General features: G+C 37.2%; 52 protein-coding genes, 1 other RNA gene and 2 riboswitches (1 of these 55 running past the window's edge). Of the genes, 13 read left to right on the forward strand and 40 right to left on the reverse strand.

The annotated features are described in order from the left end of the window. Window positions 1-200: 200 nt before the first annotated feature. Both H9635_RS00005 and H9635_RS00010 read right to left on the reverse strand, forming a co-directional pair. Window positions 201-1,004, reverse strand: coding sequence for a sulfurtransferase (locus tag H9635_RS00005; RefSeq protein WP_191698091.1), 804 nt, complete (start codon window positions 1,002-1,004; stop codon window positions 201-203). A gap of 13 nt (window positions 1,005-1,017) precedes the next feature. Further along, window positions 1,018-4,629, reverse strand: coding sequence for a dynamin family protein (locus H9635_RS00010; protein ID WP_191698092.1), 3,612 nt, complete (start codon window positions 4,627-4,629; stop codon window positions 1,018-1,020). Window positions 4,630-5,077: 448 nt separating this feature from the next. Between H9635_RS00010 and H9635_RS00015 the strand changes: the two genes are divergently transcribed. From H9635_RS00015 to H9635_RS00035, 5 genes are all read left to right on the forward strand, one after another. Next, window positions 5,078-5,608 carry a PadR family transcriptional regulator gene (locus tag H9635_RS00015; protein ID WP_191698093.1) on the forward strand — a complete coding sequence of 177 codons (531 nt, stop codon included), beginning with the start codon at window positions 5,078-5,080 and terminating at the stop codon, window positions 5,606-5,608. Between the two features lie 88 nt (window positions 5,609-5,696). Then, window positions 5,697-6,446, forward strand: a complete 750-nt coding sequence (locus tag H9635_RS00020) for a hypothetical protein (RefSeq protein ID WP_191698094.1) — start codon at window positions 5,697-5,699, stop codon at window positions 6,444-6,446. A gap of 97 nt (window positions 6,447-6,543) precedes the next feature. Further along, the gene (locus H9635_RS00025; protein ID WP_191698095.1) at window positions 6,544-7,527 is read left to right on the forward strand and encodes an alpha/beta hydrolase; all 984 of its coding nucleotides are present in this window, start codon (window positions 6,544-6,546) and stop codon (window positions 7,525-7,527) included. 69 nt (window positions 7,528-7,596) lie between these two features. After that, window positions 7,597-8,073 (forward strand): hypothetical protein, encoded by a 477-nt coding sequence (locus H9635_RS00030; RefSeq protein ID WP_191698096.1) that lies wholly within the window; start codon window positions 7,597-7,599, stop codon window positions 8,071-8,073. Window positions 8,074-8,144: 71 nt separating this feature from the next. Further along, on the forward strand, window positions 8,145-8,612 hold the full coding sequence (locus H9635_RS00035; RefSeq protein WP_191698097.1) for a site-2 protease family protein: 468 nt from the start codon (window positions 8,145-8,147) through the stop codon (window positions 8,610-8,612). A gap of 257 nt (window positions 8,613-8,869) precedes the next feature. Here the strand turns inward: H9635_RS00035 and H9635_RS00040 are convergent, their stop codons facing one another. Then, entirely contained in the window at window positions 8,870-9,094 is a 225-nt protein-coding gene (locus tag H9635_RS00040) for a sulfurtransferase TusA family protein (protein WP_191698098.1), read from the reverse strand. A gap of 13 nt (window positions 9,095-9,107) precedes the next feature. After that, window positions 9,108-10,157: a YeeE/YedE family protein gene (locus tag H9635_RS00045; RefSeq protein WP_191698099.1), complete on the reverse strand. Its 1,050-nt coding sequence runs from the start codon at window positions 10,155-10,157 to the stop codon at window positions 9,108-9,110. 293 nt (window positions 10,158-10,450) lie between these two features. Between H9635_RS00045 and H9635_RS00050 the strand changes: the two genes are divergently transcribed. Beyond that, window positions 10,451-11,155: a class I SAM-dependent methyltransferase gene (locus tag H9635_RS00050; protein WP_191698100.1), complete on the forward strand. Its 705-nt coding sequence runs from the start codon at window positions 10,451-10,453 to the stop codon at window positions 11,153-11,155. A gap of 187 nt (window positions 11,156-11,342) precedes the next feature. On the opposite strand, the gene H9635_RS00055 is transcribed toward H9635_RS00050, so the two are convergent. Then, a complete protein-coding gene (locus H9635_RS00055; protein WP_191698101.1) occupies window positions 11,343-11,690 on the reverse strand; it encodes a DUF6176 family protein in 348 nt (115 codons plus the stop codon). 13 nt (window positions 11,691-11,703) lie between these two features. Further along, window positions 11,704-12,432 carry a DUF2087 domain-containing protein gene (locus tag H9635_RS00060; protein WP_191698102.1) on the reverse strand — a complete coding sequence of 243 codons (729 nt, stop codon included), beginning with the start codon at window positions 12,430-12,432 and terminating at the stop codon, window positions 11,704-11,706. 236 nt (window positions 12,433-12,668) lie between these two features. Further along, window positions 12,669-12,849: riboswitch (cobalamin riboswitch) on the forward strand. Window positions 12,850-13,007: 158 nt separating this feature from the next. Here H9635_RS00060 and metE point away from each other — a divergent pair. Together metE and H9635_RS00070 are read left to right on the forward strand one after the other, a co-directional pair. Beyond that, entirely contained in the window at window positions 13,008-15,296 is a 2,289-nt protein-coding gene (metE, locus tag H9635_RS00065) for a 5-methyltetrahydropteroyltriglutamate--homocysteine S-methyltransferase (protein WP_191698103.1), read from the forward strand. Window positions 15,297-15,681: 385 nt separating this feature from the next. Then, window positions 15,682-15,864, forward strand: a riboswitch (cobalamin riboswitch). Between the two features lie 195 nt (window positions 15,865-16,059). Continuing rightward, entirely contained in the window at window positions 16,060-16,416 is a 357-nt protein-coding gene (locus H9635_RS00070) for a hypothetical protein (RefSeq protein ID WP_191698104.1), read from the forward strand. 83 nt (window positions 16,417-16,499) lie between these two features. Here H9635_RS00070 and glsA read toward each other — a convergent pair whose 3' ends face one another. Continuing rightward, entirely contained in the window at window positions 16,500-17,420 is a 921-nt protein-coding gene (gene glsA, locus H9635_RS00075) for a glutaminase A (protein ID WP_191698105.1), read from the reverse strand. A 322-nt stretch (window positions 17,421-17,742) separates the two neighbouring features. Here glsA and H9635_RS00080 point away from each other — a divergent pair, with 322 nt between their 5' ends. Next, a complete protein-coding gene (locus H9635_RS00080; RefSeq protein ID WP_191698106.1) occupies window positions 17,743-17,979 on the forward strand; it encodes a hypothetical protein in 237 nt (78 codons plus the stop codon). Window positions 17,980-18,251: 272 nt separating this feature from the next. On the opposite strand, the gene H9635_RS00085 is transcribed toward H9635_RS00080, so the two are convergent. Beyond that, the gene (locus tag H9635_RS00085; RefSeq protein WP_191698107.1) at window positions 18,252-19,238 is read right to left on the reverse strand and encodes a sensor domain-containing diguanylate cyclase; all 987 of its coding nucleotides are present in this window, start codon (window positions 19,236-19,238) and stop codon (window positions 18,252-18,254) included. 14 nt (window positions 19,239-19,252) lie between these two features. Then, window positions 19,253-20,056: an alpha/beta fold hydrolase gene (locus H9635_RS00090; RefSeq protein WP_191698732.1), complete on the reverse strand. Its 804-nt coding sequence runs from the start codon at window positions 20,054-20,056 to the stop codon at window positions 19,253-19,255. Between the two features lie 373 nt (window positions 20,057-20,429). On the opposite strand from H9635_RS00090, the gene H9635_RS00095 reads away from it, so the two are divergent. Continuing rightward, entirely contained in the window at window positions 20,430-20,897 is a 468-nt protein-coding gene (locus tag H9635_RS00095) for a chemotaxis protein CheX (RefSeq protein ID WP_191698108.1), read from the forward strand. Window positions 20,898-20,931: 34 nt separating this feature from the next. On the opposite strand, the gene H9635_RS00100 is transcribed toward H9635_RS00095, so the two are convergent. From H9635_RS00100 to H9635_RS00150, 11 genes are all read right to left on the reverse strand, one after another. Continuing rightward, entirely contained in the window at window positions 20,932-21,843 is a 912-nt protein-coding gene (locus H9635_RS00100) for a hypothetical protein (RefSeq protein WP_191698109.1), read from the reverse strand. After that, window positions 21,836-22,333, reverse strand: coding sequence for an RNA polymerase sigma factor (locus tag H9635_RS00105; RefSeq protein WP_191698110.1), 498 nt, complete (start codon window positions 22,331-22,333; stop codon window positions 21,836-21,838). Before H9635_RS00105 ends, H9635_RS00100 begins: the two co-directional genes overlap by 8 nt. Window positions 22,334-22,696: 363 nt before the next feature. Further along, window positions 22,697-24,598 (reverse strand): ATP-dependent DNA helicase, encoded by a 1,902-nt coding sequence (locus H9635_RS00110; protein ID WP_191698111.1) that lies wholly within the window; start codon window positions 24,596-24,598, stop codon window positions 22,697-22,699. Between the two features lie 182 nt (window positions 24,599-24,780). Beyond that, on the reverse strand, window positions 24,781-25,920 hold the full coding sequence (locus tag H9635_RS00115; protein WP_191698112.1) for a THUMP domain-containing class I SAM-dependent RNA methyltransferase: 1,140 nt from the start codon (window positions 25,918-25,920) through the stop codon (window positions 24,781-24,783). A 4-nt stretch (window positions 25,921-25,924) separates the two neighbouring features. Then, window positions 25,925-27,667, reverse strand: a complete 1,743-nt coding sequence (locus H9635_RS00120; RefSeq protein WP_191698113.1) for an EAL domain-containing protein — start codon at window positions 27,665-27,667, stop codon at window positions 25,925-25,927. A gap of 201 nt (window positions 27,668-27,868) precedes the next feature. Beyond that, an RNA gene (rnpB, locus tag H9635_RS00125) (RNase P RNA component class B) lies at window positions 27,869-28,250 on the reverse strand. Window positions 28,251-28,313: 63 nt separating this feature from the next. Beyond that, on the reverse strand, window positions 28,314-28,616 hold the full coding sequence (gpsB, locus tag H9635_RS00130) for a cell division regulator GpsB (protein ID WP_191698114.1): 303 nt from the start codon (window positions 28,614-28,616) through the stop codon (window positions 28,314-28,316). Window positions 28,617-28,714: 98 nt separating this feature from the next. Next, window positions 28,715-29,959 carry a ribonuclease H-like domain-containing protein gene (locus tag H9635_RS00135; RefSeq protein WP_225231046.1) on the reverse strand — a complete coding sequence of 415 codons (1,245 nt, stop codon included), beginning with the start codon at window positions 29,957-29,959 and terminating at the stop codon, window positions 28,715-28,717. Between the two features lie 31 nt (window positions 29,960-29,990). Beyond that, window positions 29,991-32,267, reverse strand: coding sequence for a DEAD/DEAH box helicase (locus H9635_RS00140; RefSeq protein ID WP_191698116.1), 2,277 nt, complete (start codon window positions 32,265-32,267; stop codon window positions 29,991-29,993). Next, window positions 32,257-32,625 (reverse strand): YppE family protein, encoded by a 369-nt coding sequence (locus tag H9635_RS00145; RefSeq protein ID WP_191698117.1) that lies wholly within the window; start codon window positions 32,623-32,625, stop codon window positions 32,257-32,259. The genes H9635_RS00140 and H9635_RS00145 overlap by 11 nt, the downstream gene beginning before the upstream one ends. Window positions 32,626-32,661: 36 nt before the next feature. Next, window positions 32,662-32,874: a molecular chaperone gene (locus H9635_RS00150; protein WP_191698118.1), complete on the reverse strand. Its 213-nt coding sequence runs from the start codon at window positions 32,872-32,874 to the stop codon at window positions 32,662-32,664. A gap of 182 nt (window positions 32,875-33,056) precedes the next feature. Here H9635_RS00150 and recU point away from each other — a divergent pair, with 182 nt between their 5' ends. Both recU and H9635_RS00160 read left to right on the forward strand, forming a co-directional pair. Next, a complete protein-coding gene (recU, locus tag H9635_RS00155) occupies window positions 33,057-33,725 on the forward strand; it encodes a Holliday junction resolvase RecU (protein WP_191698119.1) in 669 nt (222 codons plus the stop codon). 1 nt (window position 33,726) lies between these two features. Continuing rightward, a complete protein-coding gene (locus H9635_RS00160; protein WP_191698120.1) occupies window positions 33,727-36,393 on the forward strand; it encodes a PBP1A family penicillin-binding protein in 2,667 nt (888 codons plus the stop codon). Between the two features lie 739 nt (window positions 36,394-37,132). Here H9635_RS00160 and H9635_RS00165 read toward each other — a convergent pair. The 19 genes from H9635_RS00165 to dapB form a co-directional block, all read right to left on the reverse strand. Beyond that, a complete protein-coding gene (locus H9635_RS00165; RefSeq protein WP_191698121.1) occupies window positions 37,133-37,483 on the reverse strand; it encodes a YpoC family protein in 351 nt (116 codons plus the stop codon). Next, window positions 37,480-38,139, reverse strand: a complete 660-nt coding sequence (nth, locus tag H9635_RS00170) for an endonuclease III (RefSeq protein ID WP_191698122.1) — start codon at window positions 38,137-38,139, stop codon at window positions 37,480-37,482. Before nth ends, H9635_RS00165 begins: the two co-directional genes overlap by 4 nt. Window positions 38,140-38,157: 18 nt before the next feature. Next, window positions 38,158-38,886, reverse strand: coding sequence for a DnaD domain-containing protein (locus H9635_RS00175; protein WP_191698123.1), 729 nt, complete (start codon window positions 38,884-38,886; stop codon window positions 38,158-38,160). Window positions 38,887-38,971: 85 nt separating this feature from the next. After that, entirely contained in the window at window positions 38,972-40,267 is a 1,296-nt protein-coding gene (asnS, locus tag H9635_RS00180; RefSeq protein ID WP_191698124.1) for an asparagine--tRNA ligase, read from the reverse strand. Window positions 40,268-40,299: 32 nt separating this feature from the next. Next, window positions 40,300-41,493: a pyridoxal phosphate-dependent aminotransferase gene (locus H9635_RS00185; RefSeq protein WP_191698125.1), complete on the reverse strand. Its 1,194-nt coding sequence runs from the start codon at window positions 41,491-41,493 to the stop codon at window positions 40,300-40,302. 13 nt (window positions 41,494-41,506) lie between these two features. After that, a complete protein-coding gene (locus H9635_RS00190) occupies window positions 41,507-41,989 on the reverse strand; it encodes a cell wall elongation regulator TseB-like domain-containing protein (RefSeq protein WP_191698126.1) in 483 nt (160 codons plus the stop codon). Window positions 41,990-42,086: 97 nt separating this feature from the next. After that, window positions 42,087-44,873: an ATP-dependent DNA helicase DinG gene (gene dinG, locus H9635_RS00195; RefSeq protein ID WP_191698127.1), complete on the reverse strand. Its 2,787-nt coding sequence runs from the start codon at window positions 44,871-44,873 to the stop codon at window positions 42,087-42,089. Between the two features lie 561 nt (window positions 44,874-45,434). Next, complete coding sequence (locus tag H9635_RS00200; protein WP_191698128.1) at window positions 45,435-46,583, reverse strand: cation:proton antiporter; 1,149 nt, start codon at window positions 46,581-46,583, stop codon at window positions 45,435-45,437. A 153-nt stretch (window positions 46,584-46,736) separates the two neighbouring features. Continuing rightward, window positions 46,737-47,075, reverse strand: coding sequence for a transketolase (locus H9635_RS00205; protein WP_191698129.1), 339 nt, complete (start codon window positions 47,073-47,075; stop codon window positions 46,737-46,739). Window positions 47,076-47,186: 111 nt separating this feature from the next. Then, window positions 47,187-48,524 carry a dihydrolipoyl dehydrogenase gene (gene lpdA, locus H9635_RS00210; RefSeq protein WP_191698130.1) on the reverse strand — a complete coding sequence of 446 codons (1,338 nt, stop codon included), beginning with the start codon at window positions 48,522-48,524 and terminating at the stop codon, window positions 47,187-47,189. Between the two features lie 209 nt (window positions 48,525-48,733). After that, entirely contained in the window at window positions 48,734-49,315 is a 582-nt protein-coding gene (locus tag H9635_RS00215) for a 3D domain-containing protein (protein ID WP_191698131.1), read from the reverse strand. Between the two features lie 183 nt (window positions 49,316-49,498). Continuing rightward, a complete protein-coding gene (gene panD / locus H9635_RS00220) occupies window positions 49,499-49,882 on the reverse strand; it encodes an aspartate 1-decarboxylase (protein WP_191698132.1) in 384 nt (127 codons plus the stop codon). Continuing rightward, window positions 49,875-50,738: a pantoate--beta-alanine ligase gene (panC, locus tag H9635_RS00225; protein WP_191698133.1), complete on the reverse strand. Its 864-nt coding sequence runs from the start codon at window positions 50,736-50,738 to the stop codon at window positions 49,875-49,877. Before panC ends, panD begins: the two co-directional genes overlap by 8 nt. Next, window positions 50,738-51,574, reverse strand: coding sequence for a 3-methyl-2-oxobutanoate hydroxymethyltransferase (panB, locus tag H9635_RS00230; protein ID WP_191698134.1), 837 nt, complete (start codon window positions 51,572-51,574; stop codon window positions 50,738-50,740). Before panB ends, panC begins: the two co-directional genes overlap by 1 nt. A gap of 281 nt (window positions 51,575-51,855) precedes the next feature. Continuing rightward, window positions 51,856-52,839 (reverse strand): biotin--[acetyl-CoA-carboxylase] ligase, encoded by a 984-nt coding sequence (locus tag H9635_RS00235; protein WP_191698135.1) that lies wholly within the window; start codon window positions 52,837-52,839, stop codon window positions 51,856-51,858. Beyond that, a complete protein-coding gene (locus H9635_RS00240; protein ID WP_191698136.1) occupies window positions 52,817-54,001 on the reverse strand; it encodes a CCA tRNA nucleotidyltransferase in 1,185 nt (394 codons plus the stop codon). The genes H9635_RS00235 and H9635_RS00240 overlap by 23 nt, the downstream gene beginning before the upstream one ends. After that, entirely contained in the window at window positions 53,958-55,109 is a 1,152-nt protein-coding gene (bshA, locus tag H9635_RS00245) for an N-acetyl-alpha-D-glucosaminyl L-malate synthase BshA (RefSeq protein WP_191698137.1), read from the reverse strand. The genes H9635_RS00240 and bshA overlap by 44 nt, the downstream gene beginning before the upstream one ends. An 87-nt stretch (window positions 55,110-55,196) precedes the next feature. Continuing rightward, a complete protein-coding gene (gene mgsA, locus H9635_RS00250; protein ID WP_191698138.1) occupies window positions 55,197-55,601 on the reverse strand; it encodes a methylglyoxal synthase in 405 nt (134 codons plus the stop codon). Window positions 55,602-55,617: 16 nt separating this feature from the next. Further along, entirely contained in the window at window positions 55,618-56,415 is a 798-nt protein-coding gene (gene dapB, locus H9635_RS00255; RefSeq protein WP_191698139.1) for a 4-hydroxy-tetrahydrodipicolinate reductase, read from the reverse strand. 215 nt (window positions 56,416-56,630) lie between these two features. On the opposite strand from dapB, the gene H9635_RS00260 reads away from it, so the two are divergent. Then, window positions 56,631-57,497, forward strand: a complete 867-nt coding sequence (locus H9635_RS00260; protein ID WP_191698140.1) for a YitT family protein — start codon at window positions 56,631-56,633, stop codon at window positions 57,495-57,497. A 117-nt stretch (window positions 57,498-57,614) separates the two neighbouring features. Here H9635_RS00260 and H9635_RS00265 read toward each other — a convergent pair whose 3' ends face one another. Further along, window positions 57,615-57,671, reverse strand: the end of a protein-coding gene (locus tag H9635_RS00265) for a zinc metallopeptidase (RefSeq protein ID WP_191698141.1). The gene runs 624 nt beyond the window's last position; only the last 57 of its 681 coding nucleotides appear in the window; its start codon lies beyond the right edge, outside the window — the gene reads right to left on this strand; the stop codon is at window positions 57,615-57,617.

Here is a 57,671-nt window from a genome sequence, read left to right on the forward strand (position 1 = left end):
GTTGACACTCAAGCATCATACAAGAGGGCTTTTTTTATTTCAAGTCCCCGAAAATGTTTCTAACAGGAATGCTCCTTTACTCTATATTTTTCTACAATATCACTTTAACATAATTTCTGGAAATTAACTCCTAAAAATAGTTGAATCAATAAATTAAAAACCGTTATGCAAAAATCTCACATAACGGCTTGTTTTATTTTTTAGTTAGACGTTGCGACTGGGTGATGGTTTACCCAATCACTGTACCCAGCCATATAAATTTGGACATTTTCATAACCTGCTTCTTTTAAAACTGTGTAAATAGGCGTTGCTGTGACACCTGAACCACAGTAAACAACAATATCTTCGTCCTTAGATACTTTGTCTAGAAGAGATGATGTAATGACTAAATTAGAACCTTCACGTAACTGTTCCCAGTCGTAATTTTGGGCTGTCGGAATATGTCCAGCTAATTTATCAAACGGCTCATATTCGCCATTATAGCGAGCTGCTGAACGGGCATCCAATAAAGTAGCTTTTGTTTTTCCTTCCACAATATTTACAATATCCTGGCGCTTCAGTAAAATTTCATCATTCCATTGAAGCTGTAAATTAGTTTTTGGAAATGTCGGTACTTCAGTAGTAATTGGCAAACCTACATCTTTTAAAGCCTGGTAACCACCATTAACAACATAGGCATGCTTAAACCCTGCATAGTTTAAAATCCACCATGCGCGTGTAGCATATGGTGAAGCACCTTGATCGTACACGTAAATAGCATCATTAAGATCTAATCCATGCTTTTCAAATAATGCTTGAAGCTGCTCTTTATCTGGTAGCGGGTGGCGTCCTTCACCTTTCGCTAAATCCGATAAATCTGTATTTAAATCCCAATATACAGCCCCTTTTACATGCCCTTCTTCATAAAGAGCTTTGCCTAGTTCTACATTTGTCATATCAAATCTAGCATCGATAAAGCGTCCTGTCGGCTCAATTTTATCGGCTGTTACAAAAATATTAGTCATAAAAAGATCCTCCTTATGATTGTAGTTGTGCGAAAATATCTTTCCAAACAGCTAAGTGGCTTTCTTCCTGCAGCAATAGGCGCTCTGTTTCAACTTGCTCAATTGCCTGTTCAAGCATGTGCTGGCGTAATTCTTCCGCCTCAATTGCTATAAAGCCTGCTGCCCATTCAAGAATTTTCGCTTTTTCTATTTCTAAATATTTTTGGGCGTTTGGTTTTGTTAACTGTTCTAATGCATCGCGTAATTGCTCTTTTTCATTTTTTTCAAAGAAGGACTTCACATTTTTAAAGTGTGATTTTACACCTTCATAAGGAGCAGTTTCAGCAAAAGGTCCTGTAAAGTCCAATAGCTGCGGCTCTTTCGATTCATAAGCTAAAAATGCAAAGCTTGGATTTAACTCTTTCAATTCCCGGGCTGCATCTTTAAAATGCGCTTTCATCTTCTTTTCTACAAATTGCGCTAAACGGAAATTCGTTACGCGCATTTCCTGTGCAAAGTCAAAGCTTAGTGCTTGAAGCACTTCTTTCAAAGCTGTCTGTAATGCTTGCTGCGGAGGCATTTGAGCAAAAGTAGACGGATTATAACTTTCACGGAAGAAATCAGGATAACGATAGTACACACGTTGTAATACGTAGTACAGTAACTCATCCAGTTCCTGCTTCGCTTCACTTTCAATCATGGCTGTTTGGGTTGTTTGATATTTTGAACGTACAAGCTTTTCCAGATTAGTAAGCTCTTCTAGTCGTTCATCTTTACGCTTTAAGTTTTCTTCCGTTTGCGTAATTAAATCATGTAGTCGTGCCTCGGTTTTTTCCACTTCTTCTTTTAGCGCCTGTACCGCAATACTCATTAATTCATCATTCAGGAAATGATGGAATGCATCTTCAAATGGTGCCATCCCTGACTGAAGATCATTCTGGTTTTCCTTTTCCTTCAGCGCCAGCAAACTTGATACCCCGTAAAGGCGTGGGAAACGAATACCGAAGCGTTGTAGCTCTGAACGAACATAACTCTTTACTTCTTCCTCTTCATCCATTGTAGAGGCTAAATCAATTGCATTCACAATAAAGAACATTTTATCTAATTCAAAAGCATCCTTTACACGGCCTAACTGAATTAAGAATTCGCGGTCCGCTTTGGCAAATGCATGGTTGTAGTATGTGATGAACAAAATGGCATCTGCATTTCGAATATAATCAAATGCTACTCCAGTATGACGGGCGTTAATTGAATCCGCACCTGGTGTATCTACTAATGTTACACCCATGCGAGTAAGCGGCGAATCAAAGTAAAAATCGATATTATCGACAAAGCAAGAACGATTTTCCTGCGCAACGTACTTTTCAAAATCATGGCGATTAACACGCAATGTCGTACCTAGCTTCGGCACAAACGTTTCATAGCCTTCTGAATAGGCACGAATAAACGACTTATGGACATTTAATCGCTCGTCGGATAATTTAACAGCCAAGCCTTCTGCTGCACGGTCATAAGCTTCTTTTAGCGAATTTACTTGTAAGCCGATTGCTTCATACGAGCCTTGAATATCTTCTAATAGCTGTTCTTCATTTTTCAAATGAACATCTGCTGTTTCATGAGGATGTTCAGGTGATACTGGACGGATTTTATTAATTGCTGCTGTTGTCGGGTTAGGTGAAACCGGCAGAACGCGCTCACCCATTAATGCATTGGAGAAGCTTGATTTCCCGGCACTGAATGCACCGAATAAAGCAATTGTAAAGTCACGCTTTTGCAAACGCTCTACTTTTTTTGTTAAGAAACTTGAAACTTCCTTAAAGCCTTGAACATCCTTAATAATGTTGGCTGTCTTTAATGCCTTTTCAATAACTGCTTCCGCATTTAAGCCTGACCCTACTGTTTCCTGTACATGATCATCAACAAGTTCCGTATCCTTCGCCGTCAACTGTAACATCGACTCATTAAATGGTCGTACATCTTTCAATGCCTGTTCATGCTCACGTTTCCAGTTTTCAAGGTGAATTTTCGACTCCGCACGTATCTCATTGGATACTTGCTTCATTAATGTATTGCTGAATGCCTCGAACTTCTCAATTTGCAGTATTTGTTGCAGTGCCTGTACTTTTTCGGACATCGCATTGATCTTCAGTTTTACCGGTGCTGCTGCTTCTTGCGCTACTTGCTCCAATGTATCTTTTTGCTCGATCTTCCAAGCATCTGTTGTTTGGATAAAGTAACGTTTTGTCGCCTCGGAAACACGGTTCGCAAAGTTTAATACTGCATCACCTGTAATTACACCGCTTCTTTGTACTTGTTCTTCAATAATTGAAAACGGGAAATTAAATTCCTTTTGATCAATTCCTGCTGCACGCTCATCATTTAATGCACCAACATCTTTCAGCGCTTGCTTCATTAGTGCTTTCATATGACCAGTAATTTGAGATTGTACGACATGATTAAAGCTTGCATATGCCTCTTCTTGACGTCGCGTTTTCTCTTCAGCCGTTTTCTTTTTCGCGGTAAATAGCCCCCCCACTTTGAAGTCCTCTTGCTGGCTTTCCAAATAGGCGCGTAATTTTTCTCGCACATCCGCCGGCATGATGGCAGCATTTGCAAGTAAATCTTTACGTTTTTCATCAAATTGTTTGTCAAATACATCAAACGAGAATAGCTCTGTTTGACGAGTCAATTTCTCGTATTGTTCTAAAATATCATCACGGTGCTGCCAATCATCCTCTGACACGATTTCCGCATAGGTTTCAAAGCGATCTTGTTTTTCTTCTTTTAAATATGCTTCATGCTCATGTTGTAGTTTTTTCAATGTATTTTCAGCTGTTAAAATTAATTGCTCCTGCCAATCATTCATTGAATCCATAACGATTTTTTTCACTTGATCAAAATCATTGTTCGGTAACTCTTTTTCGCGTAATGAAGTAAAGAAAATATTCTTTGGATATACACCCCAGGCCGCAAATGAGTTATGCACCGATTGTTTGAAATCTTCAAATGACAGTTCCGTTTCACGGTGTTTATCAATTTGATTGACGATTAAATAAACATTTGGATTATATTTCATTAACTGCTTTGTAAATTGGAAATTCAGCTCTGATTGTACATGGTTATAGTCCATTGTATAAAACACCATGTCCGCTATATGTAGTGCCGATTCTGTACTCATTGCATGCGCATCATCAGTCGAGTCAACACCTGGAGTATCCATAACAGTAACCCCTTCAGGTAAGCTTGACGTGCTATGCCCAATTTCAATTTGTGAAACTAATTCACCGTTTTTGCTTAGTTCTTTCACTTGTTTAATATCATAGCCTGCTTCAAACTTTACCGGCTTTTCATTATGCAAATAAAGAATAGCAAAATCTTCATCCGATTTATGCACTTTTACAATGTTTGCACTCGTCGGGATTGGACTTGTCGCCAAAATGTTTTCCCCCGAAAGTGCATTGATCATACTTGATTTACCGGCAGAAAAGTGACCGGCAAAACCGATGACAAATTCCTTCTGCAAAAGCTTGCGTGCAAATAAATGAAGCTTTTCAATTCGTTCTGAATCCTCATTCTCCTTGTAGATTATGTATTGTAATGCCGATTGCTGTAACAATCGTTGAATTTTATCGTCAAACAACGTCATATTTCTTACCCCTTATCTTCATTCACATTGATCAATTATCTTATTAAAAGCTAAAAGCTAATGTATGCTCGTTTTTTTGTAATTACCCAGGCTTTGAATACTCTAAATTTTAGAGCTTAATTGTCATTCTTAATTTGTCGAAACAGATAGATTTTTGCCTTAAATTCTTCATACTTTCTATAGTACCATGGTTAGTCAAGAAAATCGGCTAGAATTTTTTAAAATTATCGCGAATAATGCATTTTTTAAGCTATTAGACGAATTATAGACGTCCCCCCATAATAATCGCTATTTTCAAATAATTGAACAAGCATCATATTCACTTGTTAATTTTATGGTCATGAATTTTAACTCGAAGGAATTGTAAATACATGTAAAAAAATAATTGACTTCCAATGTTTATAAAAAGTAAAATACTCAACATAGAGTATTATCTGGAGGTATTATATTGACTCAACTCCTTGTACTAGGTGCACTAAATATGCAACCGATGTCTGGCTATGATATACAAATCATGCTACAAGAGAACGAAGCCGAAAGATGGTCAGGTGTACTAGTTGGGTCCATCTACCATGCTTTAAAAAAATTGGAACAAAATCATTTTATAGAAATAGATCATATCGAACATAGCGGTAATCGCCAAAAATCTATTTATCGAATTACTGATTTAGGAAGAGCGCATTTAAAAGAGCTTGTTTATAACTCTATTATTTCTTCTAATGTACCCTACCCTCTCTCTTTATACGCTGGTTTATCTATGATTGATCAATTAGAAGAAGAAAGAGCAAAAGAAGCATTAAAACATCATTTAAAAATGCTTGAAAATGAACTCCTTTTAGTCGAAAGCGGTTTATCAATAAAAGAACAACATTTACCGAACGGATTTTCACCAATGATGTCTATTGTAGCTAAAAACATGGTGGATATTTTAGAACAGCAAATTAACTTTGTGAAGGATTTATTAAATAGTTATAAATAGAATTTAATCGTTCCTCTTATTAAGAGAGGAACAAAAAAATAACCACATACTCAACGTTGAGTATATAAACTTTAAGGAGTGATCCATTATGAAACTTGACCATCTCGTAATAAATGTAGCTGCAAATTACCAGCAAGAAAGTGAGGAAGTTCAACAAATTAAAAAAGCTGGCCTTCCCTATAATATAAAAAAGGGTAAAGGTACTAAAGGTTTTAAAGCAACTAATATTTGGACTGGAAATGAATACTTTGAATTAATCACTATTAAAAATAACGATGGTGGCGGATGGAAGCCTGAATGGGTTCATGCCTATAATTCGGGACATAGAGGATTAATTTGCCTGATGATTGACGTAAATAATATTGATGCTCATGTTCAGCGCTTTCAAAAAGAAGGAATTTTCATTTCCAATCCTGAAAGAATTAAGATTGAATTTTTCTTTAAGTTATTTTCAAAAACAATGCCATGGCAAAATAGCTTTTTGAATTTCTTTGAAAAAATCCCTCTTCAAATTGGTTTTCAACAAATGGATAGTGAAAAAATCCGAAAAGGGTTTGAAAAGTATATGGTTCCTAATTCTAAAGAGAATAACATATCTGGCATTGCAAAAATTCATATTTCAGGCGACTTCACTATTTCCGACTATCAAATGTTAAGAACTGTTTTTGAGAAAACAATTGATAATGAAAACCAACTAATCGTCCAGTTAGAAAATTCCCAAGAAATTATTTTTGAAAAAGCTAAAGACTATTCTGTAAAGGCCCTATTAAAAAACGATAATAGTTCTTTTAGTAGGAAGACATGCGAAATTGAAAACATCCTTATAAATATAGACTAACTCACAAACAATGCATTGCAATTGAACAGGATACGCTCTATTCAATTCAGTTAGAGGAAAAGGAAATTGCTATTTCACTACAGTTGGAGGGAAATGTGTGAAATTTAACTCTAGAAATTTAGCATACAATGACACAGAAATTTATTGGAAAGAGTATCAACGATTTTTCCCTGAAGAATTGAGAATAAATGAAAATAATCTGCCAACTGAAGAATGGTGGGATTGGAATGATTGTTCAATCCATTTGGACCGAATGTCTGTTTCGGGATCAAAAATTAAAGTTATTTTAATTCACGGCGCAGGCGGAAACGGTAGACTATTGGCTCCATATGCACGAATGCTACAATTAAATGGATACGATGTGGTATCCCCAGACCTCCCCCCTTATGGTCTAAGTTACAGTTACACTGAGTCATTGAGTTCCATGGATTACCGCGATTGGATAAACATAATTAAGGACTTCATGGAACAGGAATATAAGCGAGACGGTAAACAAATTGTACTATTAGGAGCCAGCATTGGAGGCATGCTTGCATATCACGCGGCAAGTATGAGCAAACACGTTAAAGGTTTGATTGTTACGACCTTTGTAGATACAAGTAATCAGAATGTTCGTGATCAAATTGCCCCAAACAAGCTGATTAGCCGCTTAGGAAAATTTGCGATGGATAGTCTTCCATTTGCATTGGATTCATTTCGGATTCCCGTTTCGAAAGTTTCGAGAATGAAGTTAATTACAAATAACTTTGAACTGACAAGACTAATTATGAATGATCCTCGAGCGGCAGGAACAAAAATTCCATTACGATTTCTAAGAACCTTCTTAAATATGAAAACAATTATTGAACCTGAATCCTTTAACGTCTGTCCTATATTACTTATCCATCCCGAAGTAGATCCAATGACCCCATTTAACTTAAGTGAATCTTTCTTTAATCGACTAACATGTAAAAAAAGATGTGTAATTTTAGAAGGAGCTGGCCATTTTCCGATAGAACAACCAGGTATCGAACAGATGAAAACAGCTGTACTAGATTTTTTAATTGAGATAGAAAATAACGTTGTATCTAAAAAAGACTAGTGTTTCGTATTAGTTTTGCTTTCAATCACTGAATACTTATTAAATTACTATAAAAAATGAGGTAGCAAAATGTTTTTCAAACCGAAATTGATTAAAAATGAAAAAAAATATAGTGCTAAATTGTTATTTGAAGATGTGTCATCTGAGACATGGGATAAGGATAATTTGACGAAAGCTAATTTAGATTTTTCAATAGATAGCGTTCGTCGCGTTAATGAATACGCTGATCGATTAATCCACACAGAATTTGGCCAGCAGCTATTAAAAGAACATCATGATAATTTGATAACACGCATCGGTGCCTATTTAGGGGAAGTAATTAAAAATCACAAAGACGGCCAATATCGCTGGTTTGATTTTAACTCTATAAGAGAAAATACCATGCATTTAGATGAATATTCAATAAGTGTACAAGATGAGTCTGTACTTTATTCTAAAAAGATGGATGATGTATTATGTCCTATCTATGAAGTGAAGCAATATTTTGATGGACAATCGAAATATACCAATTTTTTGGAATATGTAGAAGTTGCTATTAAAGAATAGGTTTATACTATAGTTAATTAGAGTGGTAGTTTACCATTTTTGTCTTATTCGTCTTTGGGGAGAGGGATTGAATGCAAGAACAATTAATTAACTTTTTGATGTATATACTTTATATACCAATAGTATTTATCATTCATGAATTAGGGCATGCATTATTTGTTGTTTTGTTTGGAAAGGAAGTTAGAGAAGTACAACTTGGATTCGGGAAAGACTTATTTAGAATAAAAAAATTCGTTGTAAAAAGAAGCATGGGATGGAACGGTGGTTATTGCTCATGGGAAAATATTGATTCCTTGGCGTGGTATAAAAAGATCGTAATATTTTTAGGTGGTATTATTTTAAATTTAGTCACAGCAACTTTAGTGTGGATATTTGGTGACGTCCAGTATGCAGATTGGTATAGATCATTTATTATTCTATCTTACTTTATAGCAGTAATTAATCTACTCCCGTTCAAATTCAAAAGTAATATTACAAAAATAGAATCAGACGGATTACAATGTATTAAGCTATTGAATTCTATGAAGCAAGGGAAGTAGCATTGATGTCGATATAAGAATTTCTAATATATTTTAAAATCTTCTAATATAATTTTATTTGTTCTAATAAAACTCCGATTTGCTAATATACTTTTAAGATGTGCTAATATGGGGGCAATTTGTTCTAATATCACGTTTCAATCTGCTAATATCACTTCAAGTTTTTCTAATAACTCTCTCAATTGTTCTAATAAAATACCAACGCCTTAAACCCCGACAAAAAACAGCACCTCAAAATTCGAGATGCTGTTAATTCATTATTTTTTCTTAATCGTAATTGTCCAAGATGCTTCGCCTAATTGCTCATAGTTTGTCACTTCATGGCCGTCTTCAGCTGCCCAACGTGGAATGGATTCTGTACCTTGTGTACAGTCAAATTGTACTTCCAGCTCATCACCTGTGTTTAAGTCTTTGATTGCTTCTTTTGCTTCAATTAACGGGAATGGACAAACCATTCCTAATACTTCTAATGTTTTCTTCATATAAAATCTCTCCTTATGCACGCGCTGCTGCACGTTGTTTTGATGGACGCACAAATACGAAGTAAGATGCTGTCCATGTTCCCAGAATCATAAATGTTAAAGCCGTCCAGCCTGACCAAGTCATCATAGAAGTCATAACTAAACCATTACCAATCGAACAGCCGCCTGCAAGACTAGCACCAAATCCCATTAAAATACCGCCACTAGAGCTTCGTACAACTGTTTTTGTATCAGGTGTCCGTAAACGGAATTCACCGCTCATTTTTGCTGCGAAATATGAGCCGAAGAAAATACCTAATACAAGGAACACACCCCAGTTAATAATATCTAAATCTCCTGTTACTAAAAACTGGAGAAGGTTTGCTGAAGGTGTTGTAATACCTAGACCGAAAATACGTCCTGATGCCGCACTTAACGGCCACGCTAATGTCGCAATTAAACCGATTAAAACCGCAGTCACATATGGATTCCAGCGTTTTTCAAATAAAATATGCGCTAAGCCTGTTTTCTTTGGCTTTAAGCTTGGAATCTTCACACGAGGTTTACGTAATTCACGGTAAACAACGAATGCCACCAAGGCTACAAACGGAATGACTAAAAACCAAACATTAATGCCGAATGTTTCTGCAATTGAATCTGTACCGACTACCGGAGTACGTGCATCCACTGTAAATTGTGCCAATGGACCAGACTTCATGATTGCTGCCATTAACATATAAAACGCCAATGCGATCCAGCTCCCGATTAAACCTTCCCCTGCGCGATACCAAGTACCTGTGGCACAACCACCTGCAAAAATAATCCCTATACCAAAAATAAACGCGCCTCCTATTGTTGCCCACAATGGAAACTGCCCTACTGTATACTCAAACGCACCTGCGCCGATAAGTGCAAACACACCTACTGCCTGTATGGCAATCGCAACAAGTAACGCATAAAACATGCGATTATCTTTTGCGATGTACATATCGCGGAAGCCACCTGTTAAACAAAAGCGTCCACGCTGCATCACAAAACCTAAAAGAGCACCACAAAGGATACCCGTTAATGCCATCTGTAACATAATTATTCCCCCAAATTTTATTACCTAGTTTATCTATAGGAATATAATATAATAGTTTTCCACTATAATTCAAGCATTTTGATTAAATATTTGTTAACTTATTAATTTAGTTGGTTTTAATATTAGATAAATACCGTTTTCTTCGCCTCCCCATCAGAAAAGAACCATCACTTTTTACTGACATATGATACAAAGAAATATTTCGTTCACATCGCGGCTTGTTTTAATAGGTGTTATCCCTTCTAGAAACGGGCAAATCGTGTGAATTATTTCATCATCAAAATTTAAAGTAGGTGAAACATATAAAAAATTCCTATTTAGAGCTTCTCGCAGAACTTGGAATTGGTGGTGCACACCCTGGCGGAATTCATCTAACAGAAGAAATATTAAAAAATGAAAATATTAATAGTAGTTATCACGTTTTAGATGCTGGCTGTGGTACTGGTCAAACAGCAGCTTACATTTCACAAACATTCCAAGCGAAAGTGACAGCGCTTGATTTTAATCCGACAATGGTTGCAAAGGCCAGACATAGAATGAAGATTAATAATTTGCCAGTAGAAATATTGGAAGGCTCTATTGAAGATATCCCTTTACCAAATGATCATTTTAATTTTATTATTTCTGAATCCGTCCTTTCATTTGTTAATAAACAAAAAGCAGTGAGTGAGATTTATCGCATATTGAAAAGTGGTGGACGGTTCATTGCTGTAGAACCAACGTTGAACGAACGACTTGACGATGCCCAAGAACAAGAAATCATGCAGTTTTATGGTCTTGATTCCCTACTCTTGGAAACAGACTGGGCAGATTTATTAAAACAGACTGGCTTTGAAAATATTCAAATAAAGCATCATACTACAATTGAATCCGAACCCGATTTTCATTACTCCAATGAAATTGACCCCGCGCTTTACGACGTCATGAGAAAACATTTGGACATTATCACCAAATATCAGGAAACTTTTAATTATCGAGTCTATACTTGCTCAAAATAAATATCCTGCTATAATCACGCTTATAAAAAAGGACCGTACCATTTCATAAGAGAGGTACGGTCTTACTAAAATTATAAAAGTATTGCATACCGAATTTTTTAAGGAGTTGATGGAATAATTGGTTATACCGATATTGGTTTATGTACTATATCTTGTTCACTACATTCATTTTTAGCAACCTGATTCCTTAAAGATCCATACTAGCACGGACTTTTTCCGGAATCATCACAACTTTTGTATTTAAATCTACAGAACCAAAACTTTCATCAATGCATTCATCCCAATACTCAAGATGTCTTTTATCTATCCAGTGATCGGAATCATCCACATCCACACCGCCTTCTCCACGAACCGAATACCAATATAAATATTCTTCGCCATTCAGTATTTCATGAAATATTGTTTCCACATACATTTTTTCACCTTCCAACGTTACAAGTACATCATCCATATGTTCATTCAAAAACTTTAGCCATTCCTCCACTTTAAAGGATTTACCGGGTCTTACCCGATAGCGAGTTAATTCCACATTCACGATTTAAAACCCCCTATTGTTTCAGCCAATATTCCGAACCGTCATTATTGCGCTCCATAAACCCATATTCGATTAAATGACGACGAAGCGATACAAAATCTGCATTGACCGTTTTTAAAATTTCATTCACTTCCTTTTCATGATAATGCTTCCCCTCTTCAAAACGCTTTAAAATATGCTGTAAAATGATAAGCTTTTTCTTTTCCTTACTTGGAATTATTTCAATGCCACCGTCTAGTCCATTTCTGAAATATGTTGTTAGTACTTTCTCGCGTTCTTGTTGTTCAATACTATAGCGTTCGTCCACTTGTTTCGCCCCCTTATGAATTGTATAGTGCTCCGGGTTTTTCATGAGCTGCATTAATGCAATAAAAATTTTCGCCTGCTTTTCCTTCTCGCGTAATTTGAAACGATGCTGACGAACTGTTGATACACTTGTTAAACTGCTTTTTTCGACTATTTCCTGATCTGACTTGCCTTCAAAAAAGTACTGTAGCATTTCAATTTGTACATCCGATAAACCTGTTACCTTTTTATCAAGTGACAGCAATGCATGAAACGACGATTTATGTATTTGTCTGATATGCAGCTTCATCATACCTTCTGCTGTAAATAACCGTCCCTCATGTGGAAAGACTTCATGAAGCCCAAAGCTTGCCCCGCAAAATAAGCATTCGTAATGGTCTTCTTGAAGTTCATATCCATTTACCAATGTATCTATCGAAATATTTTGAATATCCAAAACAACCACCTCTATAAACATTTATAATCTATGTCCTTTATTTTGTAAACAAATTTATAATTCGTTTATCATTAAAAATTTATTGAATATACGCCCTATCCATCCTATATATAACTTTAAAAGTTGTTAAAAAGCTGTCTTACGTCTTTCTTTTTACCATTTTTACTGAAAATTCTATATTTTTAGCGACCGAGGTATACAATTATGGTTCCTTTTATGCTATAGTTTGTACAATTACATAACGTGTAAGAAAAGGTACGCATTTGTTGTGCGTTTAAAAGGGAAGTTTGGTGCGAATCCAACACTGTCCCGCAACTGTATTTCGGAGCAACTCTTAAAAAGCCACTGTAATTTAACGGGAAGGTAAGAGGCGCGTTGATGTTAAGTCAGGAGACCTGCCTTTTTCTAGTACACACCCGATACCTACGTGGAAATAGGTGGTGTTCTGTGCGAATAAAGCGTCAATTATAGACGTTTATTTTACTATGCATAGATAAGTCCTAAGCTGTTTCCAAGTCACATTGGAAACAGCTTTTTTATTTGGGTTATGTAAATACATTAAGGAGGCTTATCAAATGAATATTATTAGTAATGTTATCGGTTACCCTTATATCGGGGCTACCCGCGAATGGAAACAAACTTTAGAGAAATTTTGGAAAAAAGAGATAGAAGAAGATGTATTCGAAGAACAGCTAAAAACCATTCGCCTGAATCGTTTAAAACGCCAACAGGATTTAGGACTACAGTTAATTACTATCGGGGATTTCACAAAATACGATCGGGTACTGGATTTAGCGGTGATGTTTAACATCATTCCTAAACGCTATGATGTGCTACCAAATGCTTCTTCGTTAACTACATACTATGCAATGGCACGTGGTACTGACGAAGTAATAGCATGCGAAATGACAAAATGGTTTAATACAAACTACCATTACATTGTTCCGGAATATGAAAATCAGGAGTTATTCTTAACAAATAACTATATTCTCCAACAATTTGAAGAAGCTAAAAATGAACTAGGTATTATCGGAAAGCCAACAATTATCGGTCCATATACTTTCGTTGATTTAGCAAAGGGATATGACGAAAAAAGCCGTGCAGCCTTCTTTTTAAAGTTAATTCCGCTATATGCACAAGTAATCCAGCAACTTGTAGATGCAGGTGCTGATTGGATTCAAATCGAGGAACCTTCTTTCACTAAAAATTTGGAAGAAGAAGAGATTTTATTAATCGAAGAGGTATATAAGCAATTAGCTGAAGCTGTACCTCAGGCAAATATACTGATACAAACTTATTTTGAAGCATTAACTTCATTTGAGCGCTTAAGTAATCTTCCTGTTGCAGGTATTGGCTTAGATTTCGTACATGGTAAAACAGAAAATATGAAATCGCTTCTACAACATGGTTTTCCTAAGGATAAAACGTTAAGCATCGGCATAATTAATGGTCGAGATATTTGGGCTGTTAACTTAGCTGAAGCTGTTTCTACAATAAGTACAGTTAAACAATTAAGTGGTGTGAATGATTTATGGATTAGTTCTTCCTGCGGCCTGCAGCACGTCCCTGTTACAAAAAAATCAGAACAGAATCTACCGGATGAATTATACGATGCACTTGCTTTTGCAGACGAGAAAATCCGCGAAATTGTGCATTTAACAAATTATATTCAGCATGGCACGTGGGCTAAAGATGGCATCGTCGCAGAAAGTATTAAAGCGATTGAATCTTTGGCAACACATCCTATACGAAAAAATGAGGAAGTTAACAATTTAGTTAAAGGAATTAAGGATACAGATTTCACACGTACTGTTCCATTTAAAGAGCGCCAAGTACTGCAAAAGAAATCATTAAACTTACCTGACTACCCTACTACAACAATCGGCAGCTTCCCTCAATCTCAGCTAGTAAAGAAAACAAGGGCGGCATGGCGGAAGAAGGAAATAACTAACGATCAATACGCGGCCTTTGTAAAGGAAGAAACTGCACGCTGGATTCAAATTCAAGAAGAAATCGGATTGGATGTACTAGTACATGGTGAATTTGAACGGACAGATATGGTGGAATACTTTGGAGAACATTTAACTGGATTTGCCTTTACGAAAAATGCTTGGGTTGTTTCATACGGTTCACGCTGTGTTAAACCACCAATCATATATGGCGATGTTGATTGGACACATCCAATGACTGTTAAAGAGGTCGTTGAGGCACAGAAGCTTACATCAAAACATGTAAAAGGCATGCTCACTGGTCCTATAACTATTTTAAACTGGTCATTTGTTCGTGATGATATTCCAAGAAAAGAAGTCGCCTACCAGCTTGGTTTGGCAATTCAGCAGGAAGTTAAAGCACTAGAAGATGCAGGAATTAAAATTATCCAAATTGATGAACCGGCACTTCGGGAAGGACTACCTTTACGCAAGGAAAATTGGGATGATTATTTACAATGGGCTGTAGATTCGTTTAAGCTGGCAACATCAAAAGTGGCGGTAGATACACAAATTCATACCCATATGTGCTATTGCGAATTCAATGATTTTATAGCTCCTATCCGCGCTCTGGATGCAGATGTAATCTCATTGGAAACTTCCAGAAGCCATGGAGAGCTAATAGATTCTTTAAAAGTACATCCATATGAACTTGGAATCGGTTTAGGCGTTTATGATATTCATAGCCCCCGTGTTCCAAGCATCTCAGAGATTAGTTCTATATTAGAAGAAAGTCTCGCTGTTATCCCAAAAGATCAATTTTGGATTAACCCTGACTGTGGTTTAAAAACACGCCATGAGTCCGAGACGATTGCTTCATTAACCAATATGGTAGAAGCCGCTAAGCTACTACGCGCTCAAGTATTATCTGTCTAATTTTACAAAAATACAGTAAATCACTAAACGCTTAAGTATTAGTGGTTTACTGTTGTTAAAAGTAGGTCAGACGATAAGCTATAAAATCAATAAACGGAGAAATTCCGCTTATTTGGAAATTAATCTAAAAATCAGCCAAAATAAGAGGAGGAATTCCGCTTATCGCACTCCAAAACAGAGAAACAAGTCGCTTTTTTAATATATAACCGGAAAACCTCCCTTTATTTACATCTAAAACTGAGGTCTTTCTACATATAAGCGGAAAACTTCCCCTTATTTTTCTTAACTTAAATTCAGGTAGACGAAAAATTTATATTTAGTCATTGTAGGATAGCTATTTGTATGACTCTCCCCTAATTGTTTACAAATAGCTATCTAAGAATAACTAAATTTTACTGGAAAGGGTTTAAATTTAACATTTAATTAAAAGGGAAGAACGGTGAGAATCCGTCGCTGTCCCGCAACTGTGATTCGGAGCAACTCACAATAAACCACTATTGCCGAAAATGGGAAGGTGTGAGGAGCGTTGATGATAAGCCAGGAGACCTGCCTTTTCAAGTACAAACCAGTAACCTACGCGGATAGGAGGTTTAGAGTATGAAAGTGAATATTCTTCATGCTCATAGTGCGACAATTATACAAAGGTTTTCATTGCGAAAAAGAAAACTTCTCTTGTATTCCTTGTCTCTTTATGAAGCGACCATTTAGCAACAACTTCAAATTACTATGTTGCTATTTTTTTGGACTATAGGAGGAATATAATATGCAATTGAACAAAGTACTTCAATATAAGCAAATGATGAATGAAGTAATGTCAACATATCAAATAGAGGCAGATGCAAATACCATTAAAAACACTACACAACAATTGTTAGCGCAATCACCTAATGATTACAAGGAAATTTCAGCTGCCTGTTTTCAAAAGACAACCGAATTTTATATTAACCAACTAAAAGAATTTATTTTATTCAATAATCTGCATGAAGCTACAGAAAGTATTAAAAAATATACGGAGCAACTAATCAATCAATCTCCACAACAATATAAAGAGATCAATTATGCCTATTTACAAGTAAAGTATGAATTAATTGGTCAGCCTTTGAATACTGTTATCAAATGAAAAATCATTTTAAAAAATAATTGAAGCCTTTGCAAACAATAAGGAACAGTCTCTCATTCATTATGTAAGACTGTTCCTTTTCTTTATAAGCAAAACAAGTCGAATTCCTTTGATAACTGTGTTAAAAAGGCAATGCCAGCAACGCTATTCCCAACTTGATCGATTGCAGGACCATATATCCCTATTCCAATTGGACCTTGTAAGTGCTCAATTGTCCCATTTTTCACAACTGCGATTATCGCTCCGGACACGCCGCTTTTTGCAGGTAACCCAATGAATGCTGCGAACTTCCCTGATGCATTGTACATTCCGCATGTGAACATTAATGCTTTAGCAATATGAATCACTTCTTTACTACAAGTAGCGGCACTATTTTTACCATTGGTCGCAAAATAAAGAGCCATTACCGCTAAATCCTCTACATTGACCGATATGGAGCAGAGCTGTAAATATACTTGCAATGCTTCCTCTACGTCTGATTTTAAAAAGCCATTTGCCTGCAAAATATAGGCAATCGCACGGTTGTAATCGGCTGCATGATATTCTGATAAATATACTTCGTTGTCGATGTGTACTTTCTTCCCGATTATTTTCTCTAAAAATAATGTTACTGATTTCACCTTTTCGTGCATTGTTTCCCCTGGTAATAAAGAGGCTACTGTAATTGCACCTGCATTAATCATCGGGTTAAATGGCTTATTATTGTGACTTTCTAAACGGACGATAGAATCAAAGGAATCCCCTGTAGGTTCCACATCAACATAACGCATAATTTCCTTGATCCCGTGGTGGTTCATTGCCACCATAAAACTAAATACCTTTACTACACTTTGAAGTGTAAAAAGTTGAGTACATTCCCCAAAAACGATCTTATCTTCCATTGATACTAAACTAACAGCAAAAGCATTCGGATCGGCCGTAGCAAGAGCCGGGATATATGTCGCAACCTTCCCTTTAGCCGTCATCTGTGCAGCATACTCATAAATTCCCTGTAATTTTTTCATTGAAGCTAATCGTGAAAACTAGCTGCTCACCTCTCTATGCATAAACTATCCTTTTCAATTAATTATTCTTTCCCAATTTGTCGGTTATTATATTGTATAATTTCTACAAATGAAGTTGGCCGAAAACAGGCTCTTTAAGAGTTGATCCAAGCAAGGGTTGATTCAATAAATTTAGGAAATATGAGAGGTTATGGAATAAGGTCATTAAGAAAGTTAGAATATAGTTAATATTATCTATCTATTCTCCGGTCATTATATTGATATAATAAAGTGACTTAGTAAAAAACTATATAATATAAATTAACTAGGGGGATTATTTTACTTGAATAATACAAATCCACTTCAAAAAAAATGGGTCGTATTAATCGCTGCATTAATTATGTTGTTTTTTTCTTTAAAGGACTTTGATTTCTCCGAATTAGAAAAGTTCTCATTTAAAGATATGTTGCCAATCATTTTGATAACAGCTTTTATTTTTTTATTAAAAACAAGTATATTTTCTGTTATCTTGTTAAGTATAAAGAAATTATGGAGTAAATTATCTAAAAAAAACGAGTGATAATCTTTCCAAATAAAAGCATAGGAACACATCCAGAAGGCACAACCGTTGATTTAGAAGCGATTGTGCCTTTTTCGTTGGGGAATTGTTTATACGCTGTTTTATGCACTTTTATTAAAAGTCAGTTATAGCAACAGGTTGGGAGAATTTTGAGTAAAGCTGCACAAATGGTGTTATTGAATAAAATCCGGTATATTAATGCTAATTAGAGTGTCATTTACATTATCTTTTTCTCTCTATCAACTGAAGCCGTTACCCATAAATCACAGTCTTTATAAATCCTTCCACGTTTCATATTGTATAGTACAATTACGCCCTTTACGCTTGGCTTCATAAAGTGCCTCGTCTGCATGTTCAAAGATGGATATTTCGGTATCGTCTTCTTGAAAAGTAGCACAGCCTATACTTACCGTCAGCATTCCTATTGTCGGCCAAATCGTTTGCTCCAGCCTTTTATTTAGATTTTGGGCAAGTTGAAATGCTTCTTCTTCAGCAGTTTCACCTAATAATAATACAAACTCTTCCCCGCCAAATCTTGCAACTGTATCATTTTCACGTGCCACAGTATTTAAAATCAACCCCAATTGAGCCAATACTAGATCCCCAATTGCATGGCCATGCTTATCATTGACTTGCTTAAAATGGTCAATATCCATTACAAGTAGAGAGAACGGCACACTATTTTGGCGATATTTCTCCACATAATCTGTAAGCTGCTGTTGGAAAAAGCGGCGATTCGCAATCCCCGTTAAATTATCCGTATTGGAAATTTTCGTAAGTTCCTCATTCATACTAAGTAATTGTTCTTGTTTATTTTCAATTTCCTTATTAATCCGATGAAGATGCTCATAAGCAATTGTTTTTTCCTTATAAGCCTCTTCCAGCATTAATTTAGCTTGGCGAACTTCACGCTCATGGTCAATCCTTTTTTTCATTGGCATAAAAACGATAGATACTAATGCTGCATCATCCAACTGAATCTCTTTTGCATTAACTAAGCATGGAATAGTGTGACCTTCTGAACTTTGTACATGAATAAACAGTTCATCTACAAAATGATAGATCGACATATTCGGATAAAGATAGGAATGAAAAATTAATTTACTGCTTGCAGAAAATAATTTTTCTATATGCTTTCCGATTAAGTCCTCACGTTTATAATTCGTCCAGTTTAAAAGTGTTTCATTTATATCCGTAATCACATATTGTAAATCCGTTTCCATATATCCACAAGGTAATTGAAATAATCGACTATCCATTTATCATTTCGCTCCTATCCTCGCTTTAAATACTGTAAAATGATTTCTGCAGTTAAATTTGGATCACTTAAATGCGGATAATGACCTCTCGTATTTAAGATTACTAATTCACTGTCCGTTATATGCTCATTTAAATAGTCCCCTACTTCAATCGGGACAATGCTATCATTTGCGCATTGCAATAATAAAGTAGGTATTTGCAGTTCACCTAATTGATGACGATAATCACTAAAGAAAGTTACTTCGGCAAATTGGCGAGCAATACTAGGGTTCGTCGAAACGAAAGTTCTTTCAAGCGTTTTAGTCAAATATGAATCTTTGGACTGGTCCATTGCCATCGGGGCCATATAACTTGCCCAGCCTTCAAAATTCATTTCCATCGTCTCTAGCAGCTCTTCAATTTCACTACGGCTAAAGCCACCTGTATAACTTCCATCATTTAAATAGCATGGGGATGGGCCAATCATAATTAATTTTGAAAAATACTGTGGCTTTTTTATTGCTGCGAGCATACCAATCATAGAACTTATGGAATGCCCAATAAAAATAATATTTTTCAGATCAAAAGCTTCTATAACATCGATTACATCTTGCGCGTACCCATCTAAACTATTGTATTTTATAGAATCGTACGCTAAAATGTCCGATTTCCCTGCACCAACATAATCAAATAAAATAATTTTATATGCATCTTTCAAATAAGTCGTTAAAGAATGCCATAACGATTGATCGCATCCGAACCCATGGCCAAATAATAATACTTGCTCCCCTTTCCCTAATATTGTCACATTATTTCTCTCTGCAATATTGATCATCATAATCTCACCTTTAAATAGTAATGACACTTAATAATATGTAATATTTTCCAACAAATTTCTATAATAACAATGAAAAAAGCGCTTTGTCAAGATGACATTGCGCTGAATAAATTTTATTTTAAGTAAAGATTTTGTGCATTATTTTGCGACATTTTTTAAAACAAAGTTTCCAATCGATAAATAAACAATTACTGTTGCTCCAACTAACGCATACAACATTTTACACACCGCCTTAACTATTGATAACAATTATCAATTTCATTATAAATCGTTTCAATTTTAGCGTCAATGCCCTTTCTTTTGGATTTCCTGTATACATATACTAAAGTAACATGTTAATATGTATTAAAAGTCATGGTAAGGGGGAAATCATTTGAGTACTTCTAAGCATATTCAAACTATCTTGAATGGTACAATCCATTCATTAAAATCCATTATACCTGTGAATATAGATGTAAAATCTCCTTCGATTGCAACAGAACCTTACGAACAAAAAGAAATGGGTGTACTTATAGGATTAGTCGGTGATTTAAAAGGTCGTGTTATTATAGATGGTTCGCCTGAAATTTTCGGTTCGATTGGCTCAGCGATGTTTGGCATGCCTTTGGAAGGTCCGATGCTGGAGTCATTTACGGGTGAGCTAGGAAATATGATTGCTGGTAATTTATGTACATATGCAGGACAATATGAATTGGAACTTGATATTACTCCTCCTACAGTGATGGTAGGTCATACGAAATTATATGGGTTCCAGCAAGCATTCACAATACCTGCAACAATAGAAGGTATAGGAGACATTATAATCCTCTACACAATTGATGATGAAGAAGAGGAAGAATAATAGACCTATCCACTGAAAAGAGTGGATAGGTTTTTTAGATAAACAATACAAACAGAATCACGTTTATCATAAAAATTCTTTGTATATCATGTTTCCAATTTGGTTGTTGTTTTTTTATTAAAATGTGTAAATAAATAGTAGCTGAAATAAAAAAAGTAAATATTAATAACAACATCAGCAAATGATTTACACCAATCCATTCATTCATTTGGTGGATACTAATAAATGTAAGTACTAAACAAGTTAAATTAATAATCGGTGAGGTTTTTTCCTTTACTCCTCTCCTTTTTGATTTAATCGCTGCATAAACAAATAATAATAATAAAATTGTCAGTAACCCAATTTTCCAAGGCGGAAAATCATTTTTTCCAATATATATATGCAACCAGTAGGTATGAAATTGTTCATGGCTTTGTTCTGGTAATTTAATTTGCATCATGGTATTCGGATTAACAAAAAATGAGTTCCCATCGTCATTAATCTCCTTTAAATATACACTCCCCCCATTTTCTAATTGAAATAAATAATTTGTTGAATCTGTATAGTTTGTTAATTCCCCACTAAAAGATGACCATTCACTATTTTTAAATAACAGCTCAAATTCATTTAATATAGCGGGATCAGTGGTAGATAATTTATCAGTATAAAAGGGTGAAGTTAAGTTGTACATTCGATCAGCACGTTTACTGTAAAGGTAGTAGGCTTTCGTTACTTCCCCAAGCTCGAAATTTGTTGATTGTTGCGGCTGTATAGATTTAGGAAACTCTATAATTATTTGGGAAAATACAAATAGTAATAATCCAAAGAGCACGAGTGTTACACTATACGTAAACTTTTGCTTTTTCATGTAATCTTTATTTCGCTTATTTAATTTTAGAAGTTGGCTATTCTTAGTTTCTTCATCAAGGCTTTTTCTCTGTAATGATCTTAATTTTGAATCAAGCATCTCGCTCCCCTCCTAGCAGCTCAGTCATTTTTTTCATCCCGCGCTCTGTGGCATTTTTTACTTTTGCCTCTGTCCATCCTAATATTTGAGCACTTTCTATAATTGAAAATTGTTCAATTTTACGTAATACAATTGCTTCACGGTAATGGTGAGGGAGCTTTCCTAATGCTTCATAAAGCTCATAATGCTCATTTTTTGCTTGAAGCCAATGTTCTGGGGAATATGTATAGTCGATTTGTTCATGCTCATGTAGAAACGGGATAAATTTCAATAATCTTTTACGGCGAAAATGGTCGTAAACAAGATTGCGCGCAATTTTTGAGAGCCAAGTTTTTTCGCTAGATTGACCACGGAATTTAGATCGGCTATTAATCGCTTTCAAAAAGGTTTCCTGTGTCAAATCCTTAGCCAGCTCATCATCACCAACTAAAAAATAAATAAAATGATAAATGCTATCACTATATTTGACGTACATACGTTCAATCGGCAATTTACTTCCCACCTCCTTATTCATATAGACGGACGGATATTGTTTTTGACTCACTTTATTTTAACAAAATTGAAATTTATTACAGCTCCAGAAAAGTGGAGTTATTCAAATTAAAAATAAGCGGAAAATTTACCCTTATTTAAAAATCACTCCTACTTTTAAGGAGAATAAGGGGAGATTTTCCGTTTATGTAATGAAAATTTGATCATTTTACGTACATTTAAGCTTAATAAGCGGAATTTCTACCTCTATTTGGGCTGTTTTTCAATCTAAAATTAAAATAAGGGGAATTTCTCCGTCTATTTCTATCCAGAAAATACACATACAAAAAACCCGCTCGAATGCTCGAACGGGTTAAAAATATTATTGTGGCTCTACTGCCAAAATGTCTACAAAGTCTGATTTCACTTTAACTTCTTCATCGTTTAATAAAATATGAATATCACCATGGTCATTCGAAGTACGAATTAAACGGCCCATTCCTTGTTGAAGACGAAGCTGCATGAATGGCAACTCAACTTCTTCAAATGCATTTTGTGCAAATGAGCGTTTCGCATCAAATAACGGATCATGCGGCGGGAATGGTAAATCGAAAATAATAACGCGTGTCAACGCTTCTTCCGGTAAATCCAAACCTTCCCATAAATGATACGAACATAATGCCTGAATTTCACCGTTCTGGAATTCACGTACAATTGCAGATAGCTCACGGTCGCCTTCGAATGCAATATTCAGTCGCGTCATTAAACCGACATTAGCTTTAAACTGATTCATCGCCTGCTTTGATTTAAACAGGATTAGTGTTTGCTTTTCATCTTTAAGAAGCTGTTCTACTTTTGCAACTTTGTCAGTTTGAGAAAGTTCATGCAAGTAAATTTTCATGACTTCTTCATAATCAAACGGTGAAGGTACACTAAAGCTCTGATATTTTTCGATTCCTAAACTCGCTGCAATATAGCTGAAATCCTTTTTCACTGATAACGTTGCAGACGAGAATACAATCGGCATTTTTTTCGAGAATAATGTTTCAGATAGAACATCTGTAATAAGGCGTGGCATAATTACTAACGTTTCTTCCCCATCAGTATCCTCCAGCCAATCAACCGCATCACCCTGTGCAACAAAAATGCGAATCGCTGCTACATAATGCTCTAAAAATTCTTCAGCCATGTTGAGCTCATATTCTGGAATCATGTAAAGCTCTGATTCAAATACTAACTCTTCAAGCAGTTGGTCAACATCTGCTATAACACGCTCACCAAATTGAATTAGGCGCTCTGATTTAACTATCCGTTTTCTGTCTTCCTCTGACTTAATTACATCCTCACGCAATTGGTCAAAAAACAGCTCGTGATGGTCCTGTAAATGCTCCATCGCATATAATGTACGCTCACGCACACCATCTACCATTAAGCGCTCTAGTAATTCTACAATTGTATAAGCTTGAACTTTATATGTTAATGCTTTTTGAGCAGCATATTCCAGTAAATGTCCTTCATCAAGTACCATCATCGACACTTCCGGTAATAAAGGAAGTTGCCCTTCACGTTCACGGGACTCCTTCGTCGCTAAATGTTCCATTAAAAAATCTTGGGAACAAATAATTAGGTCTGTCGATTTACGGTAATGGGCACGGTGCAATGTTTGACCGCAACGATTGCGTAAATCACAAACAGCACATTGCATAATAGAATTGTAATTCACTTTTTGCCAATCTTCGTCCGTCACTAACGGGTAATCCGAACGCTCTCCATAAGGCTGTACTGCAATCATACTTCCTTGTGCATACACACCATCCGGAATTGAAAAAGCGATATCATCAATCCAGTCTTCTGTTTCATTTTTTTCCGCTTCTTCAAAACGCTTTAAACATAAATACTGATCGCGTGATTTTGCAAGACGGACATCAATTTCAAGCTCCAAAACATCGCGAAGTTTATGAATATCGCCGCCTTCTTTTACTAGCTGATCGATTAATGTTTCATCTGCACAGGCGATTAAAGCTGGTTTCCCTGTATAGCGTGCGTATGAGACAGCAGGTAATAAATAGGCAATTGTCTTCCCTGTCCCTACACCTGCTTCAGCAAATAATACGTTCTTTTCTTTTAATGCTTGTTCTATTTGGTAAGCCATAAATATTTGTTCGTCACGGCATTCAAAGCCTCGTTCTGGTAGCTCATCATATAATACGTCACCGAGCCAATCACCTAACGAATCAAAGAAAGTTTTTTCTCTTGATAGTTCAAAAGGTAAAGATTTTCTCAAATGGATGTTCCCCCTCAATATGAAGCGGAAGGAATGATCACCCATTCCTTCCGCAAAAACACTCTTTATAATTATAGTCAACAAAAAAAACTTTACTCATCATTATACATCTAAATACATAAAAAAAATACTAATATGCAACAAAAAACTACATTAGTTTAGGCACCAATGTAGTTTTCATATTAATTTTCACGTTTAGATTTTTGACCCCAATATTGATACAGATCTGTACGAATAAATCCGTTAAACAACTTACGCTTTTTCGTTGCCTTTTTACCGTAATGCACTTCAAATTCTTCCATTGATGACAGCATATAAACTGACCATGTTGGATAATTTTGCATTACTTGACCAAATTGGCGGAGCATTTTCTCGATTTCTTCCACTTCACCAATACGTTCTCCATAAGGTGGATTCGTTACGATAACCCCATCCGTTAGCCTCGTAGTAAAATCCGTTGCCTGCATTTGTTTGAAAGTCAACAAATCGCCAAAGCCTGCTTCAAGAGCGTTTTCCTGAGCAATCGCTACCATTTTATGATCGATATCCGTACCGATAATATTAAGTTCCTGATCATAATTCGCTAAATTATCCGCCTCATCACGGGCCTTATCCCAAATATCCTGTTTCATCCATGGCCAAGACTCCGAAATAAATTCTCTATTATAGCCTGGTGCAATATTTTGACCAATCATTGCTGCTTCCAGAGCAATTGTTCCTGAACCACAGAATGGGTCTACAAACGGACGACTTGGCGACCATTTCGAAATTTTCACCAATGCTGCTGCAAGCGTCTCTTTTAAAGGCGCTTCCCCTTGCGTCGTTCTGTATCCACGTTTATGCAAACCGACACCAGATGTATCTATTGTTAATGTTGCCACATCTTTTAAAATCGATATTTCAATTTTGAATGTTGGTCCCGATTCATCTAAAAATCCTAATCGCTTGTAGGCTAATTTTAGACGTTCTACAATTGCTTTTTTCGTAATGGCCTGACAGTCAGGTACACTAAACAACGTCGACTTTACTGACTTACCTGAAACTGGGAAACTTGCATCCACTGGTAAATATTTTTCCCACTGAACCGATTTTACCCCTTCAAATAATTGGTCGAATGTTCTGGCAGGAAATTGTGCAACGACGATTTTCACACGATCTGCTACACGCAACCATAAATTCGTGCGTGCAATCGCCATCTCGTCTCCTTCAAAATACACTTTTCCGTTCTCTACTTGTGTTTCATATCCTAATTCACGTACTTCTTCTGCGACGATTGCTTCTAAGCCCATCGCTGCTGTTGCTACTAATTTAAATTTTGTCATGCTTTTAAATCCTTCCTTGATGCTCGACTTCCCAAAAATGAATGAAGTCAATTAATTCTTCCATTGGCAATGGTCTGCTGTAGTAATACCCTTGAATAAAATCACAGCCCATCGACTTTAATAACTCAACCTGTTGGCTCGTTTCAACCCCTTCTGCAACAACTTTCATTTGCAGGCGGTGTGCCATTTGAATAATTGCATCGACAATAGCTTGTTTGTCATCTAGTGAGCAAATATGCTGAATGAAGCTGCGATCGATTTTTAAAACATCTAACGGGAAACGCACTAAATAACTTAATGAAGAATAGCCTGTCCCAAAATCGTCAATTGATAGCTTAAACCCTAATTGTTTCAGCTTGACTAATTTACTAACCGTCTCCTGTGCACTATTCATAACTGTTCGCTCAGTCACTTCGATTTCGAAGCATTGAGCAGATGTATTATTTCTTTCTAAAATTGTCTGTACCGACTCTAAAAAGCTCTGCTGCTGGAAATGGATGCTCGATACATTAATTGCAATAGGAATTCTAGGATACCCTGCCGCAACTAATTTTTGATTCCCTTCACATGCCAGGTCAAAAATAATTTCACTTAAAGGAATGATTAAGCCTGACTCCTCGGCATGTTCAATAAATTCTGCAGGTGAAACGAAGCCGAGCTTTTCACTGTTCCAGCGCACTAGCGCTTCTATTCCGACAATATCATTTGTTACGGTATTGATCTTCGGTTGATAGGCTAGTGTAAATTCCCGATTCTCAATCGCTTTACGTAATTCACTATCCAACAACAATAATCGATTTGAATCGGTTTGTAATTCTTCAAAGTAAAAGGAGAAACAATTTCGTCCATTTTCTTTTGAGTAAGACATCGCACGATCAGCACGATTTAAAAGTTGTTCAGTTGTCTCACCATCCTCAGGATAGATACTAATTCCCATACTTGTTGAGACATAGATATCCTGATCGTGAATTTTAATCGGTATTTCAAAAGCCCGTATTACCTGTTCAGCAAATTTCGCCGCTTCTCTCGGATGTTGAATGTTGGCCAATGTAATGACAAACTCATCGCCGCCAAAACGAGCTAAAATATCTTTGTTTTTAAGCAAGCTATTTACACGCTTCGATACTTCTACTAACAGCTGATCTCCTATAGCATGTCCAAGTGTGTCATTAACTTGCTTGAAGCGATCCAAATCCATAAAAAGTACTGCATGCTGAATCGGTTGTACTTTTTTTGCTGACATTTCCAACAGAACTTTCATTCGTTCGATAAAGGCAAAACGATTACATACCTCTGTCAATGAATCATGCAATGCTCTTTTTTCAAGCTCATCTTCAACGATTTTCCGCTCCGATAAATCCGTAAAAATACCGCAGTAATTTGTAACTTCACCGAATTTATCTTTTATCTCTATTATTGTCAGCCATTCAGGGTATAATTCACCCGTTTTGCGTCTGTTCCAAATTTCACCTTGCCAAATGCCATCTCTCTCAAGCTGATTCCACATATCGATATAAAAAATTCTATCATGTACGCCGGATTGTAAAATAGAAGGTTTTTCCCCTTGTACTTCTTCTAATTTATAGCCTGTTACAAATTCGAACGCAGCATTAATTGATAAAATCTTTTTATATTTATCTGTAATCATAATACCTTCAGCAATATTTTCAAAAACCTTTTCGATTAATTCTTTTGAAAAATGAGACAAGAATAGCTCTTGTACATTTGGTTTATTTGATTCGTTCAATACAACTCACCCTTATTTCCTTATAGAACAATAATTCATTTATCCTGTATAGAATTTAATGTATGTACTAAGTTTGAAGTATTAACTTCTAACTTTTGGTGTTGAATCTTCATTTTGCCAATTTTACTGATTTTATCTACTAAGAAAGGCTCTCCAAAAGAAATGGAGAGCCTTATTACATGTTTAAGAAAAGCATCAATAATCAATAAGCCATGTTTTGTTCCTAAGTACTCAAACAGCTTTCGCCTCGTACGACTAGGTAGTAATCATCTATCTACGGCCAAAATAACCGTCCCTCCATCCGTTCAATTCCTTCTGGAGAGTGCCCCTACCATAATTTGGGTTTCTCACTCATGGGGTTTACCTCGTTCCACCTTATAGCTTTCACTATAAGCTCCGTCACTGTGGCACTTTCAGGAAGTTTCGTCCATATCTAAAAGACTTAGGAGTTCCTTCCGCCGTCAAGAGAAGCTCTCTTGCCTTACCTTATTTTTTCAGTAAGCACGAACACTACGGGCATCTCAGCACCGTGTGAGCATGGACTTTCCTCTACGATACGAAATCGCAGCGATTACTCGAATATTGATGTATTCATAAATTATACTTGATACTTTTAAAAATTACAATATCGCTATAAATAGTTTAACTATTCGTATAGTTTGCTTCCAAAAACATGCTTTTCCAAATTAGAAAGGCGTTTTAAAATATCGAAATTTGTACTATTCGCAGTAGGCGGTGGTGCAACAACCGATGATTTACGTGTAGAGTTAGTTAACTCCTGCTTCAAACGCTCATTTTCCTCTGTTAATGAAGCGATTTTAGCTGTAAATGAATCATAATCTTCACGAATCAAATCTAAAAATTGATCTACCTCGTCAACATTATAGCCTTTCATGCTTTTTTTGAATTCTTTTTCTAATATATAGTCAGCTGTTAATTTAATATCCATTTAATTCATCGTCCTTCCGTCACGCAACTTCTTTAACTTATTATAGCATAGGTCAGACGCTTCTTACGAATACATGTGTTAAACAAAATGAAAATTTTTCAGCTTTTGTTCAAATTATTTTTGTTCATTTTATTGTCTAATCGGCCGAGTCTTTTTTGCCAATTTCTCTGTTTGTTTAAGAGCTGTGTTTCTTTTCGGAATGAAATTTGCTGTAACAATTCAAGCCCTTTTTCCGAAAATAGCATTGCTTGTTCATAATCTTTTAGCTGATGTTCATACAAAATTGCCAACTGCTCATATGCCTGCAGCTTTTTTTCACGGGGAATTGTCGGCAATGCCGAGTGGAAAGATTCAATTGCTAAATTAATTTCCCCAACTCGTTTTAATTCATAAGCTAAATAATAATGGGCATAGCCTGTTTCTTCGGTATTGAAGTGTTTTGTTACTGCCTGCAATATTTCCGCACTTGTTTGTCGTTTTTTTAAGTCGCCAAACCACTTTCCGATGTTCGTATACGTAGTAGCAGATTCGGTCGAAATCGCATCAAACAACAAATTAGTAGAATGAATGTACAAAGTAATAAGAGAAAGTAAATCCCATTCATTATGCAACAGAACTTTCATTAATGTTTCGGCATTGCCGCTTTTTATCGCATCAAAATAAATGATCGGCGCTAAATGACCAGGAATATCTCCTTTGCGGTAAAATCCAAGCTTATCCTGCTCTACTTGTGTGAGCTTCATTCGCGCTAAGTCATCTTTCCAAAGTCGCTTCGTACTATGCAATAGGTCAATCTGACGCTGCATTTTTAACGGTGGCAAATGCTGTTTATTTAACGTCCAGCGTACTTGTAACTGTGGCCAATCAAAACTTTTCCCATTATAGGATACAACCGTCATATTTTTCTGCCATAATTTTGATTCAAATAGAAAAGCTACTTCGTTTGATGGGTCAGACAATACGTATTGAGTAAGAGTAAATTGTTCCTCCTCTTCATCAAATTGTAGAAAACCTAATAAAAAGATATGCGTCCCAGCCCCTTTAAGACCAGTCGTTTCCGTATCGAAAAACACGATCGTCTCCTGCTCATCAATCGCAAAAGGATGATCATCAGCTTCATATTTCCACCGTTTTAGTGCTTTAAAAAGTTCGCCAAGTCTATAATCCCCGTGCTTATAATCAAGGGGATAGTGTACTTCTCTTTTAAACAACATACCAAATTCATTTTCAACCAACTGAAGTCCGGCCTGCTGCCATTGTTCACTATAAAATGGTGGGTCCGGTTTTATGAAGGTAGGCTTTTCTTGTTTTTGTCCTGTATTTTTACTAAGCAGCTTTTTCATTTGTAGGAGCTTATTTTCATACGACATGTCATCACATCATTTCACTTATTAAAATATCCAAAACTTTTAAAACTTGTTTTTTGCTTTCTCCTAGACTATCTTGTGCTCCGATACACGATGGACAACCTTGCTGACATGGACAGTTCGTCACATGTTGAGCAGTTCGTTCAAGTAAGGAAAGCAATATATCATAAACACGTTCACTTAAACCGATACCCCCTGGATAGCTATCATAAATAAACAAAGTCGGCTTTTCATTGTGTACTGCCTTTACTTGAGGGACAACCGATACATCTGATCGGTCACAATGAATGAAGAGCGGGATAAAACTCCCCATCGCATAGGCAGCGCCTGTTAGAGCATCCGTTAACTGCTCCTCAGTCCAATTATAAGGCAATTCAAAGCTCATCCATGTTGCATTTGTATGCATTTCCATTGGTGGAATCGATATCGGACCTGAGCCGATATTATCATGTGTATTAAATCGAATTTTTTTGAAGATGGTTGGAATCGCTAAAATGCTGACATCACCAAAGCTTACAGTAGCGTTTTTAAAAGGTGCCGATTTATCTTCACTTAATACTTTTAACTCCACAGCTAAATTAGCATCGGTAAAGTAATCGACATCCACTTCACGCACAAATGCTTTTTTCTCTTCCCAATCCAATTTTTCGACTTGGAACTGAATCCCTTGATGTATATAAATCGCTTCTTCGTGCAAAAGTGTCATTGCACTATACGTATCCATTTCTCCGATGACCTTTGTATTTGCAGGTGTAGAAATATCAATGATAACGACATTTTCCTGTGCCGCTGAGCGTAATGATATTTCATGGGCAGGAAAGCGGTCACTCATCCAATGCCATTTCGTACTTGTACGCACGAGCACACCTTCGTCTTCTAAATAGGCAAGTAGTTCCTGTATTTCAAATTCTCCATAACTATCATCCATTGTAAAAGGAAGTTCAAATGCAGCACATTTCAAATGCTCCATCAAAATTAGAATGTTCTCCGGATTAATACGCGCTTCTTCAGGGGAACTCCCGAGTAAATAGCTAGGATTTTGTACGACATATTGATCCAATGCTGTAGATTGGGCGACATAGACAATAAGGGCCTCATCTTGACGTCTCCCTGCACGTCCTGCTTGCTGCCATGCACTGGCAATGTTGCCCGGGTATCCTGTCATTATGCAAGCTTGCAATTGACCTATATCTACACCAAGCTCAAGTGCATTAGTGCTGACAACCATTTGAATCGAACCGGATCGCAAACCTTTTTCTATTTCACGTCGCTCACTCGGTAAATAGCCCCCACGGTATCCTTGAATGGACTCGTCCATTATTTTTTTCGATGTTAGCGATTTTAAATAGGTTACAAGCATTTCAACACGAACTCTTGATTTGGCGAATATAATCGTTTGAATACCTGCTTCAAACAAACGCTTGGAAATGTCACGTACCTCCAACACCGCGCTACGTCTAACTCCAAATGTCGGGTGTACGATTGGTGGATTATAAAAAATAAAAGTTTTCTTTCCTACAGGTGCTCCTGATTTCTCTATAAGTTCATGCTCACTATTAGTCAAACTTTCTGCAAGCTCTTTCGGGTTTTTTATTGTCGCACTTGTACAAATAAAAATCGGCTTACTTCCATAAAATTCGCAAATACGCAAAAGCCTTCTTATAACGTGTGCAACATGTGAACCGAAAACGCCTTTGTACGTATGTAATTCATCAATAACAATGTACTTTAAGTTTTCAAAAAGCGAAACCCATTTCGTATGATGCGGTAAAATACCCGAATGCAGCATATCTGGATTGGTCATCACAATATGCCCGGCTTTTCTTATTTTTTGTCGTATACCGGGTGCAGTATCTCCATCGTATGTGTAACTTAATATATCTTCTTCCATTAATTCAATCAGTTCATTTAAATCCGATTTTTGATCCTGGGCAAGCGCTTTTGTCGGAAACAAATAAATCGCTCGGCTCGATGGATCTTCCAAAATCTTCTGGAGAACAGGTAAATGATAACAGTATGACTTCCCTGAAGCGGTTGGTGTAATAGCAGTAAAATTCTTTTGCTGTTCGGCATAATCAAAAGCCTGGCGTTGATGTAAATAAAGCTGATGAATGCCACGTCCATGCAGAGCCTTTACGATTGACGGATGTAAGTTTGATGGAAATTCCGCATACTGAGCTTGTTTTTCTTCAATTGTATGCATTGCGACAATATTTTGTTTCATTTCCTCATCATATTGCCATTCCTCAACAAGCTGAGTAATCGTTTTTTTCTTACTGAACATCGTCTTCACCTTCCTCAATCTTGGAAACGAGAAGCTTTAATGTATATTGTGCAGATTGGATTGACTGGATAAAGCGTTTTTTACTAGTCCCTTTATAAAAAGACTGTACAACAAATTGCTCCATCGCATCTGCTGCGTGGTCAATTTGCTGTACATATAAATTTTTAGGATACGTGCTTTTTATCCAATGTGCTGCAAGTTGTTGCCATTCCTGAATACGTGTATGGACGATATCGACATGGGGTTTGACGTCATTAAAGAAGTCAGGCTCCATGTCCAAACGCCGCATTTCCTGGAAACGTTGTAAACACGCTTCACATTCATCTATTAATGTATAAGTTTCTTCTAATAATCGCATAAAAAGCACCTCAAATGATTTCGTCTGTATTATCGTTTAGTGTATCAAATTCTCATCGATTGTACTACTTATATGCGAACACGTATTCTTTACTTGACTCTTGATTTCTGCTAAGCTAACTTTTTGAGAAACCGAAATTAAATTTGTTAAGTGATCGATCTTCAACCTTAATTGTTCCCGTTCCATTTGCAATGTTAATAACGTTTCTGCCATTTCAACTTGTTCTATTAAGCGTGATAATTTCGACATATAATGCCCCCTTTTCACAATGATTCTTGCTTTTTTTGTAGAATCCTTGTCATGTGGCAAAAATAGTGTTTATTCGGCAAAAGATGTTATAATTTGCATAGTTTTTTTTAAAATTATTAACGAGTACACTGTTTATGATACACTATTAAAGTATTATTTCTGCTAGGAAAGAAGGTGATTCCATGGTCATTCGTTATCCAAATGGAAAACTCTATCAAAGTGCACCTAAGTTGGAAAGTACACAAGACACTACTGAACAATCAACGGTTGCCAAAGAAACAAAAAAAAGGGCCGTTTCCTACAGTAACCGTGGAAAAAGCTTAGAAGATGACCTAAATGAAACAAACATGTTTTATTTACAAAGGAAAATGGCAAATATACACAAGAAACCTGTTCCGATTCAAATCGTCAAAGTAGATTATCCGGCAAGAAGTGCTGCGGTTATTAAAGAAGCTTACTTCCGTACCCCTTCCACAACGGATTATAATGGCGTCTGGAATGGTTATTATATCGACTTTGAAGCAAAGGAAACTGATAATAAAACATCCTTCCCATTAAAAAACATCCACCCTCACCAAATGACTCATATGGAATCGGTGACAAATCAACGAGGAATTGCATTTTTCATCATACGGTTTAGTTCATTAAATCGGAATTTTGTCATGCCTTATAATGTTGTAGCCAATGTATTTAAAAAAATGCATGAGGGTGGCAGAAAATCAATACCATTAACCGTTTTCGAGCAACAGGCTATCGAAATTAACGAAGGCTATTTACCAAGGCTCGATTATTTAGATGCGGTTAAAAAGTTAATCGCAAACGGGAATGTTTGTGAAAGTGAGGAGAACTAACGTGACGGAAAAAAGAAAAACGCGCGAGGAAATTAAACGCGAACGTCAAAAAAATAACAGATCAAAAAAATCAAAATCAAAAACATCGGCTGGCAACTGGGTTAAGCGTATTGTAATGGCAATCGTTCTAATCGGTGCTTTAGGCTTTTTAAGCGGTGCCGCACTATTTGGCTATTATGTAAGTAAGGCACCTGAATTAGACGAAGAATTACTGAAAGATCCTATTTCATCTGAATTTTACGATGTAAATGGTGAATTATTCGCTACAATAGGAGCAGAAAAACGGAATTTTGTAAAATACGAAGATATTCCTCAGCAAATGATTGATGCGATTATCGCAACAGAAGATGCACGATTCTTTGAACACTTCGGAATCGACTTCTGGCGTTTAGGTGGTGCTGTCATTGCCAACGTCCGGGACGGATTCGGGGCTCAGGGTGCCAGTACGATTACACAGCAAGTTGTTAAAAACTCCTTCTTTACAAATGAGAAAAAGCTAGAACGTAAAGCACAGGAAGCTTGGCTTGCGATTCAATTAGAGCGTAAATATAGTAAAGAAGAAATTTTTGAAATGTACTTTAATAAAGTACTAATGTCCGGCAGAATTCATGGTTTCGGTACAGCAGCTAAAGAATTTTACGGAAAAGAATTAAGTGAATTGACGTTAGCAGAAACTGCTCAATTAGCAGGTATGCCGCAAAGCCCGAACAATTTCAACCCTTACAAAAAGCCGGACCGTGCTAAAAAACGCCGTAATATCGTGCTATCACTAATGGTCCAGCACGGTAAAATTTCCGAAGCAGAGGCGCAGGAAGCAATAGCTGCTCCTGTAACAGGCGGTTTAATTCCTGAGGAAGATCGTGTCGCAAACAGCACAACAAAATATCCTGCCTTTTTAGATGTGGTTATGTCAGAAATAGAAAAAAACGGCGATGGTGAACTGCTTTCAGAAGGAATTAAAGTATATACAACACTAGACCCAAAAGCACAAGCCATTGTAGAGGATTTAATGAACAATGACAGTAACTTCCCTACTGAAGAAATCGAGGCGGGCGTTGCAGTTATTGATACACAAACAGGTGAAGTTCGCGCGATCGGTGGAGGTCGTCATTATACAGGATTTAACTTTAACTACGCAGATGATTTAACAGATCGTCAGCCCGGTTCGACATTAAAACCTTTAATCGATTATGGTCCAGCTTTTGAATATTTAAAATGGTCGACAGGTCAAACAACGGTCGATGAAGAAATGACTTATAGTGGTTCAAAACAAGTCATTGGAAACTGGGACGGGAAATATTTAGGGACAATGACTGTACGTCAAGCTCTTTATACTTCACGAAATATCCCAGCTGTAAAAACATTCCGTGAAGTCGGTCCAGAACGTGCACAGCAATTTTTATCAAATTTAGGTATTCAGTCAAAAGGATTGACGGAATCAGAGGCAATTGGCGGTGGACGTGTAAATATTTCGCCGATTCAACTGGCTGCTTCCTACGCAGCATTTGGCAATAACGGTATTTATAACGATGCACACTCTATTAATAAAATTGTATTCCGTGATGGTAAAACATCAAAATCATATAAGCCTGAATCTAAACCTGCTATGAGTGACTATACAGCTTATATGGTAACGGATATTTTACGTGATGTAGTGAGTAATAAAAAGAACGCATCTGCTCCACGCGCTATGGTTTCCGGTGTTGATATCGCAGGTAAAACAGGTACGACAAACTATTCTTCAGATGAATTTAAAGATTATAATCTGAAAAGCAGTTCCGTACCGGATACATGGTTTGCCGGCTATACAACAAACTATTCAATCGCCATTTGGGGCGGTTATTCAAAACGTAAAGATGCTATTACGACATGGGAAGAGCGCTGGTTGCCACAAACTTTGTTTAAATCAATCATGACTGATTTAAATCAGCATAATCCATCATCAACATTTAAACAGCCAAATTCTGTTGTGTCGGCTTCGATAGTAATTGGGTCCAACCCATTAAAGCTGGCCAATGAATATACACCTGCAAATCAGCGTACTACAGAGTTATTTGTTAAAGGAACAGAGCCTACTGAATATACAGAGGAATTTGTCCCTCAAACATTGGAAGCACCAACTGGCTTACAGGCGACATTTAATGAAATGGCTCAGCTTGCTGATGTAACTTGGTCACACCCATCACAAAATGCTGAAGATGGGGATGCGCAAGATCCAGTCACATATGAAGTATCAATGGCAGTAGATGGCGGTTCTGCAACTGTTCTATCAGTTTCAGGCGCAACTTCTATACAAGTACCAAATATTGAGCCTGGAAAAGAATATCTATTTACAGTCACAGCCATTTCCGGTGATCTACGGAGTGAACCTGCTGCTGTAACATTATTCGTCCCGGGATCCCCAGAGCCAGAAGAGCCTGAGGAGCCAAATGATGAAGTGGAAAATCCAGGTAGCCCTGAAAACCCTTCACAACCAAACAATGGGAATGGAAACAACAACGGCAATCAGAATCCAGGCAATGGGAATGGAAATAACGGGAATGGGAATGGAAACGGCAATACAGTAGAGCCAGAGTCCCCAAATCCTGAAACATCACCACCAAATCAACCTACCCCTCCTCAACCAGGCGGTGGCGAAACGAATCCTGAAGATTCAGATGACGATTAAATAATACAATTTAAACAAATTTAAAGAGCCTGGGACAAAACGAAAAACATCTATTTTTTCAAAGAAAAAATAGATGTTTTTCTGCTTCTACCAGAATTGATTTCCGTTACGGGGACGCTTTCCGGGGGCACGGCCTGAGCCTGTAGTCTCAGGCGTCGGTGCTCCTGCGGTTACTCGTCGCAAAATAAATTTCGCTGTTCCCCCAGGAGTCGCCCCTTCACTCCAATCAATTCATATAATATCAATTTCTTAATAAGAGTCTTTCCCTTATACAAAGAAATTTCTACTTATGTCCCAGCCTCTTTTCAAATTGTCGACAAAAGGTCTCGAGAGACCTTTTGTCTTTTTATTATAAATTTTTACTAGATGCTTAGCAGGAATAAGTTGTCCATGTTCATTGATTTAAATTGTTTACTAGTCATCGTAGATATCGTATCTCACTTTATTTAAAACGATAAATAAGTTGATTGGAGTGGAGGGACCGTGACTCCACCGGGAATCGCACGCGCGGAAGATCCACTAAATTGTGCCTACCGTTGTAGGCACAATTTAGTTAGCTGGAGCCGTGCCCGGGGAAAGCATCGGTCCTGGAATGGAAATCAACGGTTTTGATTAGTTAACTTTATTTAATAAAAAAGACTGTAGGCAAACCCGAATTTCTTCGAGTTTGTCTACAGTCTGTAAAGAGCTACCCATTATTTCATAATAATAGGTAGCTCTTTATTTCGAGATATTATGTTTATTTTTTCAGTCTTAGTCGGGCACAGCGCTTTTTCGTTTCTTTAAAAAGCTCATCCAGCTGTCTATAGCATGCATATTGACCAGGACGCATTTTAACAAACTGGAGGCGTTCCATGCCATTAATCGGCATAAGCTCATACACATTTTGCTGCGAGAATACTGTATCTTCCGTTATTGAACTAGTCATAAGAAATCCTTCAAAAAGTTCTATCCCTTTTTGCATAAATTGTATAGCCGATCCATCACGACGTTCATGGGCTTTATGAATATCTTCACGTATTACTTCCCACTCTTCATACCAGCGATCGACTATTTCTTTTGAAATAGCTTCTGGATTCACTAATATCATGCCTTCACCAAGCCTTTTTTCAAACGCTTTTGTCCTTCACGACAATCATCCAGCAGTGGACATGTCCCACAGCCCGGATTTTGCGCTTTACAATGATAGCGTCCAAAGAATATGATTTGATGATGAGCGCGGCTCCATCGGTCCATCGGTGTTTTTTTCATTATCATTTCTTCAACTTCCAGCACGCTGTCTTTCCAACGACAAAGACCTAATCGTTTAGAAACTCGCTCTACATGTGTATCAACTGCCAATGCGGGAATATCAAATGCAACGGATAACACAACATTTGCCGTTTTACGTCCGACACCAGGCAATGTAACTAGCTCTTCACGCGTTGCGGGCACTTCACCACCGTATTCATTTAAAAGACGTGCACACAACAATTGAATATTCTTTGCTTTATTTCGATATAGTCCGATCGAGCGAATATCATTTTGAAGTTCCTCTAATGGGACATTTAAATAATCTTGAGGTGTTTTATATTTTTGAAATAATTGTTTCGTCACTTTATTGACGAGCACATCGGTACATTGCGCAGATAATAATGTAGCGATTGTCAGCTCAAATGGATTGTCATGCACTAATTCACAATGTGCATCTGGATACATTCGGTCCATCTCGTCTAAGAAGTGATTCCATTTCACTTTTGTTAACATAGTAAATTAAGCGCCCTCCTATTCTCGCTCCTCTAACCAATTATAAAATGAGACTTTTTTCGATTGCTGAGTTTCCTGTTGTTTTAACGCCTGGGTAGATGATGGTTGCATCGTATTTTTACGGTATTGCTCACTATGCTTTTCAATTTGTGCTAGCGTCTTTATATTACGCTTTTTCCATTCGATTAAAATACGATCAATATAACGCAAATTAACTTTATCTGCGAGTACCGCTTCCTTTAAAGCTGCTTTAATAATTTCCGGACTGTGTTGGTCTAAGTCCATCCACATACCGATCGTTTCAATTTCCATCGGTGAAAGTAAACGACCCAACTCCTGCTCAAACAACTGGAAAATTTTCGCCTCGTCCAATTTATTGGCAGTTGTATGCTGTTGTTGCTCTTTAGATTGCAGTAAATCCAATAGCCGCTCCCATAATGGATAGATGGAATATTTTTCAGTAATTCGTCCGGATTCATCCGTACTTTGGGAAATTTCGACACAGCCTTTTTGCATTAGGCGCTGCAAAATTTGGGAAATGGCCGTTAACTGAAAATTGGTCCTTTGCATTAAATCATTTGGCGTCGGAAAATCGATTCCCTCTTGTTCAAAGCTTAGTAAATGTAGAACAATCAATGCTTCATCATCTTGGATGTTCAACTCGCTATAATGTTTAAAAAATAATTGTGGAATAGTAACTTGTAATTGCTCCGTCCAAACGCGGATTCGATTAAAATTTGTTGCCATTGTTTGAATCCCCCTTTGTTCGCTCGTAACGACAAAACGCCCGGTTATATTCCGGACGCTTTCTCATAGATAAGATATAAATTGTTTATGGATATAAACGGTTTAATAAACGTGGGAATGGAATCGCTTCACGGATATGTTCAGTTCCGGAAATCCATGCTACTGTACGCTCTAAACCTAAGCCGAAGCCTGAGTGAGGTACTGCACCTTGTTTACATAAATCTAAATACCATGCATACGCATCCAATGATAAGTTATGTTCTTCCAAACGGGATTTCATTAACTCATAATCGTAAATACGTTCAGAACCACCGATAATTTCACCATAGCCTTCAGGAGCGATTAAGTCTGCACATAATACGACATCATCACGTTCTGGGTGTGGCTGCATGTAGAATGGTTTAATACCGATTGGGTAGCAAGTGATAAATACTGGTTTGTCAAAATGGTTGGCAATTGCTGTTTCGTGTGGTGCACCGAAATCATCACCCCACTGAATATCATCAAAGCCTTGCTCATGTAAAAACTCAATTGCTTCGTCATATGAAATACGTGGGAATGGCGCTTTCACATTTTCCAATTTCGAAGTATCACGTCCTAGACGCTCTAAATCAAGCTTACAGTTTTTCAGAACAGATTGTACGATATGTGACACGTATTGCTCTTGTACTTCCAAACTTTCATCATGCTCAACAAATGCCATTTCAGGCTCAATCATCCAGAACTCGATTAAGTGACGACGTGTTTTTGACTTTTCTGCACGGAATGTCGGACCGAACGAGAATACTTTTCCTAATGCCATTGCAGCAGCTTCCATATAAAGCTGACCTGATTGAGATAGGAATGCATCTTCATCGAAATATTTCGTATGGAACAGCTCTGACGTTCCTTCTGGTGAAGAACCAGTTAAAATTGGCGGATCCATTTTTGTAAAGCCATTTTCATTAAAGAATTCATATGTTGCACGAATAATTTCATTACGTACTTTCATAATGGCATGCTGCTTACGAGAACGTAACCATAAGTGACGGTTGTCCATTAAAAATTCCGTTCCGTGCTCTTTTGGTGTAATCGGATAGTCATTTGCTGCACTAATAACTTCAATACCTGTAACATTCAATTCTGCACCGAAAGATGAACGTTCATCTGCCTTAACTTCACCAATAATGTACAGTGATGTTTCTTGTGTCATACCCTTCGCTACTGCGAATAGTTCTTCGCCAACTTCCGCTTTCACGACAACCCCTTGTGCAAAGCCTGAGCCATCACGTAATTGTAAGAAAGCTAATTTACCGCTTGAACGTTTGTTTGCTAGCCAAGCACCGATTTTTACTGTTTCGCCAATATTATTTGGCATATCTTTAATCATGATTTTCTTCATAAAGTCCTCCAAAAGTTAAGCTACAGCTGTTTTTAATCTTGCCACTTTGCTTTTACAAAGGCTTCGATTCGACGAACTGCTTCTTCTAATAATTCTAAAGATGTTGCGTAAGATAGACGTATTGTCGCAGGTGATCCAAAGCCTGAACCTGGAATAACTGCAACATTTGCTTCAGTTAATAGTGCCGATACAAAATCGTCCACAGATGCATAGCCTGTTTTTTCTGCTGTTTCCGAAACATCAGGTAATAAGTAAAATGCCCCTTGTGGCTTTAATACTTTTACTCCAGGAATTGCTGCAATTTTTGGGAATATCACTTGTAAACGTGATTCAAAAGCTTGTCTCATCTCTTCTACTGTTTCTTGGGATCCGTTGTATGCTTCAATTGTTGCATATTGGGCTGTTGTCGTTGCATTTGAAGTTGAATGGGAAGCTAAGTCGGTCATCGCCTTAATAATAGACGCATCACCTGCTGCATAACCAATTCGCCAGCCTGTCATAGAATGTGATTTTGCCACACCATTCACAACAATTGTACGTGCCTTAATGGCATCCGAAATTTGTGCAATCGAATAATGCTCTATTCCATTGTAAACAAGCTTTTCATAAATTTCATCTGAAACGATTAAAATATCTTTTTCTTCCGCTACTTTCGCAAGCTCTGCCAACTCTTCCTTCGTATAGATCATGCCAGAAGGATTTGATGGTGAATTAATTATGACCGCTTTTGTTTTTTCTGTAATAGCATCACGCAATTGCTGTGCTGTAATTTTATAGCTTTGCTCCTGAGTTCCTTCTACATAAACAGGAACACCACCAGCCAGCTTCACTTGTTCCGGATAGGAAACCCAATAAGGGATTGGTATGATTACTTCATCCCCTTCATTCAATATAACTTGGAACAATGTATACAGAACGTGTTTAGCTCCAACACCAACAATAATTTCATTAGCTTTATATGTAAGGCTGTTGTCGCGTGCCAGTTTATCGATGATTGCCTTTTTTAATGCCGGTAAGCCTCCAGCTGGCGTATACTTTGTATATCCTGCATCCATCGATTGTTTAGCAGCAATTAAAATATTTTCCGGTGTATTAAAGTCAGGCTCCCCCGCTCCTAAACCGATGACATCAATCCCTTGCTCTTTTAACTCCTTCGCTTTAGCTGTAATGGCCAAAGTTGTTGATGGTGTTAAAGTTTTTACACGATTTGCTAACAATTGTTTCATGTTGCTCTCTCCTCTACAAATTCAATATGCGCTTCCACCATTGTCCGTCTTCAAACAGAAGATAAACATAATTTAAGGTGCCAGATTCACTTTTGTATGTTATTTCCCAAACTGGACCCGGCTCCTCAAATCCTAACTTCATATGAAGAATTTCTTTTGCATCTGTATCATTTTTAAAGACAGACATTGCCTGTTCTTCTGTAATACCATCCGCTAAAAATACTTCTTGCATTGAATTCTCTTCTAAACTCATCGGGACGAATACTGCTTTTTCCTTCCCATACTCATCCACTCCAAATACAGTGACATAGGGCTTATTCCCATTGTATACATAGGAATTCTCAACAACAGCAAGTGCTTTCGTATCCAGCACAAAACTTTCCGCTTTTTCTTTAATTTCATTGAACGGAGCATTGGCTTTCCAAAATACGAACACTGTAATGACAAGTGACAACGATAAAATAAAGACAACCGAAAATAAAATCCAGTTTTTCATGACTGCACCTTGGAATTCGATTTCTTTGTTCGTACATTATATTTACTTGTACGTCGTTTAAAATTTTGTTTCATGATTGTCGACCTGCTTTCCTTCCTCATCGTTTTTCATTATACCAATTTCCCAAGCTTTGTACCATACTGTGAAGTGGCAGTTTTTGTATAGAAACCGGCGGTAATGACTCGATAAATTGCTGTCCGTATGATTTTGTTTCTATACGGCGATCTAAAACAATAAATACCCCTTTGTCATGGCTTGAACGTATTAAGCGGCCAAATCCTTGCTTGAATCGAATAATAGCTTCCGGTAGTGCAAGTTCAGTAAACGAATTACGTCCTTGCTGTGTAATATAATTTGCACGCGCCTTAAATGAAGGGTCTTCCGGTGAAGAAAAAGGCAGTCGTACGACAATTACCGCAGCCAGCCCATCACCTGGAACATCTACACCTTCCCAAAAGCTATTCGTCCCGAATAATACGGAATGATTAAATTTTTGGAACGATTTTAATAAGCGCATCCGGCTGCCTGATGTGACACCTTGAGCAAAAATCATATAATCATTCAATAATTCACTTTCATGAATAAGGTCAACCGTTTTCCGCAACATGTCCTGCGACGTAAATAATACGAAGCATCTGCCATCTGTCATCCGCACAGCATTTGTCACTGCATGCGCTACCTCCTCGATATAGTCGGATTGGGAAACCGCTTGAATATCTGGCATGTCATTTACAATATATACTTCGGCCCCATCATAGTAGCTCGAATCTGCATGTAATTTTTCTATGGAAATAGAAGAATCGATTCCAAGTTGATTTGTAATGAACCGTTCATTGCTTGGTACAGTCAATGTTCCAGATGTCCAAATAATCGCGCTTTTGCTGCGAATTGGATCAAAAAGCTTCCCAATCGTTGCTGTAACATCGATTGGCTTCTTATAAAGCTGTATGCTTCCTGGGACACTTCGTCTATCCAGCTCAAGCCAACATGAATAATTTGAATCGTTTTGAAGAAACACTTCATCCCACTCTGACATTTTTATCATAAGTTCCCCAATAATATACTGCCATTGTTCAATTAAATACTCATGCTCGGGTGCCATCTCGTCTACTCCCGAACTAAATTGCTGTATAAGTGCCCTTGCATCATCAATCCACCGTTGCACGGTTAAAGATACTTTCAAAAAGACTTCGTGCGGCAATTGCAGATCGCTGATAAATAGTTCGATTTTTTGAAGCGGCTTAAACTGTCTGCCGACAACTACCTTGACTTCACGAATTAATGCTGCCATCGCCGTATCAAATGTCTGAACCATATGGATGTATCGCTTCTCCAGCTGGTCGAGCGTTTGAATATTCAGCAATTGTTTTTTTAATGCGACACGGCGAATTTTATAAAATAGCTGTTCATCTTCATTTATTCCAATTTGTCCAAATAAATATTTCCAATTCATGTACGTAAATATTTTTTCATCTTGATTGATTGCTGCCTGGATAAATTGGTGGGCCTCATCAATAATCCAGCCACCTAAAGAATCGAAAATCTGCTCATTGCGGACTAAATCACTTAATAGCATGGCATGGTTCGTTATTATAATATCGGCTTGGCGACTATTTTGAATCGCACGGGAATAAAAGTCGTAAAGCGGCATCGTCGTTTTCGGTAATGTAGTTTTACGTATTTTATCGAGCAGAAGCTGTCCGCCACCTGAAACGTTTAACTCATTTAAATCACCTGTTTCTGTTTTGGCAAGCCAAATAAGTGTTTGTAATAGCGTAAACGTTTGATCGTATGAATCATCGGGTGTTTTCAATTGCTTCTCGAACTTCTCTATATCGATATAATTGCCCATCCCTTTTAAGAGTGCAATTTTAATTGGCTGGTCAAGTGCTTGCTCCAATACGGGAATTTCATTTTGCAGAAGCTGATCTAGCAAATGTGATGTATATGTGCTGATTCCAATTTTTTGCTTCGTTTTCTTGGCATAATAGATGGCTGGTACTAAGTAACCTAACGTTTTCCCAATACCTGTCGAAGCTTCAATGACATGTTCGGCTTTATTATTAAGTGTCTTCCAAATACTATCCATCATCTGAAATTGCTGCGGACGCACTTCGAAATTGGAAATCCCCTTTAATAATAGGGCTAATTTTTCATCTGTTGATTGAGGATATTCCAACTCGTCGTCATATCCTTTTGGGGTCGGTGCCATTTTACGAATCGCAATTTTATTAAAATAAACATGCGCATCATCTGTTAACGTTTTACTACGCTTTATCACAAGCGCATCAAAAAATAGCTGTGCCAAATTTGTTTTTAAACGAAACGAGCGTTTATGCAGCTGTTCCAATGTAACTAATGGCAATGTTAAAAGTTCATGCCAGCAATACTTCAGTAAATAGGCTGTAGCAAGTGCATCATCATCAGCGCGGTGAGCACTTTGTAGAGGAATATTCAAATCACTCGCTAAATCAGCCAATTTATAGCTTAAGGACATTGGAAAAAGAATTTTCGACAGTTCAACCGTATCGATTTTTTTCCCGTACCATTTCGGTAAGCCGGCCCGATTAAATTCTGCCTGCAAAAATGATAAGTCAAAATCCGTATTATGCGCTACAAATACAGCATCCTCCAATAGTTCATAAATATAATCCGCATGTGCTTCAAATGGTAATGCCTCCTTGACATGCTCATCCGTAATATTCGTCAAATCTTGTATAAACAACGGTATCGGTTTCCCGGGATGTATAAAAGTTGAATATTTTTTTGTAATGTTCCAGTCTTGCATAATGACGATGGCAATTTGAATCATGCGATCACCGCTTGCAGGTGAATGACCGGTCGTTTCAATGTCAACGATTGCATATTTTTGACTTTCATTCATTTTCTTCAGCTCACAGTTCAAGTAATATAAGCGCATTTTATCATATTAAAGGTGATGAGGTCATGTAAATGGATAGAAATGCTGTTGGAGCCATATGAAGTGGCATTGTTGCGCTGCTGCTCTAAACCTTTATAGAAACGTTTAAAAAATGCTAATATATTTTGAAATCTTCTAATAAAAATTTATTTGTTCTAAAAAAACGCGATATTCTAAAATATCCGCTAACTGTTCTAACATGCGTAAGCATTTTTCAAATATGTATAACAGGTTTTCAAATATCTGCGTCTCTTATTCTAATATATCCTCAATTGTTCTAATAAATTGAAGCACCTGATGCTAAATTGCGTCTTTAACATAAAAAAACCTAGTACCGTCTCGAGGACAATACTAGGTTAATACGCTATGTAAGGGTGTGCAGGGGCTCATCTCCCTGCACAATTCAAAAGTCTCCCAGCAAATCCGTGCTGTTGGTGGAGTCTTTTGTTGTGAAGACTAAATCTTCACAGAGGTTTTGGCACCTAAATAACAGATTACAATAAAATAGGGACTCATTCAACCTTTTTATTTTATATGATGTGAACGATTGCCGAAAATCCCTTTAAGCATAGGTGGCGTTACTAATGTAGTAATAATAATGACGATTACCATTGGTGTGTAATCCTCAGCCGGTAAAAGGCCGCTTGATAAGCCCATTCCTGCAAGGATTAACGCCACTTCTCCACGGGAAACCATTCCAGCCCCTATGCCTACAGAAGATCTCCAGTTGAACCCTGCCAACTTCGCACCAATACCTGATCCGATAAGTTTTGATAAAATTGCCACGATTGAGAAGATAACTAAAAACCAAATATTTTCTGTAATGCCAACAAACGTTACAGATAATCCGATACTTACGAAGAAAAATGGTACAAAGATACCGCTCGCTATCGGCTCTACTTTATGCTCGACCGCCTCTTTAAATGGCGTACGCCCAATTGCGATTCCGATAAAGAATGCTCCGATAATTGTTGCAATACCGAAGTAATGCTCTCCGACATAAGCTAAAGCAAAACAAGCTATAAGAGCACCAGATAATGTTGCTTCTGTAACACGCAATTTACTGAACGCCTTTATGAATGGCGGAATTACCCATTTCATTACGACAAATAATAAAACAAAGAAGAATACCTTTCCACCGATCAATGCCGGAATAGAAACATCATCACCTACAAGGAAGCTCATGGCTATTGCTATAAGGACAACTACGATAATGTCATCCAGCACAGCAGCCCCTAATAATGCTGAACCTTCTTTACTTTTCAGCCAGCCTATTTCACTTAATGTTTGTACAGAAATACTTACAGATGTCGCTGCCAAAGTTAAACCGATAAAAATAGCCTGCCCTTGCGTTAAGCCAAAAGCAAGAGCTAAAGGATAACTCATGGCGATCGGTAAAATAACTCCGCCGATTGCTACGAAAATAGCACCTTTCATATTTGCATTTAAGTCTTCCAAATCTGTTTCAAGCCCAGCTAGGAACATTAATAGAATGACACCGATTTGGCTAAATGTTTGCATAACTTCACTGTCCGTTATCCATCCAAGCATTGCAGGACCAATAATAATACCGATTAAAATTTTCCCTAATACTGAAGGCTGCCCAAGACGTACGGTAAAATGTCCTGCTATTTTTGTTGCCAACAAAACAATAACAATTTGAAAAATAAACATCATAATCCCCCTATTTCACAAAAAAAGGCATGGGGGTGCCAGTTAACTGACTCCACCATGCCTACTTTATTTACTAGACACTACTTATTTTATAGAAAAGAAATATAAATTGCAACGGGAAAAAAATAATAATCTGAAAATTATTTTAATTCATTAGAAAAAGCCTGGTAATACTTCACGTTGGAAATATTGATTTTTACGTAACCATACATTTAATATTTGCCGATGAGTAAGAAGCTTTCTGCGCGAAACATGTCTTCTTTGCGCCTCTTGCAAGCTTTCGAGCAATATACGCGTTTCTGTTAGGCATTTACCTGGTTCGGTAATAACTTGTAATGTAGGGCTAATCAGCTTATGTTGCTGTAGTAGTGCAAGTACTTTGGCAAAAATTTGCCCCATTGTAATATAATCTTCTTCTATTTTTAAATCAATACATTGATATAATGTTTCTTCAACTTCTTTTTCGACAAGCTCCATTGGCTGTATTTCCATATGTCACCTCTATTAGGTTTGTATATATCTAGTATATAAAAACTAGTAGAAATAACAAAGAAATTGGATTTTAAAAGGATTGAGGGAATATCCCTCTGTTGTTATTGGAAGTTACTTCGCGTGAATGGCTTTGCCGAAAACAGATCTAGCTGCATCCCCAACATGCTCACTTACTGTTGGATGAGGGAAAATCATCCGGGCTAAGTCTTTAACAGATCCACCAAGTACTTTTGCAGCAAGCATGGAATTAATCATTTCAGTCGCGCCATCACCTACAACACATGCCCCGTAAATATCGCCTTCAGGACTGGCGACAAACTTCATAAAGCCTTGTATATTCCCTTCCAACAGCGCTTTAGGGTTGGTCGGTAAATACATTTTCGTCACAATCGAATCTGCCGGTGCTTCATGCTCAAGCATGCCAAATGTGGCAATCTCAGGATGTGTATAGACACACCGCGGTATTTCCTGCTGATTAATCACTTTCGGATGTTTTCCTAAAATGAAGTCCACCGCATGCACACCTTCTGCACTGGCAGAGTGTGCAAGTTGGAAGCCACCTACTAAATCCCCAATGGCGAAAATCCCAGGAATGCTAGTTTCATAATGATTATTTACTTTAATTAAACGACCATCCATTTGCATTTCCAACGCCTCAGCGATTTCAGTATTTGGACGGCGCCCTGTTGCAAATAATAAATTTTCGTAAGTGAAATTTCCGATTGATGTTTGCACATAATCTGCATGTATTTCTTCAAATGTAAAATCCGTAATAAGCTCAATGTCCAACTCGCTCATTTTCTGTTTAATAATTGGTCGGGCATCCGGTTCTTCAGTTTGCAGAATATCTTTACTATGATTGAGTACAGTCACTTTAGTACCCATAGGTGCTAAAGCAAATGCCATTTCAATTGCAATTACACCACCACCGATAATCGTCAGTTGCTTTGGAAGCTCCTGAATGGAAAAGAAAGTATCCGTTGTATAGTAATTTGCAGTTTCAATTCCTTTAAACGGAGGAACAAATGGGCGACTGCCTGTTGCTAAAATTACATTATTGGCCGTGAATGCTTCATCTCCAACTATCACTTTTCGCTCTGCCGTTACGATTGCTTTTCCTCTAAACATTGTAATTTGCGCACTATCAATAAAAGTTTCAATATTTGATAGTAATTCTGCTACAACCTTATCTTTTCGTTGCATTAACTTCGGAAAATCGATATTAATTGTAGGAACAGTAACTCCCCAATCTGTCCCGCGTCGAATTTCCTGCACCAATTTACTATGCTCGAGCATAATTTTCGAAGGAATACAGCCTACGTTATAGCAAGCCCCTCCAACTTTGTCCTTTTCGACAAGTGCTACTTTCAATCCGCTTTTTGCTGCATGAATCGCGGCAACATACCCGCCTGGTCCTGCTCCTATTACAGCTAAATCAAAGTTTTCCATTTAACCACCTCAATTTTCACATTATCATGACAATTTATGGAATGCAACCTAGCCCCTTTACTTTGTATTCATTAATTGGTGATTCTAGTTATTGCACACTACAAAATAGCCAATTAACGTATTTAATCTAAACTATACTTTTACCGTTTTTTTATTCCTAAAAACAAAAAACCAGCAATTAAGTTTAGTAATTACTGATTGTGTGAGGATTATTTCAATATTTTAATTTCAACTTTTTTACGCCCCCAGTTAAGGGCAGTTTTTTTCGTTTTGACAAACACATCAATTTTACTGCCTTTTATCGAGCCGCCAGTATCCCCAGCAACAGCAATACCGTAGCCTTCTACCCAAACTTTAGTTCCAAGTGGGATTATTTTAGGGTCAACTGCAATTAATTTAACATCGGGATTTTTCTTTAAATTGATGCCAGATGCCGTTTTTCCTGAACAGCCTTTGCAAGAAGCTGTGAATGCACTTGCTTCAACAGTCAATGTTTTAACCACTTCAAAATCATCTAGTTTTTCATTTTTTTCTTTCTTTTCTTTAACTTTCTTTTGATTATTTTTAATATGATCAGGTAGCTGTAGGACATAGCCTGTCACCGCTTGCTTTTTGTCTTCAAGCTCGTTTATTTCCAATAATGTATGTACAGACGTATTGTAACGCTCTGCAATTTTATCTAATTCTTCCCCTTTTTTAATTGTATGTGTAGCTGCACTAATGGCATTGGAAAAGAATAAAGATGTAAAAATAATGAAGGCAAAGCTACATAATAGTCTTTTATGAAACATATTAGTCATTTCCCCCTGTATCATTTGTAATGAAACTAAATTCAGTGTACACATTTAATGTTTCAAAAATATTACAGGGACGTAATATAATAATTACAAAATTATGCCTTCAATAACTTTTTGTTACAAATGAAAAAAACTGTAATAAAAGTCAAATTGACTCTTATCACAGTTTTTTTACTGCTACATAATCGTTGCTTCAGGTTCATAATGGATCATTTCTTTTATTTTATTGTTATCCCCCATAATAGCTACCGTTGGATAGTGATCCGCCAATTCTTTATTATCCACATATACATACGAAATAATAATGACGATATCCCCTTTTTGTACAAGACGTGCTGCTGCTCCGTTTACACAAATAACACCTGAACCGCGCTCACCTGCTATAATATATGTTTCAAAACGTGCACCATTATTGTTGTTTACGATATGCACCTTTTCGTTCGGCAACATCCCTACCGCATCCAAAATATCCTGATCGATTGTTATCGAACCTACATAATTTAAATCCGCCTGTGTTACTTGAGCACGATGGATTTTACTGTTCATCATCATTCTAAGCATGAATACGTTCCCCTTTTAATGAAAGAATTAAATTATCAATTAAACGTGTTTTTCCAATATAGACTGCTGCAGCTAAAAGTATTTGATCTGAGTTTTCATCGACTTCTTTCAAATCTGGATACGTTAAAATGCTCAAATAATCGATTTTACCGGCAGTGTTATCTTCAATAATTTTTGTTGCTTGTGCCAATGCCTGATCAACATCCCCTGAATCCATTAACTCTAGTTTTGCTATTTGTAGCGCTTGTTGAATAACCGGTGCCTGCATTCTCTCAATCGAAGACAAATAAACATTCCGGCTTGATTTCGCTAAGCCGTCACCTTCTCGTACAACCGGAACTACACGTAATTCTACAGGGAAATTATAATCCCGGACCATTGTTTGAATAATGGCAACTTGCTGTGCATCCTTTTGCCCGAAGTAGGCACGGTCTGGCTGTACTAAATTAAAGAGCTTTGCAACAACTTGCAATACCCCATCAAAATGACTTGGCCGACTTGCACCACACAAAGTTTGCGCCTGTCGTCCGGCACGGATGTATATACCGCCATCATGTGGATACATTTCCTCAACGGATGGTGCAAAAATATAATCAACACCAACTGATGCTGCAAGCTTTGTGTCACGCTCTAAATCACGCGGATATGATTCAAAATCTTCATTCGGACCAAACTGTGTCGGGTTTACAAAAATACTCATAACAACGACATCATTTTCTTCACGGGCATTTTTTGCTAATGTTAAGTGACCTTCATGTAAATAGCCCATTGTTGGAACAAGACCGATTGATTGCTTGCTACTTTTGGCGTTAACTACAGCTTTTCGAAGCTCAGCAATTGTCGATAGGATGATCATTATTTTACGCCTCCATAAAGCTCTATTAATTCGTCTTCTTTCATCGTGAAACTTTGCTGTAATGTAGGGAACGTTCCTGCTTTAACCGCTTGTGTGTAAGTAATGATTCCACGTTCAACTTCATCGCCTACGTGTGCAAAACTTTCAACAAATTTCGGAATATGGTGATTTCCATATTGCAGTAAATCATGGAATACCAATACTTGACCGTCCGCCTTAGCACCTGCACCAATTCCAATTGTCGGGATCGTCAACTTTTCGGATACAATCTCAGTTAGCTGGTGTGGAATACATTCAAGCACTACAGCACACGCTCCTGCTTGTTCGACAAGTAATGCATCATTAATTAATTTTTCAGCCTGCTCAGAAGTCTTACCTTGGACTTTATAGCCCCCCAGAACACCTGCAGACTGTGGTAATAAGCCTAAATGTGCAACTACCGGAATGCCGGCATCGGTTAGTTTCTTAATAACAGGAATTACATCATCCGCGCCTTCCACTTTGAGTGCATTGGCATTTGTAAGCTGCATCATCTGGACCGCAGTTTTAAGTGTTTCGTTCACATCGCCATGGTAAGAGCCAAAAGGCATATCTACGACGATAAATGTATCGGGTGCTCCGCGACGAACTGCTTTACTATGATGAATCATATCGTCGACAGTAACCCGCATTGTAGACTCATAGCCTAATACAACCATCCCTAATGAATCCCCAACTAAAATCATGTCAACTCCTGCTGCCTCGGAAAATTTAGCACCGGGATAATCGTATGCCGTAATCATGACAATCTTTTCACCCTGCTCCTTCATTTTTAAAAACTGAGCTGTTGTTTTCATGTTTCTCCTCCTCAAATGGAAAGAAAACAAAAAATACCCTTCTATCCATAATTAGACAGAAAGGTAGTGTCGTAAGTAAATGAAATACATTTCATACTTAATTTTAAATAAAGAGAATGAAATGATTTTAATTTACAGCGCGTGTGTTTTCTTCCGTCTCTGTCTTGTGTAGATCAAAGCAGATAATTTTATAGTAGACTAGCAAAATAGGTACAGTTCTTAGTTGATACTGTCCTAGAGCTACTATAACAATTTTGAAAGAAAACGTACAGCATATTTAATTACAATATTTCGATATCAGCAGAGTATATACCTTTAACTTCACCGTTTGCCTGACGGATTTCAAGCACACCGTTTTCAGTTATACTGATTGCCTCTCCTTCAACAACTTCCCGTAAAGTCGTTGCTTTTACTCTTTTTCCTATCGTACCGGAAGACTCTTCCCATAGTGTTTTAATGAAACCGAAGCCGTTTTTCACATACATATCACTATAGTGCTCTAAAAAATCAAGGACATTTGCAACTAGATGTACACGCTCAATCGGCTCACCTTCTTCAATTGCAATTGAAGTTGCAATCGACTGTAGAGCCTCTGGAAAATCATCCATTTGTTGATTTACATTGATCCCGATACCAATTAACAAAGCCTGAATCCGATCTGCTTCTGCAACCATCTCGGTTAAAATCCCCGTCGTTTTTTTACCTTTAATTAAAATATCATTAGGCCATTTAATTTCAGGAGTAAAATTCTTAAACATAGCTTTCATGGCGTTTACAACTGCTACCGCTGTAACAAGTGTAAACTGCGGGGCTTGATGGGGGGCAATTTCAGGGCGAATGATAATCGTCATCCAGATACCTTTCCCTTCCGATGATTCCCATTCACGCATCATGCGTCCACGTCCTGCTGTTTGATGCTCTGCAATTATAACCGTGCCATCAGGTGCACCTTCTCTTACAAGCTCATGGGCAACTAGCTGTGTTGATTCTACACTTTCAAAATAATGCACCTGTCGACCATAACGGGTTGTTTTTAAAAATTGTTGTAATTGACCCATATCGACTTTATCCGGTACTGTCACAAGCTTATAACCTCTTTTTTTTACCGTTTCAAACTCATAGCCTTCTTGCTTCAATGTTTGCAGGTGTTTCCAAATAGCCGTTCTTGATACTTGAAGCTCATCTGCTAACACTTGCCCTGAAATCGGTTCTCCGTTCGCATTTAAAAAACGTTTTAATATTTCATCCTTCATCGTGAAATGCATGAAACCATTCCTTTAATTGTTGTTTATCATTTTCTACTTCTCTGTTTAAGACAGCCAAAATCGCCGCATCCAAAGTCCTTTTAATCCACGCGCCACGCTTTTCTGAAGACCACTCCATTAGATCTCTGCCGGAAATAGCAAGTTCACTTACATGCTGTATCGGTAATGCGCTTTTTCGATAAACTAAATCATCAAATGAAAAAGGCAGAACATTATTTTGCCATTTTGCAAATTGACAGGCAGTTTCTAAAACAGATAAATCATAGCGCAATAAATCAATCGGTGATATTTCATTTAGTAAGCATTCATATGCACCTAAAACACCCTTTGTAAACAGTTTATCTTTATTTGAACAGCGATACGCCGAAAGTAAAGAAAGGTCACTTTCATTTACTAGACAAAAGTAGGCCCATCCAACTTGCCGATCTTCTGAGTAAAACTTGGTCCAACTATGATGATTGAATTTACCAGGTAAATAGTTGCTTAATGATGTATTTTCAATATACTCAATTCCCATTTGGGTATGTTTGGATGTAAAAATTTTTGAGAGCTCCACTTGAATTCGTTCGATTGAAATATATGAGATGGTAGATGCTTTTTGATGAATGGCCTGCAAAGTTTGATGTTCAATCGAGAATTGGAGCTGTGAGGCAAATCGCACAGCGCGCAGCATTCGAAGCGCGTCCTCTTCAAATCGCTGAAGTGGCTCACCGACAGCACAAATTACTTTATTATCAATATGCTGACGTCCATTATAATAATCAATATAGTCACCTGATTTGCTAAGTGCCATAGCATTCATCGTAAAATCACGACGCTTTAAATCTTCTTTTAAGTTGCGGACAAAATGAACCGCATCCGGACGGCGGTGGTCGCTATAACCTGATTCAGTTCGATATGTCGTCACTTCAATCGGTTCCCCAAAATCAAGGACAAGCACAGTACCATGGGCTATCCCTACGTCTATTGTATGGGTAAAAATCGCCTGAACTTCTTCTGGTAATGCGCTTGTCGCAATATCAACATCATTATTCTCTTTTTTTAAATAATAATCGCGGACTGCCCCACCTACTATATACGCTTCAAATCCTGCCTGCTCTATCGTATTGATGACTTTCTTAGCTGCTTGCCAGTGCATTTTTTTCTTGAACCACTCTTTCATAAATTCGCTCGTATTGTTCTACCATTTTCGATTCGTGGAATTGTTCACGTACTGCCTGCAATGCTGCCAGTTTGAATGCTGCATGTTTTACTTCATCCTGCAATAATTCGACTGCATAATCAGCGACCGATTGTGTATCGCCAAGAGGAACTAAATAGCCATTCACTCCATGATTAATCACTTCCGGAATACCACCAATTGCTGTACCGATTCCAGGGACTCCACATGCCATTGCCTCTAATAGTACTAATCCAAAAGATTCCTTCTCAGAAAGCAGTAACTTCAGATCACTAATCGCAAAGAGCTCAGTAATATTTTCCTGTTTCCCTAAAAATAAAATATCATCTTTATATGGCGACACTTTAACAAGATCGGTTACACGATGTTTTTCAGGTCCATCTCCAACTAACAGTAATTTAGCAGGCATTCTTTCTCGGATTTTCAAAAAAGAATCTACAACATCTGGTAAATTTTTTATTTTGCGGAAATTTGAAATATGAATGATTACTTTTTCATGTGGCAAAATACCAAATTGCTCTTTTAAATTTCCTGGATCTACTGGTTTAAACACATTGTCATCGACAAAATTATATATTGTTTCGATTTTCTGTTTCGTATCTATTAAGGCATATGTCTGCTGTTTTAGTGATTCAGAAACGGCGGTAACAGCATCCGAACAATCAATTCCATATTTAATTGCCTGAGCTAATGTCGAATCTTCACCTAAAACCGAAATATCCGTCCCATGAAGAGTCGTAACGATGCCAAAATTCTCACCACTCATATGTCTTGCTAATACGGCACAAACAGCATGAGGAATTGCATAATGCACATGTAATATATCTAGTTTTTCTTCCTTAATAACATCGGCCATTTTACTTGCTAATGCAATATCGTATGGTGGGTATTGAAATACTGAGTAATTATTTACTTCAACTTCATGGAAAAAAACATTTGGATAAATTTTATTAAGCCGAAATGGTACGCTCGATGTAATAAAGTGAATTTCATGTCCCCGTTCCGCTAGCATCTTTCCAAGTTCTGTGGCGATAACACCAGAACCTCCAACTGTCGGGTAACATGTAATACCAATTTTAAGTTTTTTCATTAGTCTCCCCATCCTCTCAACAATACGATTAACTTTCGTTAGTAAATATTTTACCGCAATTATGCTTTAGCATGATTACTTTATTCACTATTTTCTGCGTTCCGCTAAAATGCGCCAATCGACAAATCCTTCCTGCAGGCCCTTTAGTAAAATTTCTGCAGTCCCCATATTTGTCGCAAGGGGAATATGATATAAATCACATAATCGTACTAATGCCATAACATCCGGCTCATGTGGCTGTGCAGTCAATGGGTCGCGGAAGAAAAAAACCATATCCATATCATTGTTCGCTATCATAGCACCTATTTGTTGGTCCCCTCCTAATGGACCCGAACGGAATTTTGTAATGTCAAGCCCTGTTTCAGCTTCAATCATTGTACCAGTAGTACCTGTTGCATACAGATCATGCTCTTCCAAAATATCCCGATATGCAATGGCAAATTGAATTAAATTGTCCTTTTTTCGATCATGTGCAATTAATGCAATTTTCATAAATTTCATCCCATTTCTAAATGATGTTCTCTAATCCGTATATTAATGTATTGCAATTCATAACTTTTTCAATACTAAATGTAACTCCACCCATAAAGCTACCTCGATTTAAAGAATCATGACGGATTGTTAATAATTCACCTGTCCCACCAAACAAAACTTGTTGATGTGCTACTAAACCGGGTAGGCGAACGGAATGAACATGCATGCCTTCTATATTTGCACCTCTAGCACCAGTATGTGTTTCTTTTTCATCCGGATGACCTTGTTCTTTAGTGTTTCTAACTTCACTAATCATTTGGGCCGTTTTAATTCCGGTACCAGATGGCGCATCCAGCTTTTGATCGTGATGCATTTCTATTATTTCGACATCCGGGAAATACTTCGCAGCCTCTTTAGCAAATTTCATCATTAATATTGCACCGATAGCAAAATTCGGAGCAATAATACAGCCTAATTGTTTTTCTTTTGCTAATTGTTGTAATTCCTCAAGCTGCTCATCTGTAAAACCTGTTGTCCCAACAACTGGCCGTACATTATGTAATAATGCTTGTTTAGTTCTTTCAAAAACGAAATGTGGATTCGTTAAATCGACAAGCACATCTGGCTTTGTATCTCGTACAAGTTCCGGGAAATTCGTATAAATTGGAACTTCATATTGTTTTGGAAACTCATCCAATTCTCCTAGCGTTGTGCCGACGTCTTTGTAATCCAGAGCAGCAACCAATTCCATTCCATCATTTTTAATTATCGTATGAACTGCTTCCATACCCATTTTACCTCGTGCACCAGCAATTGCGACTTTAATTGTCATTACATAAAACTCCTTTGAACTTTAGTTAATACAGTATTTCTATATTTTTTGACTATAATCATAATTAGTTTTCAATAATATGTTCACAGGCACAAATAATGATTCGTTTTAGCCCACTGTTGTCAAATACATCGAAATCAAACATAATAAACGATGTAGCCTTTTTCCTGCTTCGACACATATTTTCTTTCACAATAGATTATAGGAGGATGACAATGCAAGGAATAAAAATAAAAAATATCATCGGGATCCTCATCGGTTCCGCCATCTTTAGTTTTGGCTTTGTACATTTTAATATGCAAAACCAGCTAGGAGAAGGCGGATTTAGTGGTATTACACTTATTTTATATTTTACACTAAATTGGGACCCAGCATTAATGAATTTACTATTAAATATACCAATGTTTATTCTTGGCTGGAAATTGCTCGGTAAAAAATCGTTTATCTATACATTAATCGGCACGATTGGCGTATCTGTTTTCTTGAAAATCTTTCAAATCTATGAATTTGACATGAATTTGAAGGACGATTTATTTCTCGTGTCCTTATTCGCAGGGGTATTTGTCGGTATCGGTTTAGGTATTGTTTTCCGCTTTGGCGGGACAACGGGTGGAGTAGATATTTTAGCTCGACTTGCCAATAAATATTTTGGCTGGAGCATGGGGAAAACGATGTTCGGCTTTGATTTTTTTGTTATTATCTTTTCTTGGATGACATTTTTAGATGCAAGGTCGATGATGTATACATTAGTAGCTGTCTATGTAGGAGGTCGGGTGATTGACTTCGTTCAGGAAGGTGCTTATTCAGCAAAAGGTGCATTTATTATTTCTTTACATTCAGATGAAATAGCAGATTTAATTACAAAAAATATGGATCGTGGTGTAACGATTTTTGATGGACATGGTCATTTTACGAAAGAACACCGCAATGTTCTCTATTGTGTCGTTTCACGTAGTGAGCTTGTAAGATTAAAATCCATTGTTCATTCTATTGACCCTCATGCGTTCGTTACGATTATGGACGTTCATGATGTGTCCGGTGAAGGCTTTACATTAGACGATAAAAAACAACCGCTAGATTAAAATGAATAAATAACGGGATAACATCCAAGTAAATGGAAGCACAAAAAAAGCAATTGCACCGTGCAATTGCTTTTTTTCATGAACTGGAACTTAATATGTTCCGGCCAGTTTTCTTTATTAATCGTCTGAAGTCATGCCAGTGTAAATTAAGATTAAACGTAATAGCTCCATTAC

The sequence above is a fragment of the Solibacillus faecavium genome (genome assembly GCF_014836905.1).
GTDB classification, from domain to species: Bacteria; Bacillota; Bacilli; order Bacillales_A; family Planococcaceae; genus Solibacillus; species Solibacillus faecavium.

Bases quoted from the DNA above. Each gene is read 5' to 3' on its own strand.
- H9635_RS00005 (WP_191698091.1), bottom strand. From the start codon at position 1,004: ATGACTAATATTTTTGTAACAGCCGATAAAATTGAGCCGACAGGACGC.
- H9635_RS00010 (WP_191698092.1), bottom strand. From the start codon at position 4,629: ATGACGTTGTTTGACGATAAAATTCAACGATTGTTACAGCAATCGGCA.
- H9635_RS00020 (WP_191698094.1), top strand. From the start codon at position 5,697: ATGAAACTTGACCATCTCGTAATAAATGTAGCTGCAAATTACCAGCAA.
- H9635_RS00030 (WP_191698096.1), top strand. From the start codon at position 7,597: ATGTTTTTCAAACCGAAATTGATTAAAAATGAAAAAAAATATAGTGCT.
- H9635_RS00035 (WP_191698097.1), top strand. From the start codon at position 8,145: ATGCAAGAACAATTAATTAACTTTTTGATGTATATACTTTATATACCA.
- H9635_RS00040 (WP_191698098.1), bottom strand. From the start codon at position 9,094: ATGAAGAAAACATTAGAAGTATTAGGAATGGTTTGTCCATTCCCGTTA.
- H9635_RS00045 (WP_191698099.1), bottom strand. From the start codon at position 10,157: ATGTTACAGATGGCATTAACGGGTATCCTTTGTGGTGCTCTTTTAGGT.
- metE (WP_191698103.1), top strand. From the start codon at position 13,008: ATGAATATTATTAGTAATGTTATCGGTTACCCTTATATCGGGGCTACC.
- H9635_RS00070 (WP_191698104.1), top strand. From the start codon at position 16,060: ATGCAATTGAACAAAGTACTTCAATATAAGCAAATGATGAATGAAGTA.
- glsA (WP_191698105.1), bottom strand. From the start codon at position 17,420: ATGAAAAAATTACAGGGAATTTATGAGTATGCTGCACAGATGACGGCT.
- H9635_RS00085 (WP_191698107.1), bottom strand. From the start codon at position 19,238: ATGGATAGTCGATTATTTCAATTACCTTGTGGATATATGGAAACGGAT.
- H9635_RS00090 (WP_191698732.1), bottom strand. From the start codon at position 20,056: ATGATGATCAATATTGCAGAGAGAAATAATGTGACAATATTAGGGAAA.
- H9635_RS00100 (WP_191698109.1), bottom strand. From the start codon at position 21,843: ATGCTTGATTCAAAATTAAGATCATTACAGAGAAAAAGCCTTGATGAA.
- H9635_RS00115 (WP_191698112.1), bottom strand. From the start codon at position 25,920: ATGACAAAATTTAAATTAGTAGCAACAGCAGCGATGGGCTTAGAAGCA.
- gpsB (WP_191698114.1), bottom strand. From the start codon at position 28,616: ATGGATATTAAATTAACAGCTGACTATATATTAGAAAAAGAATTCAAA.
- H9635_RS00135 (WP_225231046.1), bottom strand. From the start codon at position 29,959: ATGAAAAAGCTGCTTAGTAAAAATACAGGACAAAAACAAGAAAAGCCT.
- H9635_RS00140 (WP_191698116.1), bottom strand. From the start codon at position 32,267: ATGTTCAGTAAGAAAAAAACGATTACTCAGCTTGTTGAGGAATGGCAA.
- H9635_RS00145 (WP_191698117.1), bottom strand. From the start codon at position 32,625: ATGCGATTATTAGAAGAAACTTATACATTAATAGATGAATGTGAAGCG.
- H9635_RS00150 (WP_191698118.1), bottom strand. From the start codon at position 32,874: ATGTCGAAATTATCACGCTTAATAGAACAAGTTGAAATGGCAGAAACG.
- recU (WP_191698119.1), top strand. From the start codon at position 33,057: ATGGTCATTCGTTATCCAAATGGAAAACTCTATCAAAGTGCACCTAAG.
- H9635_RS00165 (WP_191698121.1), bottom strand. From the start codon at position 37,483: ATGATATTAGTGAATCCAGAAGCTATTTCAAAAGAAATAGTCGATCGC.
- nth (WP_191698122.1), bottom strand. From the start codon at position 38,139: ATGTTAACAAAAGTGAAATGGAATCACTTCTTAGACGAGATGGACCGA.
- H9635_RS00175 (WP_191698123.1), bottom strand. From the start codon at position 38,886: ATGGCAACAAATTTTAATCGAATCCGCGTTTGGACGGAGCAATTACAA.
- asnS (WP_191698124.1), bottom strand. From the start codon at position 40,267: ATGAAGAAAATCATGATTAAAGATATGCCAAATAATATTGGCGAAACA.
- H9635_RS00185 (WP_191698125.1), bottom strand. From the start codon at position 41,493: ATGAAACAATTGTTAGCAAATCGTGTAAAAACTTTAACACCATCAACA.
- H9635_RS00190 (WP_191698126.1), bottom strand. From the start codon at position 41,989: ATGAAAAACTGGATTTTATTTTCGGTTGTCTTTATTTTATCGTTGTCA.
- dinG (WP_191698127.1), bottom strand. From the start codon at position 44,873: ATGAATGAAAGTCAAAAATATGCAATCGTTGACATTGAAACGACCGGT.
- H9635_RS00200 (WP_191698128.1), bottom strand. From the start codon at position 46,583: ATGTTTATTTTTCAAATTGTTATTGTTTTGTTGGCAACAAAAATAGCA.
- H9635_RS00205 (WP_191698129.1), bottom strand. From the start codon at position 47,075: ATGGAAATACAGCCAATGGAGCTTGTCGAAAAAGAAGTTGAAGAAACA.
- lpdA (WP_191698130.1), bottom strand. From the start codon at position 48,524: ATGGAAAACTTTGATTTAGCTGTAATAGGAGCAGGACCAGGCGGGTAT.
- H9635_RS00215 (WP_191698131.1), bottom strand. From the start codon at position 49,315: ATGTTTCATAAAAGACTATTATGTAGCTTTGCCTTCATTATTTTTACA.
- panD (WP_191698132.1), bottom strand. From the start codon at position 49,882: ATGCTTAGAATGATGATGAACAGTAAAATCCATCGTGCTCAAGTAACA.
- panC (WP_191698133.1), bottom strand. From the start codon at position 50,738: ATGATCATCCTATCGACAATTGCTGAGCTTCGAAAAGCTGTAGTTAAC.
- panB (WP_191698134.1), bottom strand. From the start codon at position 51,574: ATGAAAACAACAGCTCAGTTTTTAAAAATGAAGGAGCAGGGTGAAAAG.
- H9635_RS00235 (WP_191698135.1), bottom strand. From the start codon at position 52,839: ATGCATTTCACGATGAAGGATGAAATATTAAAACGTTTTTTAAATGCG.
- H9635_RS00240 (WP_191698136.1), bottom strand. From the start codon at position 54,001: ATGAAAGAGTGGTTCAAGAAAAAAATGCACTGGCAAGCAGCTAAGAAA.
- bshA (WP_191698137.1), bottom strand. From the start codon at position 55,109: ATGAAAAAACTTAAAATTGGTATTACATGTTACCCGACAGTTGGAGGT.
- mgsA (WP_191698138.1), bottom strand. From the start codon at position 55,601: ATGAAAATTGCATTAATTGCACATGATCGAAAAAAGGACAATTTAATT.
- dapB (WP_191698139.1), bottom strand. From the start codon at position 56,415: ATGACAATTAAAGTCGCAATTGCTGGTGCACGAGGTAAAATGGGTATG.
- H9635_RS00260 (WP_191698140.1), top strand. From the start codon at position 56,631: ATGCAAGGAATAAAAATAAAAAATATCATCGGGATCCTCATCGGTTCC.